This is a genomic window from Microbacterium saccharophilum, assembly GCF_007992455.1.
GTDB classification, from domain to species: domain Bacteria; phylum Actinomycetota; class Actinomycetes; order Actinomycetales; family Microbacteriaceae; genus Microbacterium; species Microbacterium saccharophilum.
The window spans coordinates 1-55,574 of the sequence record NZ_BKAH01000007.1; the positions used below are offsets into that span (position 1 = coordinate 1).

Genomic DNA, 55,574 nt, shown 5'->3' on the forward strand with positions numbered 1-55,574 from the left:
GCGGGTCGCCCGCCGCAGCTCGGCGGCCGTCGTCTCGAGCTCCTCGAGCGTCACGGCGCCGGACCAGTGCGCCTCCACGGCGCGCTTCAGCTCGCGACGACGCCCGATGCGCGGGTAGCCGAGGATCGTGCCGGTGGGGAAGGAAGCGGTCATGCGGAGATCTCCTCGGTACGGGTGCGGACGCCGGCCTCACGGAGGACGGCCAGCACGTTGTCGTGGTTGTTGAAGGCGTACAGGTGGATGCCGCCGGCTCCGCCGGCGAGCACGTCGCGCGCGAGGGCCGCGGCGTGCCGGACGCCGATCTCGCGGCGCCCCTCCGCGGTCGGCTCGACGTCGAGGGCGACGGCGAGGTCGGACGGCAGCGGCTCACCGGTGAGCTCGACGACGCGGCGCAGCCGGCTGGGCGAGGTGATCGGCATGATGCCGGGCAGGATCGGGATGGTCACGCCCGCGGCCCGCGCGAGCTCCACGAAGCCCAGGTAGTCGTGGGCGTGGAAGAACAGCTGGCTGATCGCGAACGTCGCCCCCGCGGCCTGCTTGGCCAGCAGCGCGTCGATGTGCTCGAGGCGGTGCCGCGAACGCGGGTGCCCGTTGGGGAAGGCCGCCACGGCGATCTCGACGCGGGCGCGGGGCGCCACCCGCGCGGCGCCGGGCACGCCGGGAACGGGCGCCTCGGTGTACGGCGCACGCTCGGCCTGCACGCGGTCGATGAGCTGCACGAGCTCGGCCGCGCTGGCGAGGTCGCCGACGTACTCCTCGCCCTCCGCGGCGTCCGCGGGCGGGTCGCCGCGGAGCGCGAGGAAGCGCGTGATCCCGGCATCCAGGAACTCCCGGATCAGGGTCGTCGCTTCCTCGTAGCTGGATCCCACGCACGTGAGGTGCGCCAGCGGCGGGACATCGGTCTGACGGAGGATGTGCGTGAGCACCTCGAGCGAGCGGCCGCCCGTGGAGCCGCCGGCGCCGAAGGTCACGGAGATGAACTCCGGGCCGGCGGCGGCCAGCATCCTGATCGTCTCGTGCAGGGCCGGCATCCCGGCGTCGGTGCGCGGCGGGTAGATCTCGAAGGAGAAGGGCACCGCGGCGGCGGTCTCGCTCGACATGGGTCTCTCCGGGGTCAGGGGCGGTGTGTCTCGGGCCGGTCGGCCGCGGTCGCTCCCCCGCCGGCAGGGCGGGAGGGCATCGCGGGCGGGTGCCGGGCTCGGCTGTCGCTCCTGCCCGGTGTGACCGGGCGTCGATGGCATCACTTTACGACTCCCCTGCGCGGCCCGGGAGGAGTGTGACGCGACGTTTCACCGGGCCTACGGTGGAGGCATGTCCGAGCTGCCCTACGGTTCCTGGCCCTCTCCGCTCACCGCCGCTGCGGCGACCGCCGGCTCACCGCGCTATGAGGGCGCCGCGTTCGCGGGCGACGAGATCTGGTGGGGCGAATCGCTCCCCGACGAGGGCGGACGCACCGCGGTGCGCCGGCGCGGCGCCGACGGTGCGATCGAGAACGTCCTGCCGGCGCCGTGGAACGCCCGGTCGCGGGTCCACGAGTACGGCGGCGGGTCCTGGGCCGCGACCGAGGACGGACGGCTGTTCTTCGTCGAGAAGAGCGACCAGCGGGTCTGGACGCTGCGCCCCGGCGAGGAGCCGCACGCGCTGACGGCGGCCACGGACGAGGACGTCCGCTACGGCGGGCTGCGCTGGCAGGAGGGGATGCTGCTGGCGGTCCGTGAGCACCACGGCGACGATCCGGTCCCCCACCGCGACATCGTGTCGATCGACGCGGAGGGCGCCGTGACGAGCCTCGTGGGCGGCAGCGCCTTCCTCGCCCAGCCGGCGCTGTCCCCCGGCGGCCGGCACCTGGCCTGGGTCGCGTGGGATCACCCCGACATGCCGTGGGACCGGACGCAGGTGCGCGTCGGTCGGGTCGAGGACGGTGTCGTGGCGGAGTGGACGAGCGTGTCCTCCGGCGAGACGGCGGCTCTGCAGCCGGAGTGGGACTCCGCCGACGAGCTGCTGTTCGCCGACGACGCGAGCGGACGGTGGAACGTGTCCCGGGTGCGGCTGGATGCGGGCCTGGACGCGGATGTCGTCCTCGCGGCCGACGCGGACACCGGGGGGCCGCTGTGGGTGCTCGGCCTGCGGTGGTACGCGCCGCGGCGCGACGGCGGCGTGCTGGCGGTGCAGACCCAGGGCAGTGACCGCCTCGTCGCGATCGACCCCGACGGGACGGCATCCCCGATCGATCTCCCCGCGACGACACGGCTCGTCGTGGAGGCCTCCGACGGCGTCCGCGCGCTGGTCTCCGGCGCGGGCACCGGCGGGAGCGGCATCTGGCTGATCGGCACGGACGGCGCCGCCCAGCGGATCACGCCGGCACCGGGCGGCATCGCGCGGGAGTGGTACCCGGCAGGGCGACCCGTGACCTTCGCCGGCCCGCACGGCGAGGTCCATGCCTTCGACTTCCCGCCGACGAACCCGGAGGTCACGGCATCCGCCGGCGAGCTGCCGCCGTACGTCGTCTTCGTCCACGGCGGCCCGACGTCGCACGTCGGCGGTGTCGCCGACGGCAAGATCGCGTTCTTCACGAGTCGCGGCGTCGGCGTCCTCGACGTCAACTACGGGGGTTCGAGCGGGTACGGCCGCGCGTACCGGGAACGGCTGCGGGGGCAGTGGGGCATCGTGGACGTCGACGACGTCGCCGCGGCGGCATCCGGTCTCGTGGCGGAGGGCCGTGCCGACCCGCAGCGCCTCGCGATCGAGGGCGGCTCGGCCGGCGGGTGGACGGTGCTCGCGGCGCTCGTGGGCACGGACGTCTTCGGAGCGGGCATCTCCCGCTACGGCGTCGGCGATGCCCGCGCCCTCGCCGCGGACACCCACGACTTCGAGGCCCGCTACCTCGACGGCCTCATCGGTCCGCTGCCGGAAGCCGAATCGCTGTACCTCCAGCGGTCGCCGCTCAGCCGTCCGGAGCGGTTCCGCGTCCCCCTCCTGCTGCTGCAGGGGGCAGAGGATGCCGTCGTCCCGCCGGCGCAGTCGGACGCGATCCGCGCGGCGCTGGCCGCGCGCGGGGTGCCGCACGCGTACGTCCTGTACGAGGGCGAGGGGCACGGCTTCCGCCGCGGCGAGACGATGGTCCACGCGCTCGAGACGGAGCTGGCCTTCCTCGGCCAGGTGTTCGGCTTCCAGACCCCGGGGGTGGAGCCGATCGAGCTCAGCTGACCGCGTAGGGCGCCAGCTGCGCGGCGAGGTGCTCGGAAACGTGCGCGTGCACGGCCGTGCCCTCCTCCTCGTGGCGCGTCGAGATGATGTGGCCGCTCTCGTGGACCGCGTTGATGAGGTCGCCGCGCTCGTAGGGCACGAGCGCCCGCACTTCGACCGCCGGGAGCGGCAGCGCCTCCTCGATCGCCGCGCGGAGCTCGGCGATGCCCTCGCCCGTCCGCGATGAGGCGAAGAGGGCGGAGGGCTCGAGTCCGCGCAGCACGAGGCGCGTGTCGGGGTCGACGAGGTCGGCCTTGTTGAACACGACGATCTCGCGGGTGGAGCGCGCGCCCACATCGCCCATGACGTCGCGCACCGTGAGCAGCTGGGCGGCCGGATCGGGGTGCGACCCGTCGACGACGTGCACGATGACGTCGGCGTCGGCGACCTCCTCGAGCGTCGAGCGGAACGCCTCGACGAGCTGGTGCGGGAGGTTCCGGACGAAGCCGACCGTGTCGGTGAGCGTGTACACGCGGCCGTCCACGGCTTCCGCGCGACGGACCGTGGCATCCAGCGTGGCGAACAGCGCGTTCTCGACGAGGACGCCGGCGCTGGTCAGCTTGTTCAGCAGGCTCGACTTGCCGGCGTTGGTGTACCCGGCGATCGCGACGGACGGGATCGTGTTGCGCTTGCGGTCGGCGCGCTTGGCCTCACGGGCCGGGCCGAAGTCGCGGATCTGGCGGCGCAGCAGCGCCATCTTCGTGCGGATGCGGCGACGGTCCAGCTCGATCTTCGTCTCACCGGGACCGCGCGATCCCATCCCCGCACCGCCGGCGCCGACCTGGCCACCGGCCTGACGGCTCATCGACTCACCCCAGCCGCGCAGACGCGGGAGGAGGTATTCGAGCTGCGCGAGCTCGACCTGCGCCTTGCCCTCGCGGCTCTTCGCGTGCTGGCTGAAGATGTCGAGGATGACGGTGGTCCGGTCGATGACCTTGACCTTCACGACATCCTCGAGGGCGCGCCGCTGGCTGGGGGCGAGCTCGGTGTCGGCGATGACGGTGTCGGCGCCCACGGCGGCGACGAGGTCGCGCAGTTCGGAGGCCTTGCCGCGGCCAATGTAGGTCGCCGGGTCGGGGTGCGGGCGGCGCTGCAGCACGCCGTCGAGGACGACCGCGCCCGCGGTCTCGGCGAGCGCGGACAGCTCGCGCAGCGAGTTCTCGGCATCCTCCTGCGAACCCTGCGGGTACACGCCCACGAGCACGACGTTCTCCAGCCGCAGCTGCCGGTACTCGACCTCGGTGACGTCTTCCAGCTCGGTGGAGAGCCCCGGGACGCGGCGCAGCGCGGCGCGCTCCTCGCGGTCCCACTGCTCGCCGTCGCTGTCGCCGTACGTGACGGTCGCGGCATCCTGCAGCGCCTGTGCGCCGCCGAACACGCGCACCCCGGAGCGCGCGTCGGCGCGCGCCAGCACACGATCCACCGGGTCCACCGGCGTCTCGTCCGTGCTCTGGGGTGTGATGGCGTCTGTCATATCGTCCTTCCGAAGGGAGGCCTCCCGGCCACCCGTGCACTCTAGCCTCCCGCGCCGGGCGGCTCCTCCGCTACGCTCGTCTGCGTGGGGAGCGATCATTACTTCAGCGCGGCCCCGTCCAGTGCCGAGAACCTCCGACGCATCCGTGTGACCCTCGCGGGCCGTCCGATGGAGGTCCAGACCGCGGGGGGCGTCTTCAGCCCCGATCACGTCGACGGCGGGACGGGCGTCCTTCTGGCGAACACGCCGCCGCCGCCGGCAGGCGGCCACCTGCTCGACCTCGGCAGCGGGTGGGGACCCATCGCGCTGTCACTCGCACTGGAATCCCCGCACGCGACCGTCTGGGCCGTCGATGTCAACGAGCGTGCTCTCGACCTCGTGCGCCGCAACGCGGCGTCCCTGGGGCTCCACAATGTCAACGCCGTGCTCCCCGAGGATGTTCCCGACGACGTCTCGTTCCGCACCATCCGCTCGAACCCGCCGATCCGCGTCGGGAAGAACGAGCTGCACGGCCTGCTCGAGCGGTGGATCCCGCGACTCGACGAGCGCAGCGACGCGTGGTTCGTCGTACAGCGGAACCTCGGCTCGGACTCGCTGCAGCGCTGGCTCGCCGCGACCTTCGAGAACGGGTACTCCGTCTCCCGCGCCGCGACCGGCCGCGGGTTCCGCGTGCTGCGGGTGCGCCGGCACGGCACACCCCCGACGGCGCCGATCGACCTGCCCTGAGCTCGGCCGGGCTCGTGGCTCCGGCTAGGGCTCGGGCTGGTGGTCAGGCTGGGGATCAGGCTCAGGCGAGTGCGACCTCGCCGCTGAACACGAGCGCGGCGGGGCCGGACAGCAGCACGTGCTCGCCGTCCTCGTGCATGACGACGCGGACGCCGAGGCGCCCGCCGGGCACATCCACCGTCCACCGTTCCGGGGCGCCGGCACCGGCCCAGTGCCGGACCGCGAGGGCGGATGCCGCGACGCCCGTGCCGCAGGAGAGCGTCTCGCCGACGCCCCGCTCGAACACGCGCATCGTGATCGCACCGACGCCGTCGCGCACGAGCGGGTCTGCGGGCACGACGAACTCCACGTTCGCCCCCGACGGCGGGGCGGGGTCGAGCACGGGCTGGACCGTGAGGTCGAGCCCTTCGAGCTCGGCGGTCGTGTGCAGCGCGACGACGACGTGCGGGTTGCCGACGTCGATGCCCTGGCCGGGGCGTGCGACGGACAGGCCGCGTGCCCGGACGAGCACGTCGGCGTCGTCGGGACGCCACACGCCCAGGTCGACCTCGAAGCCCGTCTCGACGCGGGTGACGGTCTTGACGCCCGCGCGGGTGCCGATGCGCAGCGGCTCACCTCCGTCGAGTGCTGCCAGGCCGGCGTCGACCAGGTACTTCGCGAACACCCGGATGCCGTTGCCGCACATCTCGGCGGCCGAGCCGTCGGCGTTGCGGTAGTCCATGAACCACTCCGCGTCCGGCGTGGCTGCGCCCTCGGGGAGGGCCGCCGAGCGCACGACGCGCAGCGTCCCGTCGGCGCCGATCCCGAACCGCCGGTCGCACAGCGCCGCGACCTGATCGTCGGTCAGCGCGAGCGCGCCGTCGGGGTCCGCGACGACGACGAAGTCGTTGCCGGTCCCCTGGCCCTTCGTGAAGGCGATCGTCTGCGGCATCCCGCCAGTCTAGATCGTGCCGCCGGTGTCGGCCCGCGGCCCGGCGGCCCGCGGCCGTGGCGGGCGGGCCCGGCGGGGCGGGCGGCCGTGGCGGGCAGTCAAGCGGGCGGGCATGGGCGGGCGGGCCCGGCGCAGCAGGCGGGCCGTGGCGGGCAGCCAAGCGGGCGGGCACCGGCGCGCGGCCGTGGCGGGCAGTCACGCAGGCGGGCACCGCGTGCTCCGGCGCGCGTCGTTGGGGACGCGAACTCCGTGTGCGCAGCGAAACGCAGGATGACATGTGACTGCTGTGACGCCTGGCCGCTCATCCGCCCCACCCGTCACACCCGATCCTGCAGATCGCTGCGGCACGCGCGCACGCGCACCGCGCCGAGGCGCTCGCCGGGGCTTTCCCGGCCCGGCGGATGGCGCCGCGGCGTGTGCTCCGACGCGCGTCGTTCGGAGACGGCGCACTGCGGGTTCGCAGCGAAATGCAGGATGACACGTGACTGCGGTGACGCCTGACCACTCATCCGCCCCACCCATTACACCCGATCCTGCAGATCGCCGCGGGGTCCCGGTGCCCCGCGGGCGCAGGCGGGTCAGCCCGCGGCGTCGACGAGCGCGGCGGGGTCGGCCTCCGGGCCGACCCACGTGATGTCGGGATAGCGCTTGAACCAGGACACCTGCCGCCGGGCGTATCGGCGGGTGAGCGCCTGCGTCTCGGGGATCGCCTCGTCCTGGGTCTTCTCCCCCGCCAGCTGGGCAAGCGCCTGCGCGTACCCGATCGCGCGGCGGGACGTCAGTCCGTCGTCGAGGCCGGCGGCGCGGAGCCGCGCGACCTCCTCGAGCAGGCCGTCCGCCCACATCCGCTCCACGCGGACGTCGAGGCGCGCGACGAGCTCCGAGCGGTCGACGTGCACCCCGATGATCGAGGTCGGCACATGCCAGAGCACCGGGGCCGCGGGGAGAGCGGCGCCGTGCGTATCCTCGCCCTGCAGCACGACCTCGAGCGCCCGCACGATGCGCCGGCCGTTGCGGGGGTCGACCCGCTCGGCGGTGGCGGGGTCGAGCGCGCGCAGCCTGCTCAGCAATGACCCCGGGCCGCGCTCGGCGAGCTCCTGCTCCAGCTGCGCGCGCAGCGCGTCGTCCCGCGGCGGGAAGCGGAAGTCGTACAGGACGCTGGAAACGTACAGCCCGGAGCCGCCCACGAGGATCGCGTCGGCGCCCCGCGCCAGGATCTGCTCGATGACAGCGCGCGCCTGATGCTGGTATGCCGCGACGGCCGCCTCGTCCGCGACGTCGAGCACGTCGAAGAGATGGTGCGGGATGCCGCGCCGCTCGGCCTCCGGAAGCTTGGCGGTGCCGATGTCCATGCCGCGGTACAGCTGCATGGCGTCGGCGTTCACGATCTCCGCTCCCGCGCCGCGTCGGTGGAGCTCCTCCGCGAGGCGCAGCGACAGCGCGGTCTTGCCGGTGCCGGTCGCGCCGACGAGGGCCCAAAGCCGCGGGGCGGTCACTGCCCGATACGCAGCGTGGGCAGTCCCAGCGAGACGGCCCGTGGGGCGGCGGCCTGCCCCGCGGGGGCCCGTACGCCGCAGGACTCGGCCTGCGAACGATCCCACGCGTCGCCGGCGCGCGTCGGGCGGATGCGCAGCGGGGCGCCGTCCGTGCTGTCGGCGAGGAGGTGGAAGGGAGCGGCGTGCGTCACGACGACGGACACGATGTCACCGGGGCGCGGAACCGCCGAGCCGGCGGGCAGCTCGAAGTGCACGAGGCGGTTGTCCTCGGCGCGGCCGGTGAGCCGGTGCGTCGCGGCATCCTTCTTGCCCTCGCCTGTGGAGACCAGCACCTGCAGCTCGCGGCCCACCTGCTTCCGGTTCTCCTCGAGCGAGATGCGCTCCTGCAGCGCGATGAGGCGCTCGTAGCGTTCCTGCACGACGGCCTTCGGCACCTGGTCGGGCATGGTCGCCGCGGGCGTGCCCTCGCGGATGGAGTACTGGAAGGTGAACGCGCTCGCGAAGCGCGCCTGCTCGACGACGCGGAGCGTGTCTTCGAAGTCGGCGTCCGTCTCGCCGGGGAAGCCGACGATGATGTCCGTCGAGATGGCGGCGTGCGGGATGCGGTCACGCACGCGATCGAGGATGCCGAGGAACTTCTCGCTGCGATACGAGCGGCGCATCGCCTTCAGGATGCGGTCCGAGCCGGACTGGAGCGGCATGTGCAGCTGCGGCATGACGGCCGGCGTCTCGGCCATCGCATCGATGACATCGTCGGTGAAGGCGGCCGGGTGCGGACTCGTGAAGCGGATGCGCTCGAGACCCGGGATCTCGCCGGCGGCGCGCAGCAGCTTGCCGAAGGCCTGCCGGTCGCCGAACTCCACGCCGTAGCTGTTGACGTTCTGCCCGAGGAGCGTCACCTCGAGGGCGCCGTCGTCGACGAGCAGCCGGATCTCGCTGAGGATGTCGCCGGGACGACGATCCTTCTCCTTGCCGCGCAGGCTCGGCACGATGCAGAAGGTGCAGGTGTTGTTGCAGCCGACGGAGATGGAGACCCAGCCGCTGTAGATCGAGTCGCGCTTCGTGGGCAGCGTCGAGGGGAACACCTCGAGCGACTCGAGGATCTCCAGTGCCGCGTCGCCGTTGTGCCGGGCGCGTTCCAGGAGGCTCGGCAGCGACCCCATGTTGTGCGTGCCGAACACGACGTCGACCCACGGGGCCTTGTCGAGGACGGCATCCTTGTCCATCTGGGCGAGGCAGCCGCCGACGGCGATCTGCATGCCCTCGTGCTTGTCCTTCCGGGACTTCAGGTGTCCGAGCGTGCCGTACAGCTTGCCGGCGGCGTTGTCGCGCACGGCGCACGTGTTGATGACGACCACGTCGGCCTCCGCGCCGGCATCCGCCCGCACGTAGCCGGCGCTCTCCAGCGAGCCGGACAGCCGCTCGGAGTCGTGCACGTTCATCTGACACCCGAACGTGCGCACCTCGTAGGTGCGGGGACGCCCGTCGGCGGCGTGCGCGGCGGCCGAGGGCGCGATGAGGGTCGGCGAGGAGGACGGGAAAGTCATGATGGGGCCATTCTACGAGCCGGGACCGCGGCGGCTCCGCTCAGCGGATGCGGCGGCGCATGAGCCGGGCCGACAGCGCGGTGCAGACGACGGCGACGACCACGAGCACGGCGACGACGAACCATGACGGCACCGCCCAGTCGCCGATCGTCAGGTCGAGCCCGTACACGGCGCGGAGCGGCTCGCTCGCCTCGGGGACGCCGGCGGTCATCTGCGCCAGGGTGTCGCCGGCGAACTCCCGGCGCAGCAGCATCCCGGCCTGCGCGAACGGGAGCGCCGCGACGACGGAGGCGACGCCGGCCGGGAAGACGCCGATCGGGATGTAGGCGGCGGCGACGAAGCCGAGGATCGTACCGACGATCGTGGCGAGGCCCGAGAAGGCGCCGTTCGTCCGCACGAACGAGACGATGAGGGCGGACAGCGCCGTGAAGGAGACGCAGGCGAGGACGACGATCGCGAGGCTGCGGAGGACCGCAGGGACCGACATCCAGCTTCCGCGGACGACGCCGAGGTACAGGATGCTGATCGCGAGGACCAGGACCGACAGGAGCACGGCGACGAGCACGGCCGACAGCAGATACCCGAGGACGAGCTGGCCGCGGCGCAGGGGCGCGACGAGGAAGTCGCGGAACCGGCCGGACTGGTCGTCGTCCACGAGCACGGAGAGGCCGCCGAGCCCCGTGGTGACGGTCGTGATGAGGACGATGCCGGCGAACATCCAGCTGTCGACGAACGCCTGAACCTCTCCGGTGGATGCTCCCGGGAGCGACTCGGCCAGATCGGTGGTCTGCAGATTGCCGAGGAACAGGGTGTAGAGGCCGAAGAGAATGACGGCGCCCAGGAGCGAGAAGAAGACGTTGAGGCGGTCGCGGAAGAACAGGCGCAGGTTCCGGCCGACGATCGCCGTGACGACGTTCACGCGGCTGCCTCCTGATCGGCGGGGCGGCCGGTGAGGGCGAGGAAGACATCGTCCATCCGGCCATGCCGGAACTCGAAGTCGCGGACGTGGTCGCCGTGCTCGGCCAGCAGTGCCCGCGCCGCGTCGGCGTCGGGCACGGCGATGACGACGAGGTCGCCCTCACGGACCGGGTCGGCGCCCGCCGCCCGGCTGAGGGCCATCAGGGCGTCCGCGTCGTCGGTCGTGACGGTCAGGGTGCTGCGGCTGTAGCGGGCGCGGAGGCGTGCCGGGGTGTCGTCGGCGATGATTCGGCCGTCGTCGATGAGGCAGACGCGTGCGGCCTCCTCCGTCTCCTCCAGGTAGTGGGTCGTCAAGAAGACGGTGAAGTCGGTCCGCGCGCTCAGCGCGTGCAGCGTCGACCAGACGAGGGCGCGGCTGGCCGGGTCGAGCCCCGCCGTCGGCTCGTCGAGGAAGAGCACCGCGGGCTCCGGGAGGAGGGCGCGTGCGATGTCGACGCGCCGTTTCTGGCCCCCGGAGAGGACGCCGTACCGCCGGTCCAGGAAGTCGTCCAGACCGATCAGCTCGGACACCTCGCGGATGCGCGCCTCGAGTGCCGCTCCGCGCACGTGGGACAGCCGGCCGCGGAGACGGAGGTTCTCCCGCGCCGTCAGCAGCGGGTCCAGGAGCGAGTCCTGGAAGACGACGCCGATCGACTCGCGGACCTGGTGCCCCTCGCGCCGCACGTCCCGTCCACCGACGATCACCTCGCCGGCATCGAACGGCAGGATCGTGGTCAGGCAGCCGATCGTCGTGGACTTGCCGGCGCCGTTGGTGCCCACGAAGGCGAACACCCCGCCGTCGGGCACCGTGAACGAGATGTCGTCCACCGCCACCTTCGCGCGGTAGCGCTTCGTGAGCCCCTGCACCTCGATCGCCACGGCATCCTCCGCTCGCCCGGCCCGAGCCTAGCGGGACGGCAGGGGCGCGTCAGCCCCGCCGCGGCGGCCTCCGCCGCCCGCGGGGTCATTCGAAGCGGACGCGGCTCTTCGGGCTCGAGCGCTCGTCGAGCGCCTGGCGTGCGGCGCTCAGCGCGGTCGACCCGTAGCCGCGGCGGGCGAGCTGGCCGGCGAGCCGGCGCAGCGCGACATCGCGCTCGAGGGAGTCCATCGAGGCCGCTTTGGCGCGGGCGAACTCGAGAGCGCGTTCGGCCTCGTCGTCGGGGAGGGAGGCCAGGGCGATGTCGATGACGTCGCGCCCGATCCCCCGTTGCGACAGCGTCTGGGCGATCGCCTGCCGGCCCTGTCCCTTGCGGGAGACGGCCTTGTGGATGAGCTGCTCGGCGAGCGCCTCGTCGTCCAGGTAGCCGTGCGCGACGAAACGGTCGAGCAGGGCGGTGGCCACGTCGTCGTCCAGGTCATGCTCGGCGAGCGCCGAGCGCGCCTCCCGGATGGAGAGCGAACGGGTGCGGAGCTTCTTCAGCAGCACCTTCTCCGCGCGGGCCAGGGCCTCGGCCGCGTCCGCGTCGCCGTCGACGACGGGAGGAGCGGGCTCCTCCGCCACCCACGTGGGGTGCCACTCGGGCATCCGGGGAGCCGAGCTCTGCTGATCGTCGCCGCCGCGACGCGGCGGTACCGCGTCGGCCTTTGCTGCCTTCCCGCCGAAGAGCGGGATGACGGGGGCGAGCGTGGCGTCGCCGCGCTCGCCCCCGTTGTCCGAACGCATGATCAGGCCGGGCGGCGGGCGGCCAGCTCGTCGGATTCCTCGACGATCTTGGGCTGTCCGATGCCGAGCTTCTGCTTGATCTTGGTCTCGATGTCGGCGGCGATGTCGGCGTTCTTGATCAGGAAGTTCCGGGCGTTCTCCTTGCCCTGGCCGAGCTGCTCGCCGTCGTACGTGTACCACGCGCCGGACTTCTTGACGATCGCGTGCTCGACGCCGAAGTCGATGAGGCTGCCTTCGCGGGAGATGCCGACGCCGTACAGGATGTCGAACTCGGCCTGCTTGAACGGCGGCGCCATCTTGTTCTTCACGACCTTGACGCGGGTGCGGTTGCCGACCGCCTCGGTGCCGTCCTTGAGGGTCTCGATGCGACGGATGTCGAGGCGCACGGACGCGTAGAACTTCAGCGCCTTGCCGCCGGCGGTGGTCTCCGGGGAACCGAAGAACACGCCGATCTTCTCGCGCAGCTGGTTGATGAAGATCATCGTCGTGTTGGTCTGGTTGAGCCCACCGGTGAGCTTGCGGAGCGCCTGCGACATGAGGCGGGCCTGCAGACCGACGTGGGAGTCGCCCATCTCGCCCTCGATCTCGGCCTTGGGCACGAGCGCCGCGACGGAGTCGATGACGATGAGGTCGATGGCGCCGGACCGGACGAGCATGTCGGCGATCTCGAGCGCCTGCTCCCCCGTGTCGGGCTGCGAGACGAGGAGGGCGTCGATGTCGACGCCGAGCTTCTGCGCGTAGTCGGGGTCGAGCGCGTGCTCCGCGTCGATGAAGGCGGCGATGCCGCCGGCCCGCTGGGCGTTGGCGATCGCGTGCAGCGTGAGCGTCGTCTTGCCGGAGGACTCCGGGCCGTAGATCTCGACGATGCGGCCCCGCGGGAGCCCGCCGATGCCGAGGGCGACGTCGAGGGCGATCGACCCGGTGGGGACGACCTCGACGGGGGCGCGGTCGTCGCTGCCGAGGCGCATCACCGAGCCCTTCCCGAACTGCCGGTCGATCTGGGCGAGGGCCGATTCGAGGGCCTTCTCGCGGTCAACTGCTGAGGGCATGGCGTGCTCCTTTATGCTCGCGTTCCGTCGCCTGTAGGCTGTCGCGCTCTCCCCGGCGGGGCGATGCTGCGACAAGGCATGTGGTGTCTCTGTGACGTCTGCCACGCTACGAAGGGCCTCCGACATTCGTCGGCCGCACCCCCGCATCGGGGAAGACGCTTCCTCGACACCACTTGTGCAGGAGACTACGCGGGAATCGAACAGAACTTCGATGACACGCCGCGTGTCGCGCGGCTCACCGTCCGCGCGGGTCCAGGCGTCCGACGCCGTGCCGCCGCGACGGCGGCACATCCATCTCGCTGCAGAGCGCCAGCCACACGTCGCGTGCCGGGACGCCGTCCTTCAGCGCTTCGCGCGAGGTGCGGTTCTCCAGGGCGACGAGGCTCAGATCGTCGACGAGCGCCGCCCCGCGGACGCCGAACTCGTCCTCGACGGCGCGATGGAACTCGCTCAGACGCATTCGTGCGGCGCCGGCTCAGTGCAGGGAGAGCTCGGGCTGGACCTCGTCCAGCGATGCGATGTCGTCCGGGACGACATCGGAGAACGTGTGCAGCCCCTCGAGCACCGAGATGCGGTCGCCCACTTCGCGCATGATCGTGGAGATGGGGACATCGAGAGCGTCCGCGACAGCCGCGAGGATCTCGCTCGACGCTTCCTTCTGACCGCGCTCGACCTCACTGAGGTATCCGAGCGCCACGCTCGCACGACCGGCGACCTGGCGCAACGTGCGGCCCTTCTGCAGGCGGAAGTCGCGCAGGACGTCGCCGATCTCTTGACGAACCAGGATCATGACGGGCCCCCTTCTTCGACCATCCGCGTCCCCGGGGGGACCACGCTATCTCACTTGCCAGCCACCCTAGACCCGCAGTGCTGGGCAATGGGTGGGAATCACTCATACGTAACGGACCTGAAACCGCAGGTATTCCCGCACGTCACGGCGCTCCGGCCGACGCGCCGTCGCTCACAGGGCATCCAGCGCGAGGCGGAGGGCGCGGGCGGCGGCCTCGGAGCGGATGTCCTCGCGGTCGCCGCCGAGCTGGAAGGACTCCACCCGGGAACCCAGCGGCGTCGAGATCGCGATGTGCACGGTGCCCACGGGCTGCCCGTCCGGGGACAGCGGGCCGGCGATCCCGGTGGTGGCGATGCCGACGTCGGCGGGGATGCCGTCGCGTCCGACGGCACGGCGCACGCCGTCGGCCATCTGCCGCGCCACGCGCGGGTGGACGGGCCCGTGTGCCTCGAGGAGGGTGGCATCCACCCCCAGGAGCGATTCCTTCACGTCTGTGGCGTATGCGACGATGCCGCCGCGCACGACGGCGGAGGCCCCGGCGACGGAGACGAGGGAGGACACGACGAGGCCGCCGGTGAGCGACTCCGCGATGCCGACGGACCAGCCGAGGTCCTTCAGGCGCGCGATGAGGCGTTCCGGGTCGGTGCGGCGGCTCGCCGAGACGAGCGTGGACTCGAGCTCTTCGGGCAGCGAGCTGGGCGGCTGGCGCGTCATGCGCGCACCCCGCCGCGGGAGCCGCTGCGGGCGGCGCGGATGGCCGTGAACACGTAGTCGAGGCCGCTCCCGACGGTGAGGACGACGGCGATCGTCATGACGATCGCGTTGACGACGTGGATCCAGTCCCCCACGACCGTCCACAGGGGAAGCAGCGCGAGGGAGAGGGCGACGGCCTGGGCGACGGTCTTGAGCTTGCCCATCCACGCGGCCGCGACGACGTGGTCGCCCGCGACGATGAGCCGGTGCACCGTGACGCCGATCTCGCGGACGAGCACGAGCACGGTGATCCACCAGGGCAGCTCGCCGAGGATCGAGAGGCAGACGAATGCGGAGCCGGTCAGCGCCTTGTCGGCGATGGGATCCAGGAGCTTGCCGAGGTCGGTGACGATGTCATGCCGCCGCGCGAGGTAGCCGTCGATCCCGTCGGTCGCGATCGCGACGATGAAGAGGATCGCCGCGCCCCAGCGGAGCCCGCCGTCCGCGCCGGCGTCGGCCAGCAGCATCCAGATGAAGACCGGCGCGCACAGGATGCGCACGATCGTGATCGCGTTCGGGAGCTGCCTCGGGATCGCCACAGGAACGAGCCTAGTCGGGTCAGTCGCGGCCGGTGAGGCCCCAGGCGTCCTCGTCGCCGCCGTCCTCCTCGACGACCGTGTAGCCGTGGAACTGCGCGTCGACGGCGTCCGGCCCGTACGGGTCGGTGGCGGGCGCCGCAGCGGATGCGGGCGGGTCGTCTCCGCGCAGGCGCGCGAGCACGGCGGGCAGCTCGTCGGGGGTCACCAGGACATCGCGGGCCTTCGACCCCTCGGAGGGGCCGACGATCTCCCGCGACTCCAGGAGGTCCATGAGGCGCCCGGCCTTCGCGAAGCCGACGCGCAGCTTGCGCTGCAGCATCGACGTGGAGCCGAACTGCGTCGAGATGATCTGCTCGGCGGCCGCGAGGAGCAGCTCGAGGTCGTCACCGATGTCCGCGTCGATCTCCTTCTTCTCCACGACGGCGGCGACGTCGGCCCGGTACTCGGGACGCTCCTGCCCCTTGACGTGCGAGACGACCCGCTCGATCTCGGCCTCGCTGACCCACGCGCCCTGCACGCGGATCGCCTTCGATGCGCCCATCGGCAGGAAGAGCCCGTCGCCCTGCCCGATGAGCCGGTCGGCCCCGGGCTGGTCGAGGATGACGCGGGAGTCGGTGACGCTCGTCACGGAGAACGCCAGACGCGAGGGCACGTTGGCCTTGATGAGGCCCGTGACGACGTCGACGGAGGGACGCTGGGTCGCCAGCACCAGGTGGATGCCGCTCGCGCGGGCGAGCTGCGTGATGCGGACGATCGAGTCCTCGACGTCGCGCGGGGCGACCATCATGAGGTCGGCGAGCTCGTCGACGACGACGAGGAGGTACGGGTAGGGCTTGAGCACGCGCTCGCTGCCGACCGGGAGGTTGATCTCCCCCGCGACGACGGCGCGGTTGAAGTCGTCGATGTGCCGGAAGCCGAACGACGAGAGGTCGTCGTACCGCATGTCCATCTCCTTCACGACCCACTGCAGCGCCTCGGCGGCCTTCTTGGGGTTCGTGATGATGGGGGTGATGAGGTGCGGGACGCCCGCGTAGCTCGTCAGCTCGACGCGCTTGGGGTCGATGAGCACCATCCGCACGTCGGCGGGCTTCGCGCGCATCAGGAGGCTCGTGATCATCGAGTTGACGAAGCTGGACTTTCCCGAGCCGGTCGAACCGGCCACGAGCAGGTGAGGCATCTTCGCGAGGTTCGCGATGACGTAGCCGCCCCCGACGTCCTTGCCGACGCCGATCGTCATGGGGTGCGTCTGGGCCGCCGCGGCGGGAGAGCGCAGCACGTCGCCGAGCGTGACGATCTCGCGGTCGAGGTTGGGGATCTCCACGCCGATCGCGCTCTTGCCGGGGATCGGCGCGAGGATGCGCACCTCGTTGGACGCGACGGCGTACGCGATGTTGTTGGTGAGCGCCGTGATGCGCTCGACCTTGACGCCGGGCCCGAGGGCGATCTCGTACTGCGTGACCGTCGGGCCGCGGGAGAAGCCCGTGACGCGGGCGTCGACGGAGAACTGCTCGAAGACGCCCATGATGGCGCGGACCATCTGGTCGTTCGTCTCGGACCGCGCCTTGTGCGGCGTTCCCTCGGCGAGCGCCGAGACGGACGGCAGGCGGTACGGGGCGGCCGGCGGGCGGCCGTCGTGGTCGGCGCCGAGGCCGCTCAGGCCCGGCAGGAGCCCGTCGTCGACGATCTCCTGCGTGTCCTCGCGGATCGCGGTGTCGGCCTTGCGGGCCGCGCGCTTCGCGCCGGCGACGACGGCGGGGTCGATGATCTCCGTCGGGGCGTCCGGTGCGGGGGCCGGGACCGTGACGGCCGTCTCGAACGCGCCGGGGCCGGAGCCGTCCAGGAGCGCCGTGAGGTCGTCCGATCCGAGGTGACCGTCGTCGACCTCTTCCCGGCCGGACTTGTTGCGCCGCCACCAGGGGAGGCTGTCGCCGGCATCCTTGTCGGCATCCGGCGTGAACGCGACTGTCGACGCGTCGGCGGTGGGTCGCTCGGTGCCGAACATCCACGCGTAGAGATCGCCGAGTCGCTCGCCGATCCGATTCGGCGGGGTCTTGGTGAGGATCAGGATGCTGAGCACGCTCAGCAGGCCCAGCACGATGCCGGCGCCGATGTTCGTGAGCAGCATCGCGAGCGGCTCGCCGATCATCCAGCCGAACAGGCCGCCGGCCTCGCTCAGCGCGGGCAGTCCGGACTTCGGCTGCGGCCGGCCGCCGAGCACATGGCAGAAGCCGGCGATCGTGAGGATGAACAGACCGAAGCCGATGCCGATGCGGCCGTTGTCGTGCACCGACGGCGGGTTGCGGAACAGCCAGCCGGCGAGGAAGAGCAGCAGCACCGGCAGGATGAACGCCTCACGGCCGACGAGCGCGCCGACGGAGAACGCGCTGATCGTCGTGCCGACCTCGGTGCCGATCAGGAACCATTCGACGACGCCGCCCGCGATCGCGAGGAGGACGAGCACGAACGGGAACCCGTCGCGGCGCTGATCCTTCTCGAGCGTCTCCTGCCCGAAGGTGCGGAAGACGCCGCCCGCGGCGTGTGCGAGGCCCATCCAGGCGCGGACGAAGACGGGCGGCTTCTCCGGCTCGTCGACGTACCGCTTCGGGGCGGGCGCCGCCTTCGACGCGCGCGAAGAGGAGCCCTTCGCGGACGCGCGCGGGCTCGCGGTCGGACTGCTGCTCCTGGCCATCCCTCCACGGTAGGCGGCGAGGGGCGCGTTCCCGCGGATTGACGCGGCTGTTCGCCGCGAACGACCCCGGTCGCCCGGCGCGCGTCAGCGCAGCAGCTTGACCATCGTGTCGCGCCCGAACCCGCTCTGCGTGACGGCGAAGCCCTCCGTGCGGTACAGGATCTGGGCGAAGTTGCCCCGCTCCACCGAGAGGCTGATCCGGCCGTGCCCGTCCGCCCGGGCCTGCTCGCACAGCCGCTGCAGGAGCGTGCGGCCCACCCCGTGCGCGCGCCAGATCGGCCGCACGCCGATGATGAGCTCCGGCACCCCGGTCGCGAGGTAGCCGAGCCCCGGATCGGTGCGCGGCAGCACGCGGTACCACGCGGCGCCGACCGGCTCGTCCTGCTCGTCGAGCGCGACGACGCCGGCATCCCCCGACCGCATCCAGCCGGCGATGTAGCGGCTGTGATCGGGGTGCGTGAGGATCTCATGCCGCGGACGCAGCCCGCCCTGCCGCCAGTTGGCCGCCTCGACGACCATGTCCGCCAGGAACGCGCCGTCGGCCTGCACGGCGGGGCGGGTGCGGAACGGCATCGGCGGGATCCCCGGGTCAGGCTTCGATGACGAGCGGCACGATCATCGGACGGCGACGCAGCGCCTGGTTGACCCAGCGGCCGATCGTGCGGCGGACCACCTGGGACAGCGCGTGCGTGTCGCGGACGCCGGACTGCGCGGCCTCGGCGAGCGCCGCGGCGATCTTCGGCTTGACCGAGTCGAACACGGCGTCGTCCTCGGCGAAGCCGCGGGCGTGGATCTCGGGACCCGTGATGATGCGGCCGGTGGCGGCATCCACCACGACGATGACGGAGATGAAGCCCTCCTCACCGAGGATGCGGCGGTCCTTCAGATCGGCATCCGTGATCTCGCCGACCGTGGAGCCGTCGACGTAGACGAACCCGAGATCGAGCTGGCCGACGACCTCGGCGTGCCCGTCCTTCAGGTCGACCACGGTGCCGTTCTCGCCGATGATGGTGCGCTCGGCGGGGATGCCGGTGTCCTGGGCGAGCTTCGCGTTGGCGATCAGGTGGCGGTACTCGCCGTGCACCGGGAGGACGTTGCGGGGCTTGAGGATGTTGTAGCAGTACAGCAGCTCGCCGGCGGCGGCGTGGCCCGAGACGTGAACCTTGGCGTTGCCCTTGTGCACGACGTTCGCGCCGAGCTTGGTGAGCCCGTCGATGACGCGGTAGACGGCGTTCTCGTTGCCGGGGATGAGGCTGGACGCGAGGATCACCGTGTCGCCGGGGCCCGGCTCGATCGCGTGGTCGAGGTTCGCCATCCGCGACAGCACGGCCATCGGCTCGCCCTGCGAGCCCGTGGACATGTAGACGATCCGGTCGTCCGGAAGATCCTTGGCCTTCTTGTAGTCGATCAGCACGCCGTCCGGCACCTTGAGATAGCCGAGCTCCTCGGCGATCGTCATGTTGCGCACCATGCTGCGGCCGAGGAAGGCGACGCGCCGGCCGTTCTCGGCGGCGGCGTCGATGACCTGCTGGACGCGGTGGACGTGGCTGGAGAAGCTCGCGACGATGACGCGGCGCGGGGCCTTGGCGATGACCTGGTCCAGGACCGGGCCGATGGCCCGCTCGAGCGGGGTGAATCCGGGGACGTCGGCGTTGGTGGAGTCGACGAGGAAGAGATCCACACCCTCCTCGCCGAGCCGGGCGAACGCGCGCAGGTCGGTGAGGCGACCGTCGAGCGGCAGCTGGTCCATCTTGAAGTCGCCGGTCGCGAGCACGAGACCCGCGGGAGTGCGGATGCCGACGGCGAGCGCGTCGGGGATGGAGTGGTTGACCGCGACGAACTCGAGATCGAACGGCCCGACGTTCTCACGCTGGCCCTCGGTCACCGTCAGGGTGTACGGCTTGATGCGGTGCTCTTTGAGCTTCGCCTCGACGAGCGCGAGGGTGAGGCCCGACCCGATGACGGGGATGTCGCGCTTGAGGCGCAGGAGGTACGGGACGGCGCCGATGTGGTCTTCGTGCCCGTGCGTGAGCACGACCGCGACGATGTCGTCGAGGCGGTCCTTGATGGGCTCGAAGTCGGGCAGGATCAGGTCGACGCCGGGCTGGTGCTCCTCGGGGAAGAGCACGCCGCAGTCGACGATGAGCAGCTTGCCGCCGTACTCGAAGACCGTCATGTTGCGGCCGATCTCGCCGAGGCCGCCCAGCGGGGTGACGCGGAGGGTGCCCGGTTCGAGGGCAGGCGGATCGTAGACGTTCGTGGGCATGGGATGCCTCCTCCGGATGCCGCGGCATCCGCTTGTTCGGTTGTGGGTGTGAGCGCCGGGCTCAGCGTGTGGTGCCGTGCACCTTGGGCAGTGCGCCGCCGGCGGCCGCGTTGCGGTCGGGGCGGAAGTTGGAGAAGTCGGCGCCGTCGACGCCGGTGACGAGCGCGAGCTCGTCCTCGATGGCCGCGGCCTCCCACTCCTCCGGCCCGACGAGCGGCAGGCGCACGCGCGGGCTGGAGATGCGGCCGAGGCCGTGCAGGATGTACTTCGCGCTGACGGTGCCGGGGACGTGCGTCATCACGGCGCGGACGAGCGGCTCGAGCTGCTGGTGCGCGGCGGTGGCCGCCTTCAGATCGCCGCGGTTCACGGCATCCACGATCACGCGGTACGGGGCGGCGGCGACGTTCGCCGTCACGCCGATGAGGCCCGCCGCGCCGATCGCGAGGTGCGGGAGCACGTTCGCGTCGTCGCCGGAGAAGTACATGAGGTCGGTCTGGTTCAGCACGCGGCTGACCTCGCTGAAGTCGCCCTTGGCGTCCTTGATGGCGAGGATGTTGGGGTGCTTGGCGAGCCGGAGGATCGTCTCGTACTTGATCGGCACGCCCGTCCGCCCCGGGATGTCGTACAGGATGACGGGCAGATCGGTCGCGTCGGCGACGAGCCGGAAGTGCGTGAGGATGCCGGCCTGCGTGGGCTTGTTGTAGTACGGCGTGACGATCATGATGCCGTCGGCGCCGGCCTTCTCGCTGGCCTTGTACAGCTCGATGGCGTGCGCGGTCTCATTGGAGCCGCCGCCCGTGATGATCTTGGCGCGGCCCGCGGCGACGTCCTTGCCGACCTCGACGAGCTTGAGCTTCTCCGGGTCGGTCAGCGTGCTCGTCTCACCCGTGGTGCCGGTGACGACGATGCCGTCGGCGCCGGCGTTGATGACGTCGTCGATGTGCTTCTCGACGGCAGGCCAGTCGACTTCGCCGTCGGCCGTCATCGGGGTGACGAGCGCGACGAGTACCTGTCCGAAGGGGTTGCCCGTGTGCGTCATCCCCCCAGGGTATCGGTTCGGGTCGGGGTCGATGCGGCGGCGGTGTCGCTCGGCGTCATGCGGTCCGGCGGTGCGGTGGGCGACGGTGGGCGCTGGTGGGCGCTGGTCCGGGCCCGCAACGAGGCGAACTGCAGGACCGGGTGTGACTGGTGGGGCGCATGCGGCTCACGGGCCCCACCAGTCACAGGTGATCCTGCGGATTGCTCGGTCGACGCGGCGGCGGGGCTCGACGCCATGAGGGCGGGGCGGGACGGGACGGTGGGCGCGGCGGGCTGTGCGCCGGGGCGCATGGAACTCACGCGCCCCGCCAGCCACAGGGGCTCCTGCGGATGACTCAGCGGCCGAGGCGCCGGAGGATCGCGGCCTCGACGAGCGGCCAGCTGTAGACCACGAGCGCGTAGTCGAAGCGGAGTTTCTCGTAGCCTGCGGCCGCCGCGGCGGCGTCGCGCACGAGGTCCTTGTGGCGCATCGACGGGCCATCGTGGTTCTCACGACCGTCGACCTCGAGGATGATGCGTCCCGCCAGCACGAAGTCGACGCCGCCCACACCGATGACCGGCACCTGGCAGTCCAGCCGGATGCCGCGATCTGCGAGCCGTAGGCGGAGGAGCGATTCCAGCCCGGACTCCGCGTCGCCCCGGGCGATGTCGAGGACGCGGCGGAGCCGCGACGGGAGCGCCGAGCGGATGGTGATCCGGTCCGCGGCGCCGATGAGGCCGAGCCGCCATGCCGACTCGTAGGCGGCGAAGAAGGCCTCGCGGCTGAGGCATCGCGCGGCCTGCACGAGCGCGTCGGCGATTGGCACCACGCCGAACGCCGCCCGACCGGCGCCGTGATGGTCGGTGCAGCGACAGCCGGGGTGCGCATGGGCGCGCCCTTTGTCGCCGAGCCAGACGTGCAGCCCGGGGTCGGCGAGCACCCAGACGCCCCAGAGGGCGAGCGCCGTGACGCAGGCGACCGCGCCGCCGTGCGCGGCGGCAGCCACGACGGCGGGAGAGGTCCGACCGAGCGCATACACGCCATGGCGCACCCGGACCACCAGGCCGTCCCGCGCCGCTCGGGCGAGGGCGGCGCGCGTCACGCCCTGGCCGAGGATCTCCCGCGCCGGCGCGACGCCGCCCCGAGCCTCGAGGGCCTCCATCACGCGTCCGCTCACCCCGCCCACCCTGGCGACACCCCGATCGATCCGCGGTGGCGCCGGCGCATCCCGTGCGATGTCAGGGCATCGAGGGTTCCTGTGCAGGAGGCAGCGGCGACCGACGTGCCCGCCCGACCAGCCGGGCCGGCGCGGCCCGCCGCGACGAAAGCGCAGGAGCGGGTGGGGCTGATGGGACGGCCGAGGCGACATGCGCCACAGGCGTCACGGTCGGTCCTGCGGTTTGCACGGGACCCCGACCGCGGTCCTGCGGTTTGCACCGCCCCGACCGCGGTCAGGGCGGTTTGCACCGCCCCGACGGGGTCAGCGGCCGGTGCGGGCCAGGCGGGCGGCGAGCCCGGGCGGGACGAGACGCAGCGCGCCGACGAGGAGCTTGTAGCGCAGCGACGGGATCGACACGGCCTTGCCTCGCGCGGCATCGCGCAGACCCTCCGCGACGACGAACTCCGCGTCGAGCCACAACGGACCGGGCACGCCCTCCCGGCCGGGCGCCAGGCCCATCCGCTCGTGGAAGTTCGTGTGCGTGAAGCCGGGGCACAGGGCCGTGACCGCGACGCCGCGCGGCGCGTACGTCGCGTTCGCCCAGCGGCTGAAGGCGACGACCCAGGCCTTCACGGCCCCGTACGTCCCCCGCGGCAGGAACGCGGCCACCGACGCGACGTTGATGATGCGCCCGGAGCGCCGCTCCAGCATCCCGGGCAGGGCGGCGTGCGTCAGATGCATCGTGGCGCGGACGTGCAGGTCGAGGTGCCGGTCCTCGTCGGCGAGCGCGTTGCGCTCGAACCTCAGGTCGAGCCCGAACCCGGCGTTGTTGACGAGGATCTCGACGGGCCGGCCGGCATCCCCGAGCCGCGCCTCGACGGCGGCGAGTCCGTCCGCGGTCGTGAGGTCGGCGGCGAGCGCCTCGCAGGCGACGCCGAATTCGGCGTTCAGCGCCCCCGCGAGCGCATCGAGCTTCGCCGCGTCGCGGGCGACGAGCACGAGGCCCGCTCCCCGTGCGGCCAGCTGCCGCGCGAACTCGCTGCCGAGCCCGGAGCTCGCTCCGGTGATGAGTGCCGTCTTCGCCATCCGTGCAGACTACGTCGCCGGAACGAGGGTGAGGAAGCGGTACCGGATGCCGTCGCGCGACGTGTGCCACCCGTCCGCCGGTTCGACACCGGCCGTCACCCACCCCGACCGGTCGGGCGCGTACGTGTCGCCGTCGACCCGCAGGTCGAGCTCCGTGACCTCGAGGACGTCGGCGCGGCCGATCGCCTCACGGAAGATCCCCCCGCCGCCGATCACCCACACGACGTCGGCGTCGCCCGCGAGGGCCAGCGCGTCATCCAGCGACCCCGCGCGCTCGGCGCCGTCGGCATCCCACCCGCCGCTGCGTGTGATCACGATGTTGCGCCGCCCCGGCAGCGGCCGGAACCGCTCGGGGAAGGACTCCCACGTGCGCCGGCCCATGATGACGGGAGCGCCGAGCGTGACCTCCTTGAAGTGCGCGAGATCCTCCGGCACGTGCCACGGCATCCCGCCGTCCGCACCGATCACTCCCCCGGCGGCCTCCGCCCAGACGAGGCCGATCCGCGCGGTCACACCGCCACCGCACCCCGGATCGCCGGGTGGTGCCGGTAGTCCTCGACGACGAAGTCCTCGTACCGGTAGTCCAGGATCGACTCCGGCTTCCGCGCGAAGCGCAGCGTCGGGTACGGGTACGGGTCCCGGCTCAGCTGCTCCTCGACCTGGGCGACGTGGTTGTCGTAGACGTGGCAGTCTCCGCCGGTCCACACGAAATCGCCGGGCTCGAGCCCCGCCTGCTGCGCGATCATCATCGTCAGCAGCGCGTACGAGGCGACGTTGAACGGGACCCCGAGGAACATGTCGGCGCTGCGCTGGTAGAGCTGGCACGACAGCCGGCCGTCGGCGACGTAGAACTGGAACAGCGCGTGGCAGGGCGCGAGCGCCATGTGCGGGATGTCGGCGGGGTTCCACGCCGACACGATGAGACGGCGCGAGTCGGGGTTGGTCTTGATCTGCTCGATGACCTGCGCGATCTGATCGATCTGACCGCCGTCGGGCGTGGGCCAGGACCGCCATTGCACGCCGTAGACCGGACCGAGCTCGCCGGACGCGTCGGCCCACTCGTCCCAGATCGTCACGCCGTTCTCCTGCAGCCAGCGCACGTTGGACTCGCCGCGGAGGAACCACAGCAGCTCGTAGGCGATCGACTTGAAGTGCACGCGCTTGGTCGTGATGAGCGGGAAGCCCTGCGACAGGTCGAAGCGGATCTGACGACCGAAGACGCTGGTCGTTCCCGTGCCGGTGCGATCGTCCTTGTGGACGCCGTCCGCCAGCACCTCCCGGAGCAGATCCTCGTACGGGGTGGGGACGGGCGCGGGTGCATCGGTCACGACAGCCAGACTACCGACCGGCCACCCCGCGCGGCCCGTGACGCGGCTTTGTTCCGGCCGTCATGTGCGCCCGGAGCACAGCGCCGGGCACTAGGGTGGTCCGCTGTGGACCTCCTGAACGCCGTCTTGATCCTCGCCGCGCTGCTCGCGGCGACGGTCGGCGTGGGCGTCTACCTCCGCTGGCAGCAGGGCCGGCCGCGGCGTGTGGACCCGGACGAGGTCGTCGATCCGCGCCGGTTCGGCGCCGACGAGCTCGGCGAGGTCGCCACGCTCCTGCAGTTCAGCAGCGAGATGTGCAGCCGGTGCCCCGGCGTCCACCGCACCCTCGCGGCGATCGCGGAGACGAGCGCCGGTGTCGTGCACTACGACGTCGACCTCACGCACCGCCCCGACATCGCCAAGCACTTCCACGTGCTCCAGACCCCGACGACGCTCATCCTCGACCATGACGGGGCCGTGCAGACCCGCTTCGGCGGGACGCCCAGCCGGGACGTCATCGAGCTCGAGCTGGCGCGCGTCACGGCATCCACCGCCCGCGTCTGACGGGCATCGTTTCCTCCGACCGGCGCTGAGTCTAGGCTCGACCCACGGGTGGCACACGGCCGCGCCGCGTCGAGGAGGATCAGCATGAGCGTTACGAGCGAAGCGAGCACGACCTGGAAGGGCGGCCTGGCCGACGGATCCGGCGAGGTGGCTCTGGAGAGCTCGAACCAGGGGCCCTTCGCGGTGAACTGGAAGGCGCGCAGCGAAGGCTCGACCTCGGTGACGACGCCGGAGGAGCTCATCGCGGCCGCGCACTCCTCGTGCTTCAGCATGGCGCTCTCCCACGCCCTCGCGCAGAACGGCACCCCGCCGGAGAGCATCGAGACGACCGCGTCGGTGACCTTCATCCCCGGCACCGGGATCAGCGGCTCGCACCTCAACGTCAACGCGGTCGTCCCGGGTCTGTCCGCGGAGGACTTCGCCCGCCTCGCCGAGGAGGCGAAGGCCGGCTGTCCGGTGTCCGCCGCGCTGAGCGGCATCGAGATCACCCTCGAGGCGACGCTTGCCTGACTCCCCCGCGCGCGTCGTCGTCTCAGGCTCCTCCGGCCTCATCGGCCGGGCGCTCACCGACGCGCTCACCCGTGACGGCATCGCGGTGACGCGGCTCGTGCGACGGCCCCCGACGAGCGCTGACGAGGTGCAGTGGGATCCGGATGGCGCCGAGCTCGACCCGCGGGTCCTCGAGGGGGCGACGGCGGTCGTCAACCTCAACGGCGCGAGCATCGGACGCTTCCCGTGGACCGCCCGCTACAAGCACGAGCTCGTCTGGTCGCGCATCACTCCGACGCAGGCCCTCGCACGCGCCATCCGCTCCCTCGGCGCCGACGCCCCCGCGTTCGTGTCGTCCTCCGCCGTCGGCTACTACCCGTCGGTCCCGGGGATGCTGCTGCCCGAGACGGCGCCGCGCGGCGAGACGTTCCTCGCCGATCTGTGCGGCGAGTGGGAGGCCGCGGCGCTGTCGGCCGGCGACGACGCCCGCGTCGCGCTGCTGCGCACCGCGCCGATCGTGCACCCCCAGGGCGTCCTGAAGCCTCTGCTCCTCCTCACCCGCTTCGGGGTCTCCGGCCCGATCGGGCGCGGGACGCAGGTGTGGCCGTGGATCTCGCTCGAGGATGAGGTGCGCGCGATCCGGCACGTCATCGACGCGGGGCTCACGGGCCCCGTCAATCTCAGCGGTCCCGAGCGGGCGACCGCCAACGACCTCGGGTTCGCGCTCGCGCGTCGCATGAACCGCCCGTACGCGCTGCGCGCGCCGGTGTGGGCCATGCGTCTGGTCCTCGGGTCGGATGCCGTGGAGGCGCTGCTCACGAGCGACATGCATGTCGTGCCCGGGGCGCTGACGGCATCCGGGTTCACGTTCACGCACCCGACCGTGGAGGATGCCGTCGCCGCGGCCGTGCCGGCCTGATCAGCCCCGTCGCGCGTCGGCCTCCAGGGTGATGGCCTTGCGCACCGCCTGCCGGGCACGGGTGCGGTCGCCGGCACCGTCGTACGCGAGGCCGAGCCGGTACCAGGCGCGCCAGTCGTCGGGGTGCGCCTCGACCTCGGCGCGGTAGGCGGGGAAGAGCGCGTCGGCCTGCTCGCGGATGGGGCGTCCGCTCGCGCGGACGTCGACCTCGTCGGCCGGCAGGCCACCCTCCCCCTCGAGCCGCTTGCCGAGCCGCTCGGCCCGGAGCCCGAAGCTCAGCTCACGCCACAGCCCCCACGCCCCGATGACCGGCAGCACGACGAGGGCGACGCCCATCGCGACGCCGATGGGTTCGCCCGTCATGAGCAGCAGGACGGCGCGCTGGCCGACGAGCAGGATGTAGAGGGCCAGGAGCACCGCCATGACGGCGACGCCGATGCGCGCGCTCATGCGCCGGTGGTGCGGGCGACCTGGCCGGGGACCCCCGCCTCGGCGACGGGGCGCTCGGCGGGGGTCGCCGGCGTCCGGATGCCGATCTCGATGATGCTGTCGAGCCCCACGGTCACACCCCGCGCGTCGCGGGCGGCGTACAGTGCGGCACGGATGCCGGGCGCGTACGCGGCGGACGGGTCGATCGTGTCGTGCACGATCGTGAGCGACTCGCCGGGCCCGGAGAGGATCGTCTCCTGTCGTGCGACGACCCCGGGCCGGCGGAGCGAGTGCACCGGAACGGAGGCGACCTGCTGGCCGCGTGCGCGCTGGTCGACGTGCGGCGACTCGACGGGCCCGACCTCGCGGCGCGCGGCGGCGATGAGCTCGGCCGTGCGCACGGCGGTGCCGCTCGGCGAGTCGATCTTCGTCTCGCGGTGGGTCTCCACGATCTCGATGGAGGGGAAGAACGGCGCCGCTGCGGCGGCGAGGGCGCTGCCGACGACGGAGCCGATGGAGAAGTTCGGGATGAAGACGACGCCGGTTCCGGCGGCCTCGACGAGCGGCCGGACGAGTGCGATGCGCTCCGCCGACCATCCGGAGGTGCCGACGAGCACGTTGATGCCGCGGTCGATCGCGGCGCGGACGACGTCGATCGACACGGCGGGCGTCGACGCGTCCACGACCAGGTCGGCCCCGTCGATCTCGCTCATGTCGCTGCCCGATCCGAGCACCGCGACCGTCTCGAAGTCGTCGGCGGCGTCGATCACTGCGGCGATGATGCCGCCGAGCTTTCCGGTGCCTCCCACCAGGGCAACCCGCGTCGTCGTCATGGGCTCAAGCCTACGGGGATACGCTCGAAGGCATGGTCAGCCTGAGCCCGACACGCACCGACGATCCCCGCGCTCACGCCCTTCTCGGCGAGTACTTCCACATGCGCGGCGAGACGTTCCCCGACCGGGTGTACACCCCGGTCTTCCCGGAACCGGCGGCGTTCGAGCCGCCGGCGGGCATCTTCCTCGTCGTCGCCGACGACGAGGGCGAGGACGTCGGATGCGGCGGCATCCGGCGGATCGCGGACGGGCCGGACGGCATCCGGTACGAGGTGAAGCACCTGTACCTCCGCCCCGCGACGCGCGGACGCGGCTGGGGCCGCCTGCTCCTGGAGGAGCTCGAGTCGCGCGCTCGCGACTGGGATGCCGCGGAGCTCGTGCTCGACACGCATCACACGCTGGAGGCGGCCGGCGGCCTGTACGCCCGCAGCGGCTTCACCGCGATCGAGCCCTACAACGACAACCCGAACGCGACTATGTGGTTACGTAAGAAGTTATAGCCTCGTCGGCTCACGCAGGTGGACTGACCATCCAGTAGCTCTCCGCATCGCAACCGTCCGGCACGAAAGCGTCCATTGCTGGGCCACCGGAACCGGGGCCGCCGCCGAGTGTCACTTCGTCGCCGTCTCGAAACGACTCCCCCTCGAATACGAGCGCGTCATCGACCCAGGACGCGAAACCGTCAGGGAATACGACCACCGTTCCGTTCGTGAACTGCACGCAACCGTCCGCAAAGGAGATCTCACCGATCCGAGCTGAGGCGAAGTGCGCATCACCTGGACGGACGGGGTAGGTAGCAAAATCCGCGGGCGGTGGATTACTTGCCTGCACACCCGGGACATCGCCGGTAGATTCTGCGCTTGCCTCGTCGGACTGCTGCGATTCAGAGCAAGCCGCTAGCACTGAGACCGCGCAGACCAACACGACGGCGACACCAAACGCTGATCTGCTCCGAGCCACGCGCCGCCTCCAGTGGTCTGCCGCGCTCCCCTATCGCACGGGACTCCATCCGGTCATCTTCGCTCATCGCACGACGAAACGCCAGCCCGCTCGCCAGTGTCCTCAGCCCAGGTCGCGAGCGTGCGCTCCGAACGACGCAGGTCGTTGCAGACTTCGGACGACGACAACCCGAACGCGACGCGCTGGTACGGGAAGCGCCTGCAGATCACTCCCGCGTGAGCTGAGCGAGGACGTGCTCGCCCGCGGCGCGCATGCCGTCATCCTCCGCGCCGAGGAAGATCGGGGCGAGCGCCGCGGCCCAGCCGCGCGCGCGTGTCCAGTCGGCGTCGTCGTAGCGGCCTGCCAGCGCGCCGCGGAACGCGGCCTGACCGGCCGGCGTGAACGCGAGCCACGCCACCGACAGATCGGATGCCGGGTCGCCGGCGCACAGGTCGCCGAAGTCGATCAGCGCGGCGAGACGGCCGCCGTCGACGACGAGGTTCCCGGGGTGCAGGTCGCCGTGCAGCCAGAGCGGCGGCCCGTCCCAGCCGGGAGCGGCGAGCCCCGCGTCCCACACCCTCAGCAGCTCGGGCAGGGCGGTCAGGCGCTCGCGGACCGTGTGGTCGCGCTCTGCCATCGGCACGCCGCGGTACGGATTGCGCGGTGCCTCCACGGGCGCCGCCGTGTGCAGCGCGCGCAGCACGCCGCCGAGTTCGCCCGCGAAGGCGTCGCGCTCGTGCGGCGCGAGGTCGAGGGCGCGGCGTCCCGCGAACCACGGGACGACGCTCCAGCGCCAGGGGTACAGCTCGTCGGGTTCGCCGACGGCCACCGGCACCGGGATCGGCACCGGCACTCGGCGCGCGAGCGCGGGCAGCCACCGCTGCTCGTGCGCGATGAGGTGCGCGGCGGTCTCGCGGCGCGGCAGCCGCACGGCGAGGTCGTCGCCGAGCCGGAAGACATCGTTGTCCCAGCCGTGCGCGACGCGATGCAGCGGACCGCGCAGCGAAGGATGCTGGTCCGCCAGCAGCCGGTCGACGTCGGCGACCGTGATGTCGATGTCCGCGGGCGGGTGACGCATCCGACGATCCTAACGACGCGCCCGGGAGCGCTCCGGGCGGGAACGGGTCAGACGAACGGGTGCTCGGGCACGCCGGTGCGCAGCTCCATCGGGAGGTGGGCGAGGTCGTTGTGGGTCACGAGCGTCCATGGCCGTCCCGTGCGCTGCACGAGGACGGTGAGGCCGCAGTGCGCCTGGCTGAGCGTCAGCCAGCGCCAGGCGGGGGCCTCGAGCACTTCGCGGACGAACCACGAGATGACGAAGTTGTGCGTGATGAGGAGTTCGTGCGCGTCGGGCTTGCGGACGAGGAACTCGTCGACGGCGTCGGACATCTGGGCGGACCCCGCCTCGATCTCGGCCTCCGTGATACCGCCGAAGAAGGCCTCGTAGACGCTCGGGGTCTCCGGGGTCATGCCGGTCGGCACGCAGTCGAACAGCAGCGGCGAGGCCTCGGGCGACACCGCCGGCAGGCGGTCGGCCACGGCCCGTGCCGTCTCCGCGGCGCGCTCGAGCGGCGAGTGCCAGACGGCCGTCAGCGGCACACCGGAGAGCCGGTCGGCGATCAGCTGCGCCTGACGGCGCCCGCGCGGCGAGAGGGGGCCGTCCGCCAGCCCGTGCTCGGCGCCGACGTGCTCGCCGTGCCGCACGAGATACAGATACTGCGACACGGTCATGCTCACTTCGTCGGGGGGGGGGACCTGCGGAGGGCAGGGCTCTTCCACCCTATGTCAGCCCGCCGACGCGCCGCCCGTCAGGCCGCCGCGCGGGCGATGTCGGCCAGCTGGGCGCGACTGAGCCGGGCACCGATGCCCTGCATGATCTCCTCGACGTGCGAGACGGCGAAGGCGTTCACGATCGGCGCCGCCACAGCCCGCTGCGCGACGAGCCACGCGATCGCGACGGCGGCCGTGGGGATCGACAGCTCGGCTCCGACCTTGTCGAGGGCGCGGAGCGTGCGCGTGCCGCGCCGGTTCATGTTCGACGCCAGCTGGACGCCGCGGACGGACTGCGCGACGAGCGAACGCGACCGGACCGCTCCGGCCAGGAAGCCGTGCTCGAGCGCCTGCGACGGCGTGAACGAGATGCCCTGCGCCCCCGCGACGAGGCGCCGATCGCCCTCGAAGTCCTGCCGGTGCAGCACGTTGTACGGCACATCGAGCACCGTCATCCGCGGGTACCCGGCGGAGGAGAGGATCCGCGCTTCGACGAGCTGCGCCGCCGTGTGCCCGAACGACCCGAGCGCGCGGACCTTCCCGGCCCCGACGAGCCATTCCGCCGTCGCCAAGGAGTCCTCGAGAGATGTCGTGCTGTCGGCTGTCGCGTCGAGGTAGAGCACGTCGATGCGGTCGGTGCGGAGCCGCGTCAGCGCCCCTTCCACCGCACGGACGAGGTTGACGGCGCCGAGGCCCGGATGCTCGGGACTCGACCCCACCCGGACGCCCACGACGATCTCGTCGCGGATGCCGCGCGCGTGCATCCACTGGCCGATGATGTGCGCGCTGCGGCCGGCGGAGTAGCTGTCCGACGTGTGGACGGCGTTGCCGCCGCGCTCGCGGTACGCGTCGAGGATGGCGTGGGATGCGGCCGGGTCGACGTGCCAGCCGAACTCTCCGCCGCCCATGATGAGCGGGAACACGCTCAGGCCGGTCTCCCCCAGCGTCGTGCGGACGGCCTGGCCGAGCGGCGGACCCTGCACCGGAATCGGCGACGAGGGGTGCGCGGCCGTGCCCGTCCCGGTGCCCTGGGGCTCGTCGGCGCGGGCCGTGGTGATCGGAGATCCGATCCCGAACATACCCATACGGTGCACCCCCTCACGAGTCCTCTGGTGGCAGCTCCGTGTTGATCACCCACCCCCGTGCGGTACCTCCGAGGGTAGGCCAGGCCTCCGACACTTCCCGCCGCTGCGGCCGACGAACGGTAAACATTCGGTAACGGTTTCGGGTGGGAGCGTGCCCATGCCGCTCCCCCGTCATCCGACGCGTCCGTGAGGACGAGAAAAACGGATGCCCGCCCCTCCGAAACGGGAGGGACGGGCATCCGTGGTCGTGCGGGGCGGATCAGGCCTCGACGGGCACCTCTGCGGCACCCTTGTCCGCGGCCTCCTCGACCACGGGCTCGAGCGACAGCTTGCCGCGGTCGTCGATCTTCGTGATCTTCACGAGGATCTTCTGACCGACCGCGAGGACGTCGTCGACGTTCTCGACGCGCTTGCCGCCGGCGAGCTTGCGGACCTCGCTGACGTGCAGCAGGCCATCCTTGCCGGGCAGCAGCGAGATGAACGCACCGAACGCCGCGATCTTCACCACGGTGCCGAGGAACTGCTCGCCGACCTCCGGGTTGGTCGGGTTGGCGATCGCGTTGACCTGGGCGCGGGCGGCCTCGGCCGACGGGCCGTCGGTCGCGCCGATGTACACCGTGCCGTCGTCCTCGATCGAGATCTGAGCGCCGGTCTCGTCCTGGATCGCGTTGATCGTCTTGCCCTTGGGACCGATGAGCTCGCCGATCTTGTCGACCGGGATCTGCACGCTGATCACGCGCGGAGCCGTGGGCGCCATCTCGTCGGGGCCGTCGATCGCAGACGTCAGGACGTTCAGGATCGTCAGACGGGCCTCACGGGCCTGCTGCAGCGCGGCGGTCAGCACCGACGACGGGATGCCGTCGAGCTTCGTGTCGAGCTGGATCGCGGTGACGAACTCGCTCGTGCCGGCGACCTTGAAGTCCATGTCGCCGAGCGCGTCTTCCGCGCCGAGGATGTCGGTCAGCGCGGCGTAGCGCGTCTGGCCGTCGACCTCGTCGGAGACGAGGCCCATCGCGATGCCGGCGACCGGGGCGCGCAGCGGCACACCGGCGTTCAGCAGCGACAGGGTCGAGGCGCAGACCGAGCCCATCGACGTCGAGCCGTTGGAGCCGAGAGCCTCGGACACCTGGCGGATCGCGTACGGGAACTCCTCGCGGCTCGGCAGCACCGGCACGAGCGCGCGCTCGGCGAGGAAGCCGTGCCCGATCTCGCGACGCTTGGGGCTGCCCACACGACCGGTCTCACCGGTCGAGTACGGCGGGAAGTTGTAGTGGTGCATGTACCGCTTGTGCGTGACCGGCGACAGCGAGTCGATCTGCTGCTCCATCTTGAGCATGTTCAGCGTCGTGACACCCAGGATCTGGGTCTCGCCGCGCTGGAAGATCGCCGAGCCGTGGACGCGCGGGATGACCTGCACCTCGGCGTCGAGCGGGCGGATGTCGGCCAGGCCCCGGCCGTCCATGCGGACACCCTCGGCGAGGATGCGACCGCGGACGATCGTCTTGGTCACCGACTTGTACGCGGCGGAGAACTCGGTCGTCGCGACGGCGGGGAGCTCCCCGGACTCGACGGCGGCGACGAGCTCCGCGCGGACGCGGTCCTTCAGCTCGTCATCGGCGTTCTGACGGTCCTGCTTGTCGGCGATCTGGTAGATCGGGACGAGCGAGTCGTACGCGCGGCCGGCGACGAAGTCGTAGGTCTGCTGGCTGTAGGGCAGGAAGACCGGGAACTCCTTGATCTCCTTGGCTGCCGTCTTCGCGACCTCGTTCTGGGCCGCGACGAGCTGCGTGATGAAGGGCTTCGAGGCCTCGAGACCCTCGGCCACGACCTGCTCGTTGGGCTTCACGGCCCCGGCCTTGATGAGGTTCCAGGAACCCTCCGTGGCCTCGGCCTCGACCATCATGATCGCGACATCCTCGTTGCCGTCGGCGTCGGTGATGACGCGACCGGCGACGATGAGGTCGAACACGGCCTCTTCGAGCTGCGTGACGGTCGGGAACGCGATCCACTGGTCGGCGTGCTCGCCGTGCCCGGGCATGAGCGCGAGACGCACACCGGCGATCGGGCCGGAGAACGGCAGACCGGAGATCTGCGTCGACAGCGATGCCGCGTTGATGGCCAGCGCGTCGTAGAACTCGCCGGGTGCGATCGAGAGGACGGTGACGACGATCTGCACCTCGTTGCGGAGGCCGTCGACGAACGACGGGCGCAGCGGGCGGTCGATGAGACGGCACACGAGGATCGCCTCGGTGGAGGGGCGGCCCTCACGGCGGAAGAACGAGCCGGGGATCTTGCCGGCGGCGTACGAACGCTCTTCGACGTCGACGGTCAGCGGGAAGAAGTCGAAGCCTTCGCGAGGCTGCTTGCCGGCGCTGGTGGCCGACAGGAGCATCGTCTCCTCGTCGAGGTAGGCGGCGACGGCGCCCTGCGCCTGCTGGGCGAGGCGTCCGGTCTCGAACCGGACAGTGCGGGTGCCGAAGCGTCCATTGTCGAGGACGGCTTCGGCGGCGGTGATTTCAGGACCTTCCAAGAGGTCTCTCCTTCTTTGTTTAGACTCGCACGCGCGTTTCGCGCACGAGATCATGCGAAGGAGCAGGAACAGGCAGTATGGGCGCGCCGCACGTCGGGAAGACGTGTCGCGTGACCGCCTGCGCTGGTCACCAGTCGAAGATCACCATCGTCAGATGGGAACCCACCACAGGGGACCAGCTTCCTGCCGGCCTGCTCCATGAGCTCAGTTTTGAATTGAGCGGATGCCGCGGACAGAATCCGGGCAACCTTGCCCAGCCTACCAGCGCGCCGCCGCCGTGCGTATCGTGGGGGTATGAGCACCGACGGGAACAACGACACCGCCGCATCCGATGACGTCAAGCGCAAGTTCAAGGAAGCGCTGGAGAAGAAGAACGCGCAGCACCGCAAGGGCGAGGCGCACCTCGACGGGGACTCCGCGGTCCACGGCACACATGGCGCGGTGACCAAGCGCGAGTTCCGCCGCAAGAGCGGCTGAACGGCCCCGCGGCTGCAGAACAATGGGAGGCATGAGCCTCCCCCGCATCGCCATGCCCGCCCGACTCTCCGACGCCGACGGCGCGGATGCCCGGGTGGGGCTGGCGAATGCGATCTTCGACGACGTCGCCGCCCTCGTGCGGGCCGAGGGCCTCGATGTCGTCGTCGTGCGCGGCACCGACCTCGCGAGCTTCGACGGGCTCGTCCTGCCGGGCGGCGGCGACATCGACCCCGCCCGCTACGGCGGCGACGCGTCGGCGCCCTGCTACGACGTGAACCCGGCGCAGGACGACCTCGACCTCGAGATCGCGGCGGCGGCGGTCGCGGCCGGCATCCCGATCCTCGGGGTCTGCCGCGGCCTCCAGGTGCTCAATGTCGCCTTCGGCGGCACCCTCGTCGAAGACCTTCCGGGAGGCCACGTCCCAGCCTCCGACGGGTGCGGCGGGCTGGAGTGGACCTGGCACCCCGTCGCCGTTGCCCCGGACTCGCGGCTGGCCGGCGAACTGCCCGGCGAGACCGTGTCGGTGGCATCCGGTCATCACCAGGCGATCCGCGACCTCGGCGAGGGCCTCGTCGCGACCGCGGTCGCCGACGACGGGGTGATCGAGGCCGTCGAACACCCCGATCTGCCGATCGTGGCCGTGCAGTGGCATCCCGAGGCCGAGGGAACGCCATACGAACTCGCCTCCGCGCCGTTCGCGGCGTTCGCCGACCTCGTCCGGGAGCGCAGCGCGAGCCTGTTCCGCGGCTGAGGGCGCCTACTCGCCCGCGAGACCGCCCAGCAGGTGACCGAACGAGCGACCCTCGCCGAGGTACTGCGCCGGGTCGAACGGGTCGACGGCCGTGACCGGCTCCCGCCGGGCGACGGCCTCGGCGAGCTCCTTCGCGCCGCGCTCGACGCGGGCGCTCAGCGGCGCGACGTCGTCGGCGTGGGAGCCCCAGTCGCTCGAGGCGGCGAAGACGCCGGTCGAGACGGCTTCGGCGTGCAGATAGGCGAAGAGCGGCCGGATCGCGTAGTCGATCGCGAGCGAGTGCCGCGCGGTGCCGGCGTTGGCGCCGATGAGCACGGGGGTCCCGGTCAGCGCGTCGGGGTCGAGCACGTCGATGAACGACTTGAACAGCCCCGAGTAGCTCGTGGAGAAGATCGGCGTGACCGCGATGACCGCGTCCGCGGAGACCACGGCGTTGACCGCGCGCTCCAGCGCCGGCGGCGCGAAGCCGGTGAGCAGGTTGTCGGTGATCTCGTGCGCGAGGTCGCGCAGTTCGATCGTGTCGACGGATGCCTCGATCCCGCGCTCGGCGAGGGCGGCCAGCGTGGCGGCGGCCATGCGGTCGGCGAGCATCCGCGTGGACGACGGGTTCGACAGCCCGGCGGAGACGACGGCGATGCGACGAGCGGTCATCGGGCACCCCCGGCGAGGCCGAAGGCCGCCCCGGCGGGCGCGGGGGTGTCGTCGTAGGGCGACGGGCCGCTGAGGTTGTCGCCGCGGTTCGCGCGCGGGCGCGCCTCGCGGGCCGGGCCGTCGCCGTACGCCTTGCGCACGAGCCCGGCGTGGGTCGGAGCGTCGGGCACCTCGGCGGGACGGTTCTTCGCGAGCTCCTTGCGGAGCACGGGGACGACCTCGCCGCCGAGGATGTCGAGCTGCTCGAGGACCGTCTTCAGCGGCAGGCCGGCGTGGTCCATGAGGAACAGCTGGCGCTGGAAGTCGCCGTAGAGGTCGCGCATCCCCGCGTACCGGTCGATGACCTGCTGGGGCGAGCCGACGGTGAGCGGCGTCATCTGGGAGAAGTCCTCGAGGCTCGGGCCGTGTCCGTAGACGGGCGCGTTGTCGAAGTACGGGCGGAACTGCGTGACGGCGTCCTGCGAGTTCTTCGCGAGGAACGCCTGCCCGCCGATGCCGACGATGGCCTGCTCGGGGGTCCCGTGCCCGTAGTGGGCGTAGCGCTGCCGGTACAGCCCGATGAGGCGCTGGTAGTGCTCGGCCGGCCAGAAGATGTTGTTCGCGAAGAAGCCGTCGCCATAGTACGCGGCCTGCTCGGCGATCTCCGGCGTGCGGATGGACCCGTGCCAGACGAACGGCGCGACGCCGTCGAGGGGTCGCGGGGTCGCCGTGAACCCCTGCAGGGGCGTGCGGAACTTGCCCTCCCAGTCCACGACGTCCTCGCGCCACAGCTTGTGCAGCAGGGCGTAGTTCTCGATGGCGAGCGGCAGGCCCTGGCGGATGTCCTTGCCGAACCAGGGGTAAACGGGCCCGGTGTTGCCGCGACCGAGCATGAGGTCGGTGCGACCCCCGGAGACGTGCTGCAGCATGGCGAAGTCCTCGGCGATCTTCACCGGGTCGTTCGTCGTGATGAGCGTCGTCGCGGTGGAGAGGATGAGGCGCTCGGTCTGCGCGGCGATGTACGCGAGCGTCGTCGTCGGCGAGGAGGACCAGAACGGCGGGTTGTGGTGCTCGCCGAGCGCGAAGACGTCGAGGCCGACCTCCTCGGCGTGCTTGGCGATCGTCAGCGTCGCCCGGATGCGCTCGGCCTCGCTGGGGGTGTGGCCCGTCGTCGGGTCCTGGGTGATGTCGCTCACCGTGAAGATGCCGAACTGCACCTGAGATGTGATGTCGCTCACGATCGCTCCTCGCGTCTTCTATTCATGTGAATGTATCCCATGTAACGCGTACGCGACCAACCTATTCCCGACTCACTCCCGCGGATGCGGATACCCGCCGGCCCGCCGCTGGAACTCGAGGATGGCGGGGTTCGCGATCACGCCGTCCTGGATCTCGACCGCGCGGCGGAGCGTCTCGCTGGCGGCCCATCCCGCGGGCCCGTCCATGACGGCCGGGATGAAGCCGAGCAGCGCCTCGCTGATCTCCCAGCTGGCGGAGTTCCACAGGTAGGACGGGCTGTGGTCCACGCCGTAGTAGTGGATGCTGCCGCCGACCGTGAACATCGGCTCGGCGAAACTGGTCGGACGCGCCCATTCGAAGCCCATCCCCTCGTCGCACGAGACGTCGACGATGAGGCTCCCCGGACGGAAGGCGTCCAGATCGCTCTCCCGCAGGTACGGCAGCGGACGGTTCGGATCCTGCAGCGTGCAGTTGACGACGATGTCGCTCTCCGCGAGGAACGGTGCGAGCGGCACGCGACCGCCGTCCGTGATGACCTCGCTGAGGTACGGCTCGTCGTCGTGGTCGAACTGGATGATGTGGGCGGCGTGGATGGGCGATGCCACGGAGGCGGTCCGCCGGTTGGTGAGCACGCGAACCTCGTGCACCCCGTGGGCGCGGAGGGCCGTGACCGCGCCCCGCGCGGTGGCGCCGAATCCGATCACGACGGCGGTGAGCCTCCGCCCGTAGTCGCCGGTCGAACCGCACAGCTGCAGGGCGTGCAGCACCGAGCAGTAGCCGGCGAGCTCGTTGTTCATGTGGAACACGTGCAGCCCGAACGTGCCGTCGGCGCCCCAGTGCTGCATCGCCTCGAAGGCGATGACGGTGAGTCCTTTGTCGATCGCGAGCTGTGTCATCCGCTCGTCCTGCACGAGGTGCGGCCAACCCCACAGCACCTGGCCGTCCCGCATCTCCGCGAGGTCCTCGTGCTGGGGTTTCGGCAGGAGCAGGACATCGGATGCCGCGATCAGCGCGCCGCGGGAGGCCACCTGGCCGACGAGCGGCCGCAGGTCCTCGTCGGACACGCCGAAGCGCTCGCCGTAGCCCTCCTCGAGCACGATCCGTGAGCGGAGCTCGCCGGGGAGGCGTTCGACGTGCGCCGGATGGAGGGGCACGCGGCGCTCATCGGGTTTCCGGGACGCCCCGATGACGCCGAGGGTGAGGCCTGCTGCGGTCATGGTGCGCCTCGTTCCGTGGGCCCGGCATGAGCCTGGCCCGGGGTTCCGACGCTACACCGCGCAGCGGCTCTCTTCGACGGCCCGCTGCGGGATAGTCTGGTCACTCCCGAGCGAGCGGTGGTGGGATGAGCGGCAGTGCAGCGGCGCCGATCGGCGCCACACCTGCGGGCACCGGCGCGCGGGGGAAACGCCGCGAGCCGCTGTGGGACAACGCACGGCTGGCCTGCATCGTCCTCGTCGTCCTCGGGCACGCCGTGCAGCGGCTCACGTACGACTCCGACATCGCGCTCGGACTGTACCTGCTCGTCTACACCTTCCACATGCCCGCCTTCGCGGTCATCTCCGGGTACTTCTCGAAGTCGGACTCGCCGTCCCGCACGCAGATGGCCCGCGTGCTGACCGACATCGTGGCGCCGTACGTCATCTTCGAGGCGCTCTGGACGTTGACGAAGTGGCTGGTGGAGGGGCGCGCGAACCCGAACCTGACGCAGCCGTCGTGGACGCTGTGGTTCCTCCTCGCGCTCGGGATCTTCCGCCTCGTCCTGCCCTACCTGGCGCTGCTGAAATGGCCGCTGCTGTGGACCGTGGTGATCTCGCTGACCGTGGGCTACCTGCCGAACATCGACTCGACCCTGTCCCTGGATCGCACGTTGGGGCTGCTGCCGTTCTTCACGCTGGGCTGGTGGCTCGCCCATCATCGGATCGTCCACCGGTTCGACCTGCTGCGCCGCCGGCGCTGGTGGGTGCGGGCGATCGCCCTCGGGATGTTCGCGGTGGTCGGGTTCTTCGCGTGGTTCTTCGCGGATGCCTGGCGCGACATGAACCTCCGCGACTGGCTGCAGTACGACGAGAGCTACGCCGACCTCGGCGGCACCGAGTGGTGGGCGGGCGGCGTCCGGCTCGCCCTCCTCGCGATCGCCTTCGTCCTGAGCATCGCGTTCCTGGCCCTCATCCCCCGGGGCCAGCACCGCTGGACCCACCTCGGCCAGTACACGATGTACGTGTACCTGCTGCACTCGTTCGTGCTCTACCCGTTCCGCGAGAACGGGTTCCTCCGCACCGCCGAGCCCACCTGGCTGGCCCTCCCCTCCGTCGTCGTCCTCTCCGTCGTGGTGGCCCTCGCACTCGCGACCCGGCCGGTGCGGCGGGTCTTCCGCCCGCTCGTCGAGCCGCGCCCGCGCTGGCTCTTCGCCGACCCCGGGCTCGCCGACCGGGAGGGGCGCCGCAACGATCCCACGGGCTCCCGCCGCGACGCCGAGGCGCCCCCGCGGCCGGCCGCGCATCGCCACGCGGACCCGCGCCAGAACGGCTGACGCTCGCGGCAGGGATCAGGCGAACAGGCCCGCGCCGACGTAGGAACCGGATGCCGCGCCGGGCGGCACCGCGTAGACGCCGGAGCCGATGTGCACGAAGTACTCCCCCAGCAGGTCGGAGGCCAGCGATTTCTGGATCCGGATGAACTGCTCCGGGCTCCGCTGGTACGACACGAAGAACAGGCCCGCAGCGAGGGTGCCGAGCGTGTCGTTCCCGTCGACGTAGTTGTACCCGCGGCGGAGGATCCGGGCGCCGCCGTTGAACTCGGGATGCGCGAGCCGCACGTGCGACCGCGCATCGATCGCGGACGTTCCCGCAGATGACACCTTCGCGAAGTCCGGCTCGGCGAACTCGCCCCCGCCGGACAGCGGCCCGCCTTCGCCCTTCGTGCGGCCGACCGTGCGCTCCTGCTCGAGGAGGCGCACCCGGTCCCAGGTCTCGATCTTCTGCCGGATCTTCCGGGCGACGAGGTAGCTGCCCCCGGCGAGCCAGTCGGGGCCGTCGTCGCCGCCGACCCAGACGTGGTCGCGGAGGGCGTCGGCGTCGTCGGCGAGGATGTTCGCGGTGCCGTCCTTGAAACCGAAGAGGTTGCGGGGCGTGGCCTGCGCTGTCGTGGTCTTCGAGGTGCGGCCGAAGCCGAGCTGCGACCAGCGCAGGGCGGCGCGCCCGAACGCGATGCGGCTGAGGTTGCGGACGGCGTGCACGGCGACCTGCGGGTCATCGGCGCAGGCCTGCACGCACAGGTCGCCGCCGGTCCCCAGCGGGACGAGGTCCTCGCCGAGGAAGCGCGGCAGCGGGGTGAGCGCCGCCGGGCGGCGCGCCGCGATGCCGAACCGGTCGACGCCGTCCTTCTCGAACAGGGTGGGGCCGAAGCCGATCGTGATCGTCAGAGAGGACGCCGGCAGCCCGAGCGCTTCGCCGGTGTCGTCCGGCGGCGCGTGCGGCGAACCCCCGACGGCGCCGCTCGCGCTGACATCCAGCCCCTGCGTCATCCGCGCCGCGGCGTAGGACCAGTCCTGCAGCAGCGCGATGAGGTCGTCCCGGGTGGCGTCGTCCGCCATGTCGAAGGCCGCGAAGTGCAGGTGATCCTGCACCGTCGTCGTGATGCCCGCCTGGTGCTCCCCGTGGAACGGGTGCACCGTCCGTCCTCCGGAGGCGCCGCCGCCGGAGGCCGCGGCCGCGCCGATCGCTGCGCCGCCGAGGCCGCCCGCGACCAGGCCTCCGGCGCCGATCAGCCCCAGGAGTCCGCGTCGGCTGAGGCCCCGCGGTGCCTCGAGGGGCACGCCCGACGGGTCGGCCGCCGTCGGCGTCTCCTCGAGGTCACCGTCGCGCGTCATCCGTCACTCCCTGGCATCCCGGACTACTCCAGGATGGTCCCCGTCAGCTGCGACAGCGGCTCGGCGAGCGCGTTGATCAGCGCCGTCAGGTCGCGCCGGTCGGCATCGGTCACCTCTGCGTAGTCGACGAACCCGGCATCCAGGCTGCCGTAGGTGGCGAGCTTGGCCTCCAGGTCGGCGTAACCGGCTTCGATGTCCTCGACGAGCGCCGCGCCGTCGTCACCCTTGGCCGCGGCGAAGTCGCCGACGAGCGAGAACGCCATCTTCGAGCCCTCGACGTTCGCGGCGAAGTCCCACAGATCGGTGCCCGACCACCAGTCCTCCTCGCCGCTGATCTTCCCGTTGGCGACCTCGTCGAGCAGCGCGATGGCGCCGTTGGAGAGGCCCGCGACACCCTGCGCCTCGAGTGCGGCGGTGAAGTCGTCGCTGTGGACGTAGTCGAAGAGCGTCTGGACGTCGGCGACGAGACCGTCGGCGAAACCCTGGCGCTGCGCGTCGGTCGACGGCGCCCAGTCCTGCCATGCGGGCGTGACGTCGTCGGAGTTCAGCGCGTCCTGCGCGGGGACCCACAGGTCCTTCTCGATGCGGTGGAAGCCGGTCCAGTCCAGGCCCTCGGCGACGGCGTCGACCTCGCGGTAGTCGATCTTCGGGTCGAGGTCGCCGAGCGACTCGGCGATCGGCTCGATGCGCTCGTAGTAGGCGCGCACCCGCGGGAACTGCTCCTGCGCGGCGATATCGTCGCCCGACGCGTAGGCGGCGGCGAACTGCTGCACGGCGGGCAGCAGCTTCTCCACCTGGTCCTTCACGAACGCCGCATACAGGTCGACGGCCTGCTGCTTCTGTGCGGCGTCGTCTCCGCTCGCCTCGACCTTCTCGCCCGACACCGTGAAGCCGGCGCGGCCGACGCCGTCCCCGACCATCCCGGGCTTGCACAGCGTGAAGTACTCCCCCGGCTGAGCGACGACCGTCAGGGTGCGCGATGCGCCCGGGGCGATGTTCTCCACCTCGCCGACGATCCGCAGCCCGTCCTCGGCGAGGAGGTAGAACTCCGTGACCTCGTCGCCGGAGTTGGTCACCTCGAACGCGAGGGTGCCGCTCGTCGCCGTCGCCGCCGACACGGTGCACGCGGAGGCCGACGAATCGACCGTGAGCGCGTCGGATGCCGCGACGTCGGACTTCGCGACGCAGCCGGCGAGCGCTGCCGCGGTCAGGCCGAGCGCCGCGACGGCGGCGAGGGAACGGAGGCGGGTCATACTGCTCCTTGCTGTGCGGAGGTGGGGCGCGTGACGGCTGCCGGCGCGGCGGAGACCGGGCCGGCGGGTGCCGAGGCATGCGAGGACGAACGGCCGGATGCGGGCCGTGACACGCCCCGGAGGAAGAAGTACCCGACCACCGCGATGTAGACGGACCAGGCGACGACCTGCAGCCAGGTCATCTGCGGCATGAAGCCGACGGTCGCCTGCAGGAGGGCGGCGAGCGGGCTGCCCGGCGGGATCGCGGCGGAGGCGTCGAACGCCCAGCCGAACGGGAAGGCGGCCCACCCGACGGCGACGGTTCCGGTGACGGGGTCGAGCGGGGCGGCTGCGGTGAACGGGCCGGGCAGGGCGCCGGCCTCCTGCAGGTCGTGCAGCGCATACGCGAGCACGCCCGCGGCGACGACGACGAGGAACGCTCCGGTCCAGGTGAAGAAGACCCGGAGGTTCAGTCCCAGCATCCCGCGGGCGAGGAGCCAGCCGAAGAGCACGGCGGCGGCGAGTCCCAGCAGGGCGCCGAGCAGCGCGGACGGCGCGTCGCCGAAGGACTGCACCATCGACCAGAGCAGGAGGGTCGTCTCGATGCCCTCCCGGGCGACCGAGACGAAGCCGATCACGACGATGCCCCAGAGCCCCCCGGTGGCGAGGGCGCGGTCGATGCCGCCCTCCAGCGACTTCTTGAGGGTGCGCGCCGTGCGCTGCATCCAGAAGATCATCCAGGTGACCATCGCGACGGCCAGGAGCGACAGGCTCCCCCCGATGAGCTCCTGAGCCTCGAACGTGAGCGAATAGGACCCGAATGTGAGGATCGCGCCGATGCCGAGGGCGAGGACGATCGCCAGGCCCACGCCGGCCCACATGCGCGGCAGCACGTCGCGGCGACCGAGGCGCGTGAGGTAGGCGACGAGGATGCCGACCACCAGCGCGGCTTCGAGACCTTCGCGGAGGCCGATGAGGAAAGTGGCGAGCACCCACTTAGGTTACCCTCACCAACATCGGCTCGCGAACGGGCCCCTCGAGCCGGGCGCTCGGTCCGTGGTAACGGACGGCAACAAAGCCCCCGCTCCCGCGGGCGCTGATTACCCTCGACGCATGTCCGACCTCAACCTGCCCATCCTCGACCTCTCCCTCCTCGACGAGGGACCCGAGTCCGCGGCGCGGTTCCGTGATGATCTGCGGCGCGCGACGCACGACGTGGGGTTCTTCTACCTCACCGGGACGGGCGTCTCCCCCGAGCTGGAGGCGCGGCTGCACCGGGCGGCGCGCGACTTCTTCGCGCTGCCCGAGGCCGACAAGCTCGCGATCGAGAACATCAAGAGCCCGCACTTCCGCGGGTACACGCGGGTGGGCGGCGAGCGCACGCAGGGCAAGGTCGACTGGCGCGAGCAGATCGACATCGGACCGGAGCGCGACGCGGTGACGGCCCCTGACGCCCCCGACTTCTCCCGCCTCATCGGACCGAACCTGTGGCCGGACGCCCAGCCGGAGCTCCGGGAGGTCGTGGCGGAGTGGCACGATCACCTGTCCGGCGTCGCGCGCCGGCTGCTGCGCGCGTGGGCGGTCGCCCTCGGGGCGCCGGAGTCGTACTTCGACGAGCACTTCGGGGAGCCCTCGACGCTCATCAAGATCGTGCGCTACCCCGGCAAGGAAGACCCGACGCCGCAGCAGGGGGTCGGCGCGCACAAGGACTCCGGCGTCCTCACCCTCCTGTGGGTCGAGCCCGGCAAGGGCGGTCTGCAGGTGCGGCGCGACGGCGAATGGGTCGACGCCCCGCCCGTGCCCGGCGCGTTCGTGGTCAACATCGGCGAGCTCCTGGAGTACGCGACGCAGGGCTACCTCACGGCCACCGACCACCGCGTGATCTCGCCGACCTTCCCGGACGACCGGATCTCGGTGCCGTTCTTCTTCAACCCGGCGCTGGACGCGCGGCTGCCGATCATCGATCTGCCGGCCGAGCTCGCGGCCCACGCCCGCGGCGTCACGCAGGACCCGGCGAACCCCATCCACTCGCTGTACGGCGAGAACGCGCTCAAGTCGCGGCTGCGTGCACACCCCGACGTCGCCGGGATCTGGCACGGCGACCTCCTGGCCGCCCGCGCCGCCGGCTGAGGGCGCCGTCGACCGGGCGCCGCCGGGAACGACGAAGGCCGCCCCACACCTGGGACGGCCTTCGCAGAAGACGATTGAACGCTGGTGAGCGGTGCCTTATCGGCGGAGCCCCAGGCGCTCGATCAGCGAGCGGTAACGCGCGATGTCGATGTCCTGGAGGTAACCGAGCAGACGACGGCGCTGACCGACCATGAGGAACAGACCACGACGCGAGTGGTGGTCGTGCTTGTGCTCCTTCAGGTGCTCTGTAAGGTCCTTGATGCGCTGCGTCAGCATCGCGACCTGCACCTCGGGGGATCCGGTGTCACCGGGGTGCGTCGCGTACTCTTCGATGATCGCCTTCTTAGCGTCAGATTCGAGTGGCATAGATGGGATCCCCTTTCTGGTCATTGCGCGGCGCTCGGCACCTGATGTGCGAGCTCTCTTTATCCGCGGCCGATCGAACGGCAACCTCCAGAGTCTACCAGGTCCCGCTCGGAGGATGAGATCGGGCCGGGTAGCCTGGACCGAGTGCCCCCTCCCCGCCGCGCATCCCTCCCGCGCCTGCGCCGCGACCACTTCATCGACCTGCGGCCGCTGACGACGAGTCCCGCATACGCGCGGATGTGGATCGGGTCGACCCTCGCGGGCCTCGGCGGGCAGCTCACGATCGTCGCGATCATGCTGCACATGTACGACCTGACGGCGTCGACGTTCGCGGTGTCGATGATCGCGGTCGCCGGGCTCGTCCCGATGATCGTCGCGGGGCTCTACGGCGGGATGCTGGCGGACGCCTTCGACCGGCGTCGGGTGGCGCTCATCGCCGCGACCGTCACCTTCGTCTCGACCGCCGTCCTCATGACGCTGACCTGGAGCGGCGCCGAGACGATCGCGTGGCTGTACGTGATCGCTGTGGTCAACAGCTCCGCGAACTCGGTCGTGATGGCCGCGCGCGCCGCGATCGTGCCCCGGCTGATCCCGGCGACGCTGCTGCCGGCGGCATCCGCGCTCGGCGGGATCACGATGGGCATCATGGTCTCGATCGGCCCCGCCGCGGCGGGCGTGCTGGTCGCGTTCACGGGCTACGGCTGGACCTACACGATCGACCTGGTGCTGATGTCGGCGCTCTTCCTTGGCCTGTGGACACTGCCGGCCATCCGTCCGGAGGGCGAGACCGTGCGGCCGGGGCTGCGCTCGCTCGCCGACGGCTGGCGGTTCCTGCGGCGGGCCGGCAACATCCGCCTGCAGTTCCTCCTCGACATCGTCGCGATGACGTTCGGCCAGCCGCTCGCCCTCTTCCCCGCGATCGGCGCGCTGCTGCTCGGCGGCGGGCCCATCACCACCGGCATCCTGACGGCCGCCATCGCCGTGGGGGCGTTCTTCTCCAGCCTGCTGTCCGGGCCGGTCTCCCGCTACCGATGGCATGGGCGCGGGATCGAACGGGCGATCATCGCATACGGCGCCTGCATCGCGGCCTTCGGCATCGTGCTGGTGCTCGGGGCGTTCCGGGTCTTCGCGCCGGCGGTCGTGGACGAGGGCAGCGCGAACGTCGCCCTCATCGTCCTCGCCGCCGTGACGCTCGCCGCGTCCGGCGCGGCGGACAACATCAGCTCGATCTTCCGCAACACGATGGTGCAGTCCGCCGTGCCGGATGCCATCCGCGGGCGCCTGCAGGGCGTGTTCATCGTCGTCGTCGCGGGCGGGCCACGACTGGGCTCGCTGTACGCCGGCGTCCTCGCGACGGCCACCACGCTGTGGTTCCCGCCGCTGCTCGGCGGCTTCGTCATCATCGGCCTCGTGCTGTTCCTCGTGCGGCTGAACCCGCGGTTCCGCGCGTACGACGCCGAGCATCCGGTCTCCTGAGCGCGGCCCGGACGTAGCGATCCGGCCGCGGGTCGGCGGATTCCGGACGTCGCATCCGCCCGCGGCGATCCGCGTCCGCCCCCGGGTCTAGAGTCGGCGCGTGGCCACCGCATCCCCGCCCCTCGTCCGCCCCGCACGCACCGGGCCGCGTTCGTCGACCATCGTGTGGCAGTTCGTGCTCACGGGCGTCATCTGGGGCTCGAGCTTCCTGTTCATGAAGGTGGCGCTGGGCGGGGTCTCCCCCGCGCAGGTCGCGTGGACCCGGCTCGTCCTCGGCACCCTGACGCTCGGCCTCTTCGTCCTGGCCCGTCGCGAGCGGCTCCCCCGGCGGCTCCGCGTCTGGGGTCACATGCTCGTCCTCGCGGTGACGTTCTGCGTCATCCCGTTCCTGCTCTTCTCCTGGGCGCAGCAGCACGTCACTTCGGGGCTGGCGAGCATCTACAACGCCACGACGCCCATCATGACGGCGATCATGGCGTGGGCGGTGTTCCGCGTCGAGAAGCTCAAGCCCGTGCAGATCGCCGGCATCCTCGTCGGCATCGCGGGGGTCATGGTGATCATCGCGCCCTGGCAGGGGCTCGACCTCGCGCAGTCGCTCATCGCACAGCTGGCGATCCTGGGGGCGACGGCCTGCTACGGCTTCAGCCTCGCCTACATGCGCCGGTTCGCGTCCGACACCGGCATGTCGGCGCTCGTCTTCTCGTTCCTGAACATCGGGCTCGCCGCCGTCATCATGGTGCTGCTCACGCCGCTCATCGCCCTGACGCCGGTGACCCTCGACGTCTGGATCGTGCTGAGCCTCGTGCTGCTCGGCTGCCTCGGCACAGGCGTCGCGTACATCTGGAACCAGAACGTGCTCCGCGCCTGGGGCCCGACCCGCGCCTCGACCGTCACCTACATCACGCCCGTCGTCGGCGTCGTGCTGGGCGTCGTCCTCCTCGGCGAGCACCTGTCCTGGAACGAGCCGGTGGGCGCCGCCGTCGTCTTCCTCGGCATCCTGCTCGCGCAGGACCGGCTGCACCTGCGCGCCCGGACATGACGAAGCGCGGACGCCGCATCGGCGTCCGCGCTTCGCACTGCACGCAGATCAGGCCTGCAGCGACCCCTGCAGGTCGAGGGTGATGGTGACGTCCTTGCCGACGAGCACGCCGCCGGTCTCCAGCGCCGCGTTCCAGGTCAGGCCGAAGTCCTCGCGGTTGATGACGGTCTTCGCCGTCGCGCCGGCCTTGTAGTTGCCCCACGGGTCGGTGCCGAAGCCGCCGAACTCGAGCTCGAACGTGGCGGGCTTGGTGACGCCGCGGATGGTGAGGTCGCCGTCGACGAGGAAGTCGCCCCCCTCGTAGCGGACGCCGGTGGAGACGAAGTCGAGGGTCGGGAACTGCTCGACGTCGAAGAACTCGGCGGAGCGCAGGTGGGCGTCGCGGCCCTCGTCCTTGGTGTCGACCGAGGTGACGTCGACGCTGGCCTCCACACGGGCCTCCAGCGGGTTCTCCGGGGCGACGATCGTCGCGCTCTTCAGGCCGAACGTGCCGCGGACCTTCGAGATCATCATGTGGCGGACGCTGAACGACACCTCGCTGTGCGAGGGGTCGAGCACCCAGGTGCCTGCCTTGTAGCCGGGGATCTCGAGGGCGGAGGTGGTCGTGGTCATGTGCTGCTGTCCTTTGGTCGTTGGACTGGTCTGACAGGGTCCAACGCGGGCCGGCTCGATCTATTCCCTCGAATATAAAAAGCGTGCCGGGAACGCAGAAGGGCGGATGCCGCAGCATCCGCCCTTCTCGACGGCTCTCAGCCGACGGCGATCAGATCGATGATGAAGATCAGGGTCTTGCCGCCGAGGAAGTGACCACCGGCCGGTCCGTAGGCCAGGTGCGGCGGGATGACGAGTTCGCGGCGTCCGCCGACCTTCATGCCGGGGATGCCGTCCTGCCAGCCCTGGATGAGGCCGCGGAGCGGGAACTGGATGCTCTCGCCACGCCCCCAGGACGAGTCGAACTCCTCGCCGGAGTCGTACTCGACACCGGCGTAGTGGACGGTCACGGTGTCGCCGGGCTTGGCTTCCGGGCCGTCCCCGACGATCAGGTCGCGGACGACGAGGTCTGCGGGGGCGGGGCCGACGGGGGCGTCGAACTCGGGCTTGGTGCGGTCATCAGTCATCCTCCCATCCAACCCGAGCGCGGCGGCCCGGTCAACGCGAGCACCCTTGACACCCCCGAACGGCGCGGACAGAATGGCCTCAGGCCAACTCAGCGCCCGGTAGACACGCAGGCATCGCCCGCTGCACCGGGCGCTGAGTCATTCCCGGTCGGCGTCCTCGTCCTCAGCGGCGCAGCAGGCGTTCGCGCGTCGCGGTCGTGCGCGCGAGATAGAGCCGTTCGTCCTCGACGGCTCCGGGATCGCGGCCGGAGAGCGCGCGCTGCCGCGCGGCGGCGAGCGCCGTCGCCTCGGCGATGAATCCGCGCATAGTCGCGGAGCGGTCGCCGGGGAGCGTCCGCGCCCAGGCGACCGCGCGCCGCCGACCCTGCGGAGTCGCGAGCATGTGCACCTCGGCGGGGCTGAACCATCCCGCCGCGGCATACTCCCCCAGACGCGTGCGGGTGAGGCGCGCCTCTTCCCGGCGCAGCAGCGTGACCCCGATGATGAAGCAGACGAAGAGCGGCACCTGCAGGGTCGCGTACAGGGCGAAGAAGTCCGCGAACAGCGCCGAGCCGTTCCACAGCGCGTGCAGGGCCGCCGCTCCCAGCACGCCGAGCATCCAGACCCCGAACGAGCTCCCGGCCGTCCGGCCCGCCCGGGCCGCCCGTCCGAGCAGGTAGCCCGTCACCGTCGTGAACATGACGTGCGCGAACGGGGAGAGGATGCCGCGGAGGAAGAAGGTGACGGTCGTCTCGGCGACGCCCCCCTCGATGAGGCTCGTGGCGAAATAGAGGATGTTCTCCGTGAACGCGAACCCGGCGCCCACGAGCGCGCCGTAGACGACGCCGTCCACCGGTCCGTCGAACGCCCGGCGACCGACCGCGAAGATGATCAGCACTCCGAGGCCCTTGGCGAACTCCTCCACGAGCGGCGCCTGCACGACGGTGGAGAACGCCTCCCGCAGCGGCGAGCCGTCGTCTCCGAGCAGCAGGGTGAGCGCGATGTCGACGAGGAGGGAGATCGCGACGGCGGCGACCGCGCCCCACGCGACGGCGAAGACGACGAGGGAGCGCGGTTCGGGCTCCCAGCGGTCGACGAGCCGGATGGCCAGGAGCACGCCCGCGAGCGGCAGCAGGGCGAGCACCATGCCCACCCCCGCGGCGACGACGCCCAGGAAGGTCAGGAGATAGGCCGCCAGGGCGACCAGCAGGACGATCAGGATCCCGAAGCCCCAGATCGGTGCAGCGCGGCCGGCACGCGGCGGGACCGGGAGTGCGGCGGCCGCGGCCGGTGCCGGCGGGATGAGCGCGGGGGCGCTGTGCGGAGGCTGCGCCAGCGGTGACGGGTATGTCATGGCGATCAGCCTATGGGTGCAGGTTCCGCCGGGCGGAGAGCGACGGGCGACGGGTAGCCTGGAAGGATGCGCTTCGCCCATGTGACTCCTCCTGGGGGCGACGAGCCGCAGCTCGCCGTCATCCGAGGCGGCGAGGCACTCCTCGTCCCCGCCCTCTTCGACGGTGCGCCCGCGCACCTGCAGGCCCTCATCGAGGGCGGCGAGGCGCTGCTGCAGCGCGTGCGGGAGGCCGCGGCGTCCGCCGGGGAATGGCAGCCCGTGGACGGGTACGCCTTCGCGTCGGCCGTGCAGCGGCCGCCGGTCGTCCTGGCCGTCGGCTTGAACTACGCCGCACACTCCAGCGAGCTGGGCCTGAAGGCCGACAAGGCCCCGACGGTGTTCGTGCTCTGGCCGAACTCCCTCACGGGACACGACGCGACGACGACGTGGCCCCGGTCGCTCAGCGAGTCCATCGACTACGAGGCCGAGCTCGGCGTCATCATCGGCCGCCCGGCGCGCGACGTCGCCGAGGAGGACGCCCTGAGCCATGTCTGGGGCTACACCGTGGTCAACGACATCACGGCCCGCGACATCCAGTTCTCCGAGGCCCAGTGGTCGCGGTGCAAGTCGTTCGACGGCTTCACGCCCAACGGGCCGGTCGTGGTGACCGCCGACGAGGTGCCCGACCCGCAGGATCTGCACATCTGGGCCGTCGTGGACGGTCAGACGGTGCAGGACGCCTCGACCGGGCGGATGATCCGGCCGGTCTCCGCGCTCATCGCCCAGCTCTCGCAGGCCGCCACCCTGCTCCCCGGCACACTGATCTCCACCGGCAGCCCGGGCGGTGCCGGCTATTCGCGCGACCCCCAGGTGTTCCTCCGCGACCGCTCCACCGTCACGGTCGGCATCGACGGGATCGGCGAGCTCACGACGCACTGCCGCATCCTCGGCTGAGCCTGCCACGGAACGACGAACGGCGACGGCCCGGAGGCCGCCGCCGTCGTGCCGGGTCCGTACTCAGTAGCCGGACTCGGAGAGCAGTTCCTCGCAGGACATCGTGATGCCGTTGATCTCCACGGTGCCGACGCCGCCGTTGTCCAGGCAGGCCTGCAGCTGCGTACCCAGGTCGGCCGCCGCGGAGCCGAACCAGGCCACGAGCGCGATGGCGACGATGATCCCGACGACGAGCAGCACCGCGCTGATGATGATCGCGGCGACCGCGAAGCCGTTCTTGTGCCCCGCCTTCTTGCTCTGGACGAGTGCGATGATCCCCAGGATCAGCGCGACGGGCTGGGCGAAGAAGGACAGGATGAAGGCGACGATGCCCATCGTGCGACCCGGGATCGGTGCCCCGGGCGCGTCGTAGCCGGCCGACGGATACGCGGGAGCGGCATAGGCGGGAGCGGTGCTCTGCGGGTACGCGGGCTGCTCGTACGCGGGCGGCTGGTACGCCTGGGGCTGGGCCGCCGGCGGCTCGTAGGGGGGCGGGGTCGGGTTCTGCGGGTCGGTCATGCGGCCTCCTGAAGTGAACGCCGGAGAAGATCCGGCAGGTGCGACGTTAGCGAAGGGCGCCGCGCGCGCAAAGGCGCCGCGCTCAGCCTCAGATGACGTCTTCGGCGGCGCTGTGGATCGGGATCGCCTGCGTGATCGCCTCCAGGCCGGACAGCCGGGCCGGCGAGAGCTGCTTGTCGACGTCCTCGCGCGACATCAGCCCGGCCTCCACGACGAGGTCGCCGACGTTGCGTCCGGTCAGCAGGGCGGCCTTGGCCAGGGCCGCCGAGGCGGCATAGCCGATGTACGGGGTGAGCGCCGTGACGACGCCGACCGACGAGCCGACCATGGCGCCCAGCCGCTCGCGGTTCGCGGTGATCCCGTCGACGCAGTTGATGCGGAGCGTCCGCATGCCCCGCCGCATCCAGGTGATCGACTGGAAGATCGAGTGCGCGATGATCGGCTCGAACGCGTTGAGCTGCAGCTGGCCGCCCTCCACCGCCATCGTGACGGTCAGGTCCGCCCCGGCGACGGCGAACGCCACCTGGTTCACGACCTCGGGGATGACCGGGTTGACCTTGCCGGGCATGATGCTCGAGCCGGCCTGGCGTGCGGGCAGGTTGATCTCGCCGAACCCGGCCTGCGGGCCGCTGGAGAGCAGGCGCAGGTCGTTGCTGATCTTGGAGAGCTTGATGGCGTTGCGCTTGAGCGACGACGAGAACGACATGAAGGCGCCGGTGTCGCTCGTGGATTCGACGAGATCCTCCGCGGTCTCCAGGTCCAGCCCGCTGATCTCGCGGAGGTGGCGGATGACGGCGGCCGCGTAGTCGGGATGCGTCGTGATGCCCGTGCCGATCGCGGTCGCGCCCATGTTCACCTCGCACAGGAGGTACGCGTTCTCCTTGAGCCGGTGATAGTCCTCCCCGAGCGTCGTCGCGAACCCGTGGAACTCCTGCCCCAGCGTCATCGGGACGGCATCCTGCAGCTGCGTGCGGCCGACCTTGAGGATGTCGTGGAACTCGTGCGCCTTCGCGAGGAAGGACTGCCGGAGGAGGTCGAGCTCCTCCAGCAGTGTCCGCAGGTCGAGGCCCAGGCCCACCTTGATCGCGGTCGGGTAGACGTCGTTCGTGGACTGGCTGCGGTTCGTGTGGTCGATCGGCGACAGGTACGCGTAGTCGCCCTTGGGCCGCCCGGCGATCTCGAGCGCGACGTTGGTGATGACCTCGTTCGCGTTCATGTTCGTCGAGGTGCCGGCGCCGCCCTGGACGACGCCGACGACGAACTGGTCGTGGAACTCGCCGTCGATGATCCGCTGGCAGGCCTCGTCGATGAGGCCTGCGCGCTCGTCGTCGAGGACGCCGATCTCCCGGTTGGCGCGCGCGGAGGCCTGCTTGACCATCGCGAGCCCGACGACGAGGTCGCGGTACACGGAGATGGGACGGAGGGAGATCGGGAAGTTCTCCAGGGCCCGGGCGGTATGGATGCCCCAGTAGGCATGGGCGGGGATCTCCAGCGATCCCAGTGAATCGGTTTCCGTGCGCGTCATCGCGTCCTCGGCCATGGTGTGCAGTCCTCGTGGGTCGTCACAGCGGGAAGGGTGTGCCTCGAGCCTACCCGCGGGCACATCCACGATGGATGGACGCGGTGGACACCGCTGCCGTCGGGGCTGTACGCGCGGGCGAGTCTTCAGCGTTTGCGGGAGAAGGCTTCGAGCCGCTGCTCGGGGGTGAGCTCCGCCATCCGCGCCACCCACTCCGCGGAGAACGTCTCCGCCGTCTCGGCCGCGACGACGGGGACGACGGCGTGCGTGATGGTGTCGTCGTAGACGTGCACGAGGTGGAAGGACTGGCCGGCATCCATCCCGTTGATCTCCGTCGCCGGGCGCTGCAGGTTCATCGTGTAGCACGTGGCCGCGGCGACGCTGACGGGCACGCCGGCGAAGGTTCCGCTGGTCGAGTAGTGCAGGTGGCCCGCGAGGATGCCGCGCACGTCCGATCCCGCGATCACGTCGGCGAGGGCGTCCTGTCGACGCAGCTCGAGGATGTCGAACAGCGGGATGTGGCTGGGCAGCGGCGGATGGTGGAGGGCCAGGAGGGTGCCGAGCGGGGCGGGGTCGGAGAGGATGCCGCGGAGCCAGGCGAGCTGGCCGTCGTCGAGGTCGCCGTGGTGCCAGCCGGGGACGCTCGTGTCCAGCGCGATGAGGCGAAGTCCGCCGAGATCCCAGATGCCGGTGACGGGCTCGCCGGTGGGTTCCTGCCCGAGCAGAGCGCCGCGCAGCGCGGGACGCTCGTCGTGGTTTCCGGCGACCCAGACGATGGGGGCGCCGAGCCGGTCGGCGAGCGGCTGCACGGCGGCGCGGAGCGCGCGGTAGGCGTCGGGCTCGCCCAGGTCGGTGAGGTCGCCCGTGAAGACCAGCGCATCCGGGCGGATGCCGGTGCGAGCGACGGCGGCGAGCGTGGCGGCGAGGTTGGCCGCGGTGTCGTAGCGCCCACCGAGCGGCGGGTTGCCGGCGAGCAGATGCGTGTCGCTGAGGTGCACGATCACGCGCCGTGGCGGGGCATGCCGTCCGAACTGCACTGTCTCCATGTCGACAGCCTAGGACGACCCTCCGTCAGTGCCCGAAGATGATGAGGAGCAGTCCGCCGAGGACCGCGAGACCGCAGAGGAAGAACGACGCGTACGCGGCGACGAGCGCGACGCGCTTCTGCCCGTCGGTGAGCGGGCTCTTGCGGGCCGCCTTCGCGGCGGCCTTCGCTGCGCGACGGGCCTCCTTCTCCGTGATCACGGTGATGGCGTCGGTGAACTCGGCGGGGGCCACGACCGGTGCCCGGCCGGCGCGCACCAGCATCCGCAGCCCCAGCGCGTAGAAGGCGACGACGACGGTGCCGGCAGCGAGCGCCGCGCCGAACACCTGCAGGAACGCGAGCCAGTCGATCGAGATGTTCACTTCTCGTCCCCCTTCGGCGCGCCCGGAAGGTCGACCGGGGGTGCGGCCGGGCCGGTCCCGGGCTTCCCGGCAGCGCGGACCTTGTCGCGCGCCCGCTTGTCATCGGCGGCCTGGCGGGCATCCGCCTTGGCCTTGGCCTTGCGCTCCGCCTTCTCGCGGGCCTCCTGCTCGGCCTTCCGCCGCGCCTGCTCACGCAGGATCGCGCGCTGGCGGCGCGTCGGCGGAGGATTGCGCTTGACCTTGACGGCGAGTCCCGAGTCGGCGACCTCGCTCATGGCGTTGGAGGAATCGACCTGGTTTCGGCGCGACCGCCAGAACAGGGCGAGGCTGATGGCGACGGCGAGGACCGCGTCGATCGCGATGCCCCAGCCGCCGAACAGGACGACGAGGAGCGCCGCGAACGCGCCGACGGCGCCGGAGGCGGGGAGGGTCAGGAGCCAGCCGATCGCGATGCGACCGACGGTGCGCCAGCGCACCGTGGACCCGCGACGGCCGAGGCCCGACCCGATGACGGAGCCGGAGGCGACCTGCGTGGTGGACAGGGCGAAGCCGAGGGCGCTGGAGGCGAGGATCGTCGCGGCGGTGGACGACTCCGCGGAGAAGCCCTGCGCCGGCTTGACGTCGGTGAGACCCTTGCCGAGCGTGCGGATGATGCGCCAGCCGCCCATGTAGGTGCCGAGCGCGATCGTGAAGGCGCAGGCGAAGATGACCCACAGCTGCGGGTCGGCGTGCGCACCGTCCTGCAGGCCGGCCATGATGAGCGCGAGCGTGATGACGCCCATGGTCTTCTGCGCGTCGTTCGTGCCGTGCGCGAGGGCGACGAGCGACGACGTGAAGATCTGACCCCACCGGAAGCCGTCGCGGCCGTCCGGCTTGTTGTCGTAGCGACGCGTCATGGCGTACGCGAGACGCGTCAGGAGGAAGGCGATGACACCCGCCGTGAACGGCGCGATGAGGGCGGGCAGCACGACCTTGCTGAGCACGACGCCGAAGTCGATGGCGGTGACGCTCGCGCCGACGAGCGTGGCGCCGATGAGGCCGCCGAAGAGCGCGTGCGACGAACTGGAGGGCAGACCGAGCAGCCAGGTCAGCATGTTCCAGGTGATCGCGCCGATGAGGCCGGCGAAGATGATCGGCAGGAACGCCAACGGCTCGATCTGATCCTCTTGGATGATGCCGTGCGAGATCGTCTTGGAGACCTCGGTGGACAGGAACGCGCCGACGAGGTTGAGGCTCGCCGCCAG

General features: G+C 71.5%; 56 protein-coding genes (1 of these 56 running past the window's edge). 13 read left to right on the plus strand and 43 right to left on the minus strand.

Annotated elements, in window-relative coordinates; translation table 11 throughout:
* Together MSA03_RS14635 and MSA03_RS08490 are read right to left on the minus strand one after the other, a co-directional pair.
* Positions 1–153 (minus strand): hypothetical protein (locus MSA03_RS14635; RefSeq protein ID WP_147050460.1); only part of this gene is annotated, 153 nt, incomplete at its 3' end.
* Positions 150–1,100 carry a methylenetetrahydrofolate reductase gene (locus MSA03_RS08490; RefSeq protein WP_147050462.1) on the minus strand — a complete coding sequence of 317 codons (951 nt, stop codon included), beginning with the start codon at positions 1,098–1,100 and terminating at the stop codon, positions 150–152. The genes MSA03_RS14635 and MSA03_RS08490, both read right to left, overlap by 4 nt.
* 211 nt (positions 1,101–1,311) lie before the next feature.
* Between MSA03_RS08490 and MSA03_RS08495 the strand changes: the two genes are divergently transcribed.
* Complete coding sequence (locus MSA03_RS08495; RefSeq protein WP_147050464.1) at positions 1,312–3,207, plus strand: prolyl oligopeptidase family serine peptidase; 1,896 nt, start codon at positions 1,312–1,314, stop codon at positions 3,205–3,207.
* Here MSA03_RS08495 and hflX read toward each other — a convergent pair.
* Positions 3,200–4,720 carry a GTPase HflX gene (gene hflX, locus MSA03_RS08500; protein WP_147050466.1) on the minus strand — a complete coding sequence of 507 codons (1,521 nt, stop codon included), beginning with the start codon at positions 4,718–4,720 and terminating at the stop codon, positions 3,200–3,202. The two genes, MSA03_RS08495 and hflX, sit on opposite strands and share 8 nt — an antisense overlap.
* 84 nt (positions 4,721–4,804) lie before the next feature.
* On the opposite strand from hflX, the gene MSA03_RS08505 reads away from it, so the two are divergent.
* A complete protein-coding gene (locus MSA03_RS08505; RefSeq protein WP_147050468.1) occupies positions 4,805–5,446 on the plus strand; it encodes a class I SAM-dependent methyltransferase in 642 nt (213 codons plus the stop codon).
* 61 nt (positions 5,447–5,507) lie between these two features.
* Here the strand turns inward: MSA03_RS08505 and dapF are convergent, their stop codons facing one another.
* From dapF to MSA03_RS08600, 19 genes are all read right to left on the minus strand, one after another.
* Positions 5,508–6,377 carry a diaminopimelate epimerase gene (gene dapF, locus MSA03_RS08510; protein WP_147050470.1) on the minus strand — a complete coding sequence of 290 codons (870 nt, stop codon included), beginning with the start codon at positions 6,375–6,377 and terminating at the stop codon, positions 5,508–5,510.
* 578 nt (positions 6,378–6,955) lie between these two features.
* Positions 6,956–7,873, minus strand: a complete 918-nt coding sequence (gene miaA, locus MSA03_RS08515) for a tRNA (adenosine(37)-N6)-dimethylallyltransferase MiaA (RefSeq protein ID WP_147050472.1) — start codon at positions 7,871–7,873, stop codon at positions 6,956–6,958.
* Positions 7,870–9,420: a tRNA (N6-isopentenyl adenosine(37)-C2)-methylthiotransferase MiaB gene (gene miaB, locus MSA03_RS08520; protein WP_147050474.1), complete on the minus strand. Its 1,551-nt coding sequence runs from the start codon at positions 9,418–9,420 to the stop codon at positions 7,870–7,872. Before miaB ends, miaA begins: the two co-directional genes overlap by 4 nt.
* A gap of 40 nt (positions 9,421–9,460) precedes the next feature.
* The gene (locus MSA03_RS08525) at positions 9,461–10,339 is read right to left on the minus strand and encodes an ABC transporter permease (protein WP_147050476.1); all 879 of its coding nucleotides are present in this window, start codon (positions 10,337–10,339) and stop codon (positions 9,461–9,463) included.
* Positions 10,336–11,256, minus strand: a complete 921-nt coding sequence (locus tag MSA03_RS08530) for an ABC transporter ATP-binding protein (protein WP_147050478.1) — start codon at positions 11,254–11,256, stop codon at positions 10,336–10,338. The genes MSA03_RS08525 and MSA03_RS08530 overlap by 4 nt, the downstream gene beginning before the upstream one ends.
* Positions 11,257–11,341: 85 nt before the next feature.
* Positions 11,342–12,040 carry a regulatory protein RecX gene (locus tag MSA03_RS08535; protein ID WP_147050480.1) on the minus strand — a complete coding sequence of 233 codons (699 nt, stop codon included), beginning with the start codon at positions 12,038–12,040 and terminating at the stop codon, positions 11,342–11,344.
* Between the two features lie 2 nt (positions 12,041–12,042).
* Positions 12,043–13,089 carry a recombinase RecA gene (gene recA / locus MSA03_RS08540; protein ID WP_147050482.1) on the minus strand — a complete coding sequence of 349 codons (1,047 nt, stop codon included), beginning with the start codon at positions 13,087–13,089 and terminating at the stop codon, positions 12,043–12,045.
* A gap of 235 nt (positions 13,090–13,324) precedes the next feature.
* Complete coding sequence (locus MSA03_RS08545; protein WP_147050484.1) at positions 13,325–13,549, minus strand: DUF3046 domain-containing protein; 225 nt, start codon at positions 13,547–13,549, stop codon at positions 13,325–13,327.
* 15 nt (positions 13,550–13,564) lie between these two features.
* Entirely contained in the window at positions 13,565–13,879 is a 315-nt protein-coding gene (locus tag MSA03_RS08550) for a helix-turn-helix domain-containing protein (RefSeq protein WP_028496010.1), read from the minus strand.
* Between the two features lie 171 nt (positions 13,880–14,050).
* The gene (locus MSA03_RS08555; RefSeq protein ID WP_147050486.1) at positions 14,051–14,593 is read right to left on the minus strand and encodes a CinA family protein; all 543 of its coding nucleotides are present in this window, start codon (positions 14,591–14,593) and stop codon (positions 14,051–14,053) included.
* Positions 14,590–15,171: a CDP-diacylglycerol--glycerol-3-phosphate 3-phosphatidyltransferase gene (gene pgsA / locus MSA03_RS08560; RefSeq protein ID WP_147050488.1), complete on the minus strand. Its 582-nt coding sequence runs from the start codon at positions 15,169–15,171 to the stop codon at positions 14,590–14,592. The genes MSA03_RS08555 and pgsA overlap by 4 nt, the downstream gene beginning before the upstream one ends.
* A gap of 19 nt (positions 15,172–15,190) precedes the next feature.
* The gene (locus MSA03_RS08565) at positions 15,191–17,860 is read right to left on the minus strand and encodes an FtsK/SpoIIIE family DNA translocase (protein ID WP_147050490.1); all 2,670 of its coding nucleotides are present in this window, start codon (positions 17,858–17,860) and stop codon (positions 15,191–15,193) included.
* A gap of 84 nt (positions 17,861–17,944) precedes the next feature.
* Positions 17,945–18,433 carry a GNAT family N-acetyltransferase gene (locus MSA03_RS08570; RefSeq protein ID WP_036272316.1) on the minus strand — a complete coding sequence of 163 codons (489 nt, stop codon included), beginning with the start codon at positions 18,431–18,433 and terminating at the stop codon, positions 17,945–17,947.
* A gap of 16 nt (positions 18,434–18,449) precedes the next feature.
* Complete coding sequence (locus tag MSA03_RS08575; protein WP_028496015.1) at positions 18,450–20,126, minus strand: ribonuclease J; 1,677 nt, start codon at positions 20,124–20,126, stop codon at positions 18,450–18,452.
* Positions 20,127–20,187: 61 nt separating this feature from the next.
* On the minus strand, positions 20,188–21,165 hold the full coding sequence (gene dapA, locus MSA03_RS08580) for a 4-hydroxy-tetrahydrodipicolinate synthase (RefSeq protein ID WP_028496016.1): 978 nt from the start codon (positions 21,163–21,165) through the stop codon (positions 20,188–20,190).
* A 334-nt stretch (positions 21,166–21,499) separates the two neighbouring features.
* Positions 21,500–22,321: a type IV toxin-antitoxin system AbiEi family antitoxin domain-containing protein gene (locus MSA03_RS08585; protein ID WP_170245477.1), complete on the minus strand. Its 822-nt coding sequence runs from the start codon at positions 22,319–22,321 to the stop codon at positions 21,500–21,502.
* Positions 22,322–22,624: 303 nt separating this feature from the next.
* Entirely contained in the window at positions 22,625–23,389 is a 765-nt protein-coding gene (locus MSA03_RS08590) for an SDR family NAD(P)-dependent oxidoreductase (RefSeq protein ID WP_147050493.1), read from the minus strand.
* A 9-nt stretch (positions 23,390–23,398) separates the two neighbouring features.
* Entirely contained in the window at positions 23,399–23,902 is a 504-nt protein-coding gene (locus tag MSA03_RS08595) for a dihydrofolate reductase (protein ID WP_028496019.1), read from the minus strand.
* A complete protein-coding gene (locus tag MSA03_RS08600; protein ID WP_028496020.1) occupies positions 23,899–24,717 on the minus strand; it encodes a thymidylate synthase in 819 nt (272 codons plus the stop codon). The genes MSA03_RS08595 and MSA03_RS08600 overlap by 4 nt, the downstream gene beginning before the upstream one ends.
* 105 nt (positions 24,718–24,822) lie before the next feature.
* Here MSA03_RS08600 and MSA03_RS08605 point away from each other — a divergent pair, with 105 nt between their 5' ends.
* The 3 genes from MSA03_RS08605 to MSA03_RS08615 all read left to right on the plus strand — a co-directional run bounded on the left by MSA03_RS08605 (position 24,823) and on the right by MSA03_RS08615 (position 26,668).
* The gene (locus MSA03_RS08605) at positions 24,823–25,260 is read left to right on the plus strand and encodes a TlpA family protein disulfide reductase (RefSeq protein WP_147050495.1); all 438 of its coding nucleotides are present in this window, start codon (positions 24,823–24,825) and stop codon (positions 25,258–25,260) included.
* 84 nt (positions 25,261–25,344) lie between these two features.
* Positions 25,345–25,770, plus strand: coding sequence for an OsmC family peroxiredoxin (locus MSA03_RS08610; RefSeq protein ID WP_028496022.1), 426 nt, complete (start codon positions 25,345–25,347; stop codon positions 25,768–25,770).
* Entirely contained in the window at positions 25,763–26,668 is a 906-nt protein-coding gene (locus MSA03_RS08615; protein ID WP_028496023.1) for a TIGR01777 family oxidoreductase, read from the plus strand. The genes MSA03_RS08610 and MSA03_RS08615 overlap by 8 nt, the downstream gene beginning before the upstream one ends.
* Here MSA03_RS08615 and MSA03_RS08620 read toward each other — a convergent pair whose 3' ends face one another.
* Both MSA03_RS08620 and MSA03_RS08625 read right to left on the minus strand, forming a co-directional pair.
* A complete protein-coding gene (locus MSA03_RS08620; protein WP_028496024.1) occupies positions 26,669–27,118 on the minus strand; it encodes a hypothetical protein in 450 nt (149 codons plus the stop codon). It abuts the gene before it with no gap.
* Positions 27,115–27,930: a 4-hydroxy-tetrahydrodipicolinate reductase gene (locus tag MSA03_RS08625; RefSeq protein ID WP_147050497.1), complete on the minus strand. Its 816-nt coding sequence runs from the start codon at positions 27,928–27,930 to the stop codon at positions 27,115–27,117. Before MSA03_RS08625 ends, MSA03_RS08620 begins: the two co-directional genes overlap by 4 nt.
* A gap of 32 nt (positions 27,931–27,962) precedes the next feature.
* Between MSA03_RS08625 and MSA03_RS08630 the strand changes: the two genes are divergently transcribed.
* Entirely contained in the window at positions 27,963–28,430 is a 468-nt protein-coding gene (locus tag MSA03_RS08630; protein WP_147050499.1) for a GNAT family N-acetyltransferase, read from the plus strand.
* 665 nt (positions 28,431–29,095) lie between these two features.
* Here the strand turns inward: MSA03_RS08630 and MSA03_RS08635 are convergent.
* The 4 genes from MSA03_RS08635 to MSA03_RS08650 form a co-directional block, all read right to left on the minus strand.
* Positions 29,096–29,947, minus strand: coding sequence for an aminoglycoside phosphotransferase family protein (locus MSA03_RS08635; protein WP_147050501.1), 852 nt, complete (start codon positions 29,945–29,947; stop codon positions 29,096–29,098).
* A 47-nt stretch (positions 29,948–29,994) separates the two neighbouring features.
* A complete protein-coding gene (locus MSA03_RS08640) occupies positions 29,995–30,594 on the minus strand; it encodes a histidine phosphatase family protein (RefSeq protein ID WP_028496028.1) in 600 nt (199 codons plus the stop codon).
* 83 nt (positions 30,595–30,677) lie between these two features.
* Positions 30,678–31,724 carry an aldo/keto reductase gene (locus MSA03_RS08645; RefSeq protein WP_028496029.1) on the minus strand — a complete coding sequence of 349 codons (1,047 nt, stop codon included), beginning with the start codon at positions 31,722–31,724 and terminating at the stop codon, positions 30,678–30,680.
* A gap of 259 nt (positions 31,725–31,983) precedes the next feature.
* Positions 31,984–34,254 (minus strand): polyribonucleotide nucleotidyltransferase, encoded by a 2,271-nt coding sequence (locus MSA03_RS08650; RefSeq protein ID WP_028496030.1) that lies wholly within the window; start codon positions 34,252–34,254, stop codon positions 31,984–31,986.
* A gap of 294 nt (positions 34,255–34,548) precedes the next feature.
* On the opposite strand from MSA03_RS08650, the gene MSA03_RS08655 reads away from it, so the two are divergent.
* Together MSA03_RS08655 and MSA03_RS08660 are read left to right on the plus strand one after the other, a co-directional pair.
* Positions 34,549–34,731 carry a DUF5302 domain-containing protein gene (locus MSA03_RS08655; protein ID WP_028496031.1) on the plus strand — a complete coding sequence of 61 codons (183 nt, stop codon included), beginning with the start codon at positions 34,549–34,551 and terminating at the stop codon, positions 34,729–34,731.
* A gap of 31 nt (positions 34,732–34,762) precedes the next feature.
* Complete coding sequence (locus MSA03_RS08660; protein ID WP_170245478.1) at positions 34,763–35,482, plus strand: gamma-glutamyl-gamma-aminobutyrate hydrolase family protein; 720 nt, start codon at positions 34,763–34,765, stop codon at positions 35,480–35,482.
* Positions 35,483–35,488: 6 nt separating this feature from the next.
* Here MSA03_RS08660 and MSA03_RS08665 read toward each other — a convergent pair whose 3' ends face one another.
* From MSA03_RS08665 to MSA03_RS08675, 3 genes are all read right to left on the minus strand, one after another.
* Entirely contained in the window at positions 35,489–36,133 is a 645-nt protein-coding gene (locus tag MSA03_RS08665) for a CE1759 family FMN reductase (RefSeq protein ID WP_028496032.1), read from the minus strand.
* Positions 36,130–37,329 (minus strand): LLM class flavin-dependent oxidoreductase, encoded by a 1,200-nt coding sequence (locus MSA03_RS08670; protein ID WP_371863093.1) that lies wholly within the window; start codon positions 37,327–37,329, stop codon positions 36,130–36,132. The genes MSA03_RS08665 and MSA03_RS08670 overlap by 4 nt, the downstream gene beginning before the upstream one ends.
* A 93-nt stretch (positions 37,330–37,422) precedes the next feature.
* Positions 37,423–38,568, minus strand: a complete 1,146-nt coding sequence (locus MSA03_RS08675) for a N(5)-(carboxyethyl)ornithine synthase (RefSeq protein WP_147050505.1) — start codon at positions 38,566–38,568, stop codon at positions 37,423–37,425.
* Positions 38,569–38,693: 125 nt separating this feature from the next.
* Between MSA03_RS08675 and MSA03_RS08680 the strand changes: the two genes are divergently transcribed.
* On the plus strand, positions 38,694–39,881 hold the full coding sequence (locus tag MSA03_RS08680; protein WP_028496035.1) for an acyltransferase family protein: 1,188 nt from the start codon (positions 38,694–38,696) through the stop codon (positions 39,879–39,881).
* Positions 39,882–39,896: 15 nt separating this feature from the next.
* Here MSA03_RS08680 and efeB read toward each other — a convergent pair whose 3' ends face one another.
* Genes efeB through efeU form a run of 3 tightly spaced genes read right to left on the minus strand, consistent with a single transcriptional unit; the run spans position 39,897 to position 43,443 of the window.
* Positions 39,897–41,219, minus strand: coding sequence for an iron uptake transporter deferrochelatase/peroxidase subunit (gene efeB, locus MSA03_RS08685; protein WP_147050507.1), 1,323 nt, complete (start codon positions 41,217–41,219; stop codon positions 39,897–39,899).
* 23 nt (positions 41,220–41,242) lie between these two features.
* Complete coding sequence (efeO, locus tag MSA03_RS08690) at positions 41,243–42,472, minus strand: iron uptake system protein EfeO (RefSeq protein ID WP_147050509.1); 1,230 nt, start codon at positions 42,470–42,472, stop codon at positions 41,243–41,245.
* On the minus strand, positions 42,469–43,443 hold the full coding sequence (efeU, locus tag MSA03_RS08695) for an iron uptake transporter permease EfeU (protein ID WP_147050510.1): 975 nt from the start codon (positions 43,441–43,443) through the stop codon (positions 42,469–42,471). Before efeU ends, efeO begins: the two co-directional genes overlap by 4 nt.
* 121 nt (positions 43,444–43,564) lie before the next feature.
* Between efeU and MSA03_RS08700 the strand changes: the two genes are divergently transcribed.
* Positions 43,565–44,581 (plus strand): isopenicillin N synthase family dioxygenase, encoded by a 1,017-nt coding sequence (locus MSA03_RS08700; protein ID WP_147050512.1) that lies wholly within the window; start codon positions 43,565–43,567, stop codon positions 44,579–44,581.
* A 96-nt stretch (positions 44,582–44,677) separates the two neighbouring features.
* On the opposite strand, the gene rpsO is transcribed toward MSA03_RS08700, so the two are convergent.
* The gene (gene rpsO, locus MSA03_RS08705; RefSeq protein ID WP_019180606.1) at positions 44,678–44,947 is read right to left on the minus strand and encodes a 30S ribosomal protein S15; all 270 of its coding nucleotides are present in this window, start codon (positions 44,945–44,947) and stop codon (positions 44,678–44,680) included.
* A gap of 144 nt (positions 44,948–45,091) precedes the next feature.
* On the opposite strand from rpsO, the gene MSA03_RS08710 reads away from it, so the two are divergent.
* Together MSA03_RS08710 and MSA03_RS08715 are read left to right on the plus strand one after the other, a co-directional pair.
* Positions 45,092–46,423, plus strand: coding sequence for an MFS transporter (locus MSA03_RS08710; RefSeq protein ID WP_261798696.1), 1,332 nt, complete (start codon positions 45,092–45,094; stop codon positions 46,421–46,423).
* A gap of 214 nt (positions 46,424–46,637) precedes the next feature.
* Complete coding sequence (locus MSA03_RS08715) at positions 46,638–47,462, plus strand: DMT family transporter (protein ID WP_244946382.1); 825 nt, start codon at positions 46,638–46,640, stop codon at positions 47,460–47,462.
* Positions 47,463–47,510: 48 nt separating this feature from the next.
* Here MSA03_RS08715 and MSA03_RS08720 read toward each other — a convergent pair whose 3' ends face one another.
* The 3 genes from MSA03_RS08720 to MSA03_RS08730 all read right to left on the minus strand — a co-directional run bounded on the left by MSA03_RS08720 (position 47,511) and on the right by MSA03_RS08730 (position 49,913).
* Positions 47,511–48,074, minus strand: coding sequence for a YceI family protein (locus MSA03_RS08720; protein WP_147050516.1), 564 nt, complete (start codon positions 48,072–48,074; stop codon positions 47,511–47,513).
* Between the two features lie 137 nt (positions 48,075–48,211).
* Positions 48,212–48,580, minus strand: coding sequence for an FKBP-type peptidyl-prolyl cis-trans isomerase (locus MSA03_RS08725; protein WP_147050518.1), 369 nt, complete (start codon positions 48,578–48,580; stop codon positions 48,212–48,214).
* A gap of 163 nt (positions 48,581–48,743) precedes the next feature.
* Positions 48,744–49,913 (minus strand): PrsW family intramembrane metalloprotease, encoded by a 1,170-nt coding sequence (locus MSA03_RS08730; RefSeq protein WP_028496046.1) that lies wholly within the window; start codon positions 49,911–49,913, stop codon positions 48,744–48,746.
* A 66-nt stretch (positions 49,914–49,979) separates the two neighbouring features.
* Between MSA03_RS08730 and MSA03_RS08735 the strand changes: the two genes are divergently transcribed.
* Entirely contained in the window at positions 49,980–50,846 is an 867-nt protein-coding gene (locus MSA03_RS08735; protein ID WP_147050520.1) for a fumarylacetoacetate hydrolase family protein, read from the plus strand.
* Positions 50,847–50,909: 63 nt separating this feature from the next.
* On the opposite strand, the gene MSA03_RS08740 is transcribed toward MSA03_RS08735, so the two are convergent.
* From MSA03_RS08740 to MSA03_RS08760, 5 genes are all read right to left on the minus strand, one after another.
* Positions 50,910–51,404 (minus strand): DUF4190 domain-containing protein, encoded by a 495-nt coding sequence (locus MSA03_RS08740; RefSeq protein ID WP_147050522.1) that lies wholly within the window; start codon positions 51,402–51,404, stop codon positions 50,910–50,912.
* An 88-nt stretch (positions 51,405–51,492) separates the two neighbouring features.
* On the minus strand, positions 51,493–52,944 hold the full coding sequence (locus MSA03_RS08745) for an aspartate ammonia-lyase (protein WP_028496049.1): 1,452 nt from the start codon (positions 52,942–52,944) through the stop codon (positions 51,493–51,495).
* Between the two features lie 125 nt (positions 52,945–53,069).
* Entirely contained in the window at positions 53,070–53,969 is a 900-nt protein-coding gene (locus MSA03_RS08750; protein ID WP_147050523.1) for a metallophosphoesterase, read from the minus strand.
* A 25-nt stretch (positions 53,970–53,994) separates the two neighbouring features.
* Positions 53,995–54,330 carry a peptidase gene (locus MSA03_RS08755; RefSeq protein WP_147050526.1) on the minus strand — a complete coding sequence of 112 codons (336 nt, stop codon included), beginning with the start codon at positions 54,328–54,330 and terminating at the stop codon, positions 53,995–53,997.
* Positions 54,327–55,574, minus strand: the 3' portion of a protein-coding gene (locus MSA03_RS08760; RefSeq protein WP_244946378.1) for an inorganic phosphate transporter. The gene runs 141 nt beyond the window's last position; 1,248 of the gene's 1,389 nt are visible here — the last part of the coding sequence; its start codon lies beyond the right edge, outside the window; it ends in the stop codon at positions 54,327–54,329. Before MSA03_RS08760 ends, MSA03_RS08755 begins: the two co-directional genes overlap by 4 nt.

What these genes read in the sequence shown, in the direction of transcription:
- MSA03_RS08725 (WP_147050518.1), bottom strand. Translation starts at nt 48,580, where the DNA reads ATGACTGATGACCGCACCAAGCCCGAGTTCGACGCCCCCGTCGGCCCC.
- MSA03_RS08625 (WP_147050497.1), bottom strand. Translation starts at nt 27,930, where the DNA reads ATGACGACGACGCGGGTTGCCCTGGTGGGAGGCACCGGAAAGCTCGGC.
- MSA03_RS08495 (WP_147050464.1), top strand. Translation starts at nt 1,312, where the DNA reads ATGTCCGAGCTGCCCTACGGTTCCTGGCCCTCTCCGCTCACCGCCGCT.
- MSA03_RS08700 (WP_147050512.1), top strand. Translation starts at nt 43,565, where the DNA reads ATGTCCGACCTCAACCTGCCCATCCTCGACCTCTCCCTCCTCGACGAG.
- MSA03_RS08720 (WP_147050516.1), bottom strand. Translation starts at nt 48,074, where the DNA reads ATGACCACGACCACCTCCGCCCTCGAGATCCCCGGCTACAAGGCAGGC.
- MSA03_RS08620 (WP_028496024.1), bottom strand. Translation starts at nt 27,118, where the DNA reads ATGAGCGCGCGCATCGGCGTCGCCGTCATGGCGGTGCTCCTGGCCCTC.
- MSA03_RS08675 (WP_147050505.1), bottom strand. Translation starts at nt 38,568, where the DNA reads ATGACCGCAGCAGGCCTCACCCTCGGCGTCATCGGGGCGTCCCGGAAA.
- MSA03_RS08660 (WP_170245478.1), top strand. Translation starts at nt 34,763, where the DNA reads ATGAGCCTCCCCCGCATCGCCATGCCCGCCCGACTCTCCGACGCCGAC.
- MSA03_RS08730 (WP_028496046.1), bottom strand. Translation starts at nt 49,913, where the DNA reads ATGACATACCCGTCACCGCTGGCGCAGCCTCCGCACAGCGCCCCCGCG.
- efeB (WP_147050507.1), bottom strand. Translation starts at nt 41,219, where the DNA reads ATGACGCGCGACGGTGACCTCGAGGAGACGCCGACGGCGGCCGACCCG.
- MSA03_RS08490 (WP_147050462.1), bottom strand. Translation starts at nt 1,100, where the DNA reads ATGTCGAGCGAGACCGCCGCCGCGGTGCCCTTCTCCTTCGAGATCTAC.
- MSA03_RS08575 (WP_028496015.1), bottom strand. Translation starts at nt 20,126, where the DNA reads ATGCCCACGAACGTCTACGATCCGCCTGCCCTCGAACCGGGCACCCTC.
- MSA03_RS08750 (WP_147050523.1), bottom strand. Translation starts at nt 53,969, where the DNA reads ATGGAGACAGTGCAGTTCGGACGGCATGCCCCGCCACGGCGCGTGATC.
- MSA03_RS08680 (WP_028496035.1), top strand. Translation starts at nt 38,694, where the DNA reads ATGAGCGGCAGTGCAGCGGCGCCGATCGGCGCCACACCTGCGGGCACC.
- MSA03_RS08735 (WP_147050520.1), top strand. Translation starts at nt 49,980, where the DNA reads ATGCGCTTCGCCCATGTGACTCCTCCTGGGGGCGACGAGCCGCAGCTC.
- MSA03_RS08545 (WP_147050484.1), bottom strand. Translation starts at nt 13,549, where the DNA reads ATGCGTCTGAGCGAGTTCCATCGCGCCGTCGAGGACGAGTTCGGCGTC.
- miaB (WP_147050474.1), bottom strand. Translation starts at nt 9,420, where the DNA reads ATGACTTTCCCGTCCTCCTCGCCGACCCTCATCGCGCCCTCGGCCGCC.
- recA (WP_147050482.1), bottom strand. Translation starts at nt 13,089, where the DNA reads ATGCCCTCAGCAGTTGACCGCGAGAAGGCCCTCGAATCGGCCCTCGCC.
- dapF (WP_147050470.1), bottom strand. Translation starts at nt 6,377, where the DNA reads ATGCCGCAGACGATCGCCTTCACGAAGGGCCAGGGGACCGGCAACGAC.
- dapA (WP_028496016.1), bottom strand. Translation starts at nt 21,165, where the DNA reads ATGACGCACACGGGCAACCCCTTCGGACAGGTACTCGTCGCGCTCGTC.
- MSA03_RS08715 (WP_244946382.1), top strand. Translation starts at nt 46,638, where the DNA reads ATGAAGGTGGCGCTGGGCGGGGTCTCCCCCGCGCAGGTCGCGTGGACC.
- MSA03_RS08535 (WP_147050480.1), bottom strand. Translation starts at nt 12,040, where the DNA reads ATGCGTTCGGACAACGGGGGCGAGCGCGGCGACGCCACGCTCGCCCCC.
- MSA03_RS08645 (WP_028496029.1), bottom strand. Translation starts at nt 31,724, where the DNA reads ATGGGTATGTTCGGGATCGGATCTCCGATCACCACGGCCCGCGCCGAC.
- MSA03_RS08550 (WP_028496010.1), bottom strand. Translation starts at nt 13,879, where the DNA reads ATGATCCTGGTTCGTCAAGAGATCGGCGACGTCCTGCGCGACTTCCGC.
- MSA03_RS08655 (WP_028496031.1), top strand. Translation starts at nt 34,549, where the DNA reads ATGAGCACCGACGGGAACAACGACACCGCCGCATCCGATGACGTCAAG.
- MSA03_RS08635 (WP_147050501.1), bottom strand. Translation starts at nt 29,947, where the DNA reads ATGCGTCACCCGCCCGCGGACATCGACATCACGGTCGCCGACGTCGAC.
- hflX (WP_147050466.1), bottom strand. Translation starts at nt 4,720, where the DNA reads ATGACAGACGCCATCACACCCCAGAGCACGGACGAGACGCCGGTGGAC.
- MSA03_RS08590 (WP_147050493.1), bottom strand. Translation starts at nt 23,389, where the DNA reads ATGGCGAAGACGGCACTCATCACCGGAGCGAGCTCCGGGCTCGGCAGC.
- MSA03_RS08665 (WP_028496032.1), bottom strand. Translation starts at nt 36,133, where the DNA reads ATGACCGCTCGTCGCATCGCCGTCGTCTCCGCCGGGCTGTCGAACCCG.
- MSA03_RS08630 (WP_147050499.1), top strand. Translation starts at nt 27,963, where the DNA reads ATGGTCAGCCTGAGCCCGACACGCACCGACGATCCCCGCGCTCACGCC.
- rpsO (WP_019180606.1), bottom strand. Translation starts at nt 44,947, where the DNA reads ATGCCACTCGAATCTGACGCTAAGAAGGCGATCATCGAAGAGTACGCG.
- MSA03_RS08565 (WP_147050490.1), bottom strand. Translation starts at nt 17,860, where the DNA reads ATGGCCAGGAGCAGCAGTCCGACCGCGAGCCCGCGCGCGTCCGCGAAG.
- MSA03_RS08745 (WP_028496049.1), bottom strand. Translation starts at nt 52,944, where the DNA reads ATGGCCGAGGACGCGATGACGCGCACGGAAACCGATTCACTGGGATCG.
- MSA03_RS08555 (WP_147050486.1), bottom strand. Translation starts at nt 14,593, where the DNA reads ATGACGCGCCAGCCGCCCAGCTCGCTGCCCGAAGAGCTCGAGTCCACG.
- MSA03_RS08570 (WP_036272316.1), bottom strand. Translation starts at nt 18,433, where the DNA reads ATGCCGTTCCGCACCCGCCCCGCCGTGCAGGCCGACGGCGCGTTCCTG.
- MSA03_RS08740 (WP_147050522.1), bottom strand. Translation starts at nt 51,404, where the DNA reads ATGACCGACCCGCAGAACCCGACCCCGCCCCCCTACGAGCCGCCGGCG.
- MSA03_RS08610 (WP_028496022.1), top strand. Translation starts at nt 25,345, where the DNA reads ATGAGCGTTACGAGCGAAGCGAGCACGACCTGGAAGGGCGGCCTGGCC.
- efeO (WP_147050509.1), bottom strand. Translation starts at nt 42,472, where the DNA reads ATGACCCGCCTCCGTTCCCTCGCCGCCGTCGCGGCGCTCGGCCTGACC.